Below are 57,671 nucleotides of genomic sequence, written 5' to 3'. Positions count from 1 at the left end.
GTGCCCCCGGCCATGCCCCGCCCTGTCGTCGTCATGAGTCCGCCCCCACTAGCCGGTCACCCGCACCGAGCGGCGGTGATGCCGCACGGCGATGATGCCGAGCAGCGGCGATCAGGGTGGGGCCGGTGTGAATCCGGCCCAGGCAGGAGCGTACGAAGTGGCGTACGGCAGTTTGAAGCACTCCACGCAGCTATTCATCCATTCGGGTGATCATGCCCCGGGCCAGTGGCCGCTCCAGGGACAACGCGGAGCGGTACGTGCGTCCGCCCCGGCCGCCTCCCTCCCGGCTGCCACGCGAAACCCTTGTCCACCGCCCGGACCTGCGCATACGTTGATCTTTTCCACCTCGCGCCCGGAGGCACCGCCATGCCCGCACCCCTGATCGCCGCCACCGCCACCGTCACCGTGGCCGTCGCCCAGCCCGCCTGCGCCGACGCCGGCCGCCCGGACACCGTGGCCGTGAACGTCGAACGGCACGCGCAGGCGGTACGGGAGGCCGCCGCGCGCCTGGTGGTGTTCCCCGAGCTGTCCCTGACCGGGTACGACCTGGCCGCGCCCGCGCTCGGCCCGGCCGATCCGCGCCTCGCCCCGCTGGTCGCCGCCTGCGCCGCGACCGGCACGACCGCCCTGGTCGGCGCGCCGGTCACCGAGCCCGGCGGGGGCGAGTCCATCGCCGCCCTGGCCGTCACCGGTGAAGGCGCCGTCGTCGCGTGCCGGAAGACGCGGCTGCACGGCGCCGAGCACGACCGGTTCACCCCCGGCGACGGACCCGCCGTCCTGGAACTGGACGGCCTGCGGTTCGGCCTCGCGATCTGCGCCGACGCCGCCGATCCCACGCACGCCGAGGAGACCGCCGCGCTCGGCATCGACGCCTACGTCGCCTCCACCCTGTACGGCGCGGGGCCCGCGCAGGCCGCCCGCCGCGACGGGCACCTCCGCGACCGCGCCGCCGCCCACGGGGTGTGGGCCGTGCTGGCCACTTCTGCCGGGGCGAGCGGCGAGCAGCCGCAGACCTCGGGCGGCTCCGGCTTCTGGGCGCCGGGCGGCGCCCTGGTCGCCCAGGCCGGCACCGCGCCGGGCGAACTCGTCCGCGCCGAGCTGCCCCGGCGGTAACGACGGGGGCGGCCCGGCGGACGCGACGGTGACCACGGACACGGCCCGGCGGACGCGGCCCGACCGTCACCGTGGACGCGGCCGGGCCGGAACGGCGAGCGTGGCCGGGCTGCGACAACCCGATGCGGCCGGGAGGAAATACCCGGGGCCCACGCGCGGCTGTGGTGATCGGAGACCGCTCGGGGCCGGACCACCGGCCCGTTCAGGAGGTGCAGCGCGTGATGGGTGACGAGCAGGAGAACCAGCGGGAGTACCGCGTCGAGCACGACTCGATGGGCGAGGTCCGGGTGCCGGCCGCCGCGAAGTGGCAGGCGCAGACGCAGCGGGCGGTGGAGAACTTCCCGGTGTCCGGCCAGCGGCTGGAGCGCGCGCACATCGCCGCGCTGGCCGGGATCAAGGCCGCAGCGGCCCGGGTGAACGCCCGCCTCGGCGTCCTGGACGAGGACACGGCGGCGGCGATCGCGGCGGCGGCCGAGGAGGTCGCCGAAGGGCGGTGGGACGACGAGTTCCCGGTGGACGTGTTCCAGACCGGTTCGGGCACCTCGTCCAACATGAACGCCAACGAGGTGATCGCCACCCTGGCCGCCGAGCGGCTGGGCCGCCCGGTCCACCCGAACGACCACGTGAACGCCAGCCAGTCGTCCAACGACGTCTTCCCGTCCTCGATCCACATCGCCGCCACCGCCGCCGTCACGCACGACCTGATCCCGGCGCTGGAGCACCTGGCGGAGGCGCTGGAGCGCAAGGCCGCCGAGTTCGCGCAGGTGGTCAAGTCGGGCCGGACGCACCTGATGGACGCCACGCCGGTCACCCTCGGCCAGGAGTTCGGCGGCTACGCCGCCCAGGTCCGGCACGGGCGGGAGCGGCTGCTGGCGACGCTCCCCCGGGTCGCCGAACTGCCCCTCGGCGGCACGGCGGTGGGCACCGGGATCAACACCCCGCCGGGCTTCCCGGCGGCGGTGATCGAGGAGGTCGCCCGCACCACCGGCCTGCCGCTCACCGAGGCGCGGGACCACTTCGAGGCGCAGGGCGCCCGCGACTCCCTGGTCGAGCTGAGCGGGCAGCTGCGCACGGTGGCCGTCGGATTCACGAAGATCGCGAACGACCTGCGGTGGATGGGCTCGGGCCCGCGCACCGGCCTCGGCGAGATCAACCTGCCGGACCTGCAACCCGGTTCGTCGATCATGCCGGGCAAGGTGAACCCGGTGCTCCCCGAGGTGGTGCTGATGGTCGCCGCCCAGGTGGTCGGCAACGACGCGACGGTCACCCTGGCCGGCGCGAGCGGCAACTTCGAGCTGAACGTGATGCTCCCGGTACTCGCCCGCAACGTGCTGGAGTCGGTGCGGCTGCTCGCCAACAGCGCCCGCCTGCTGGCGGACCGGACGGTGGACGGCATCACCGCCAACGTCGAACGGGCCCGGGAGTACGCGGAGTCCTCCCCCTCGGTGGTCACCCCGCTGAACCGCTACCTCGGGTACGAGGAGGCGGCGAAGGTCGCCAAGCGGGCGCTGGCCGAGCGGAAGACGATCCGACAGGTCGTGCTGGAGCACGGCTACGTGGAACAGGGCAAGCTCACCCGTGCGCAGCTCGACGAGGCCCTCGACGTCCTGCGGATGACCCGCCCGTGACGGCCACCGACCCTCCCGTGACGGCCGCGGCTCCCTGACGACGTGCGCCGGGGCGCGGAGGACGGTTCGGCCCTCCACGCCCCGGACGCGGGCTGTCAGTGACGTCAGCCCTTGGCGCGGCCGGCGCGGCCGAGCCGCATCGCTGCTCCGTTCGCCGTGATCGTGGCCATCGAGATCGCCGCGAGACCGAGCAGGAACATCACGGCACCGACGATGACGCAGGTGACGATGTTCCTGCCCTGCGCGGCCGATCCGGAGACGAGCCAGGGGGAGACGATCGTCCACGCGCCGAGCACGGTGGCCGCCCAGGCCCTCGCGTGGGTGCGCTCGTAGGCCGACCCGTATCCCGCCATCAGCACGCAGTAGGCCAGGCCGACGATCAGGCAGGTCACGGTCAGCGTGTTGAAGGCGGTGAAGCCGACGATCCATGGCGATGCCGCCAGGAAGAGGCCCGCCAGCACGGCCAGGGCCTCCGTGGCCTGGGCGCGCGGGGTCGAGGTGATCCGCTCGTAGTGCTCCCGTAGTTCGACGATGTCCGGGTGATGCTCCATGCCCATCGGAATCTGGGTAGACACCGATACCACCTCCTATGGTTCGGAACATGGAGGGCGCTTGCCCCGTACCCATTCTGGCGCTTCTCCGACGATTTGCGCCTTTTGGCCGTAAATGCTCGACAACCATCCGATCACGCCGGTGACCTGCGTCTCACCGCTCCGGGCCCCCATTGCCTATGCAATTCGTTGCATAGGAGGATGCCGGGCATGGCACTGGAGCACGCGATCCTCGTCTCACTGCTGGAGCAGCCGGGCTCGGGCTACGAACTGGCCCGGCGCTTCGACCGCTCCATCGGGCGCTTCTGGACCGCCACCCACCAGCAGATCTACAAGGTGCTGCGGCGGATGGAGGCCGACGGCTGGGTCGCCGCCGAAGAGGTCGCCCAGGACGGCCGGCCGGACAAGAAGGTCTACTCGGCGGCCGACGCCGGACGGGCCGTGCTCGCCGACTGGCTGCGCGAACCGGTCGAACCGGAGTCCGTCCGACACGAGCTCGCGGTCAAGATCCGCGCCGCCGCCTTCGACGACCCGGCCGCGCTGATCTCCGAGGTCGAACGGCACCGCGAGAGCCACGCCGCCCTGCTCGCCCGCTACCTGCACGGCGAGCAGCGCGACTTCCCCGACCTCACCGCGCTCGACACCCAGCAGGAGCTCCAGCACGTGGTGCTGCGCGGCGGCATCGAGTACGAGCGGATGACCCTCGCCTGGCTCGACGACGTGCTCGCCACCCTGCACCGCCTCGCCGCGGATGACGGGTCGCAGATGACGGGTGACAGATAACAGAATCTGAACGCTGAAATCTGAAATCTGTCAGTTGTCATCTGTTCGCTGTTCGCCGTCACCCGCCGGCCACCACCCGCCGCCCCTCACCCGCCACCCCTCACCCTCGACCCCTCACCCTCGACCCCCGGGAGCCCGTGATGCTCTTCAACCCGCGTACGTACGACCCCGCGCAGTTCGACGAGCCGACCCGCCGGCTGCTGCGCGCGACCGTGGACTGGTTCGAGTCCCGCGGCAAGAAGGCGCTGATCGACACCTACGTCGACCGCACCTGGTACGCCGACTTCCTCGAATTCGCCGCCAAGGAAGGCCTGTTCGCGGAGTTCCTGACCCCGTCCGCGGCCGACCCGGGCAAGCGCTGGGACACCTCCCGGATCGCCGAGCTGAACGAGATCCTCGGCTTCTACGGCCTCGGCTACTGGTACACCTGGCAGGTCACCATCCTCGGCCTCGGGCCGGTCTGGCAGAGCAAGAACGAGGCCGTCCGGGCCCGCGCCGCCAAGCTCCTGACAGAGGGTCACGTCATGGCGTTCGGCCTCTCCGAGCGCACCCACGGCGCCGACATCTACTCCACCGACATGATCCTCACCCCGGACGGTGAGGGCGGTTTCACCGCGACCGGCTCCAAGTACTACATCGGCAACGGCAACGTGGCCGGCCTGGTCTCGGTGTTCGGCCGCCGCTCCGACGTCGAGGGCCCCGAGGGCTACGTCTTCTTCGCCGCCGACAGCCGCCACGACGCGTACCACCTGGTCAAGAACGTGGTGAACGCCCAGATGTACGTCAGCGAGTTCCGGCTGGAGGGCTACCCGGTGCGCGCCGAGGATGTGCTGCACACCGGGCAGGCCGCCTTCGACGCCGCGCTGAACACCGTCAACGTCGGCAAGTTCAACCTCTGCACGGCCTCGGTCGGCATCTGCGAGCACGCGATGTACGAGGCCGTCACGCATGCCCACAACCGGGTGCTGTACGGCCGGAAGGTCACCGACTTCCCCCACGTGCGACGGGAGTTGACCGACGCGTACGCCCGTCTGGTGGCGATGAAGATGTTCAGCGCGCGGGCCGTGGACTACTTCCGCACCGCCTCCCCCGAGGACCGCCGCTACCTGTTGTTCAACCCGATGACCAAGATGAAGGTCACCACCGAGGGCGAGAAGGTCATCGACCTGATGTGGGACGTCATCGCCGCCAAGGGCTTCGAGGCGGACACCTACTTCGACAAGGCGGCGAAGGACATCCGCGGCCTGCCGAAGCTGGAGGGCACCGTCCACGTCAACCTGGCGCTGATCCTCAAGTTCATGGGCAACTACCTGTTCGCCCCGAGCGACTACGCTCCGGTGCCGACCCGGCTGGACGCCGCCGATGACGCCTTCCTGTTCCGCCAGGGCGCGGCCCGCGGCCTCGGCGCGATCCGTTTCCACGACTGGCGCACCGCGTACGACCGCCACACGCAGCTGCCGAACGTCGCCCGCTTCCGCGAACAGGCCGACGGCTTCTGCGAGCTGCTGCTCAGCCACGCGCCGAGCAAGGAGCAGCAGGCGGACCTGGACTTCCTGCTGGAGATCGGCCAGCTGTTCGCACTGATCGTCTACGGCCAGCTGGTGCTGGAGCAGGCGGAGCTGACCGGCCTGGACGAGGACGTCCTGGACCAGATCTTCGACGCGCTGGTCCGCGACTTCTCCGCGCACGCGACCGAGCTGCACGGCAAGGCCTCGACGACCCCGGAGCAGGCCGCCTGGGCGCTGGCGAACGTGCGCCGGCCGGTCGCCAACGCGGAGCGGGCCGCCGCCGTGTGGGCCCGGGTCGAGGAGCTGTCGGGCGCGTACGAGATGCGGCCGTAGCCGCCGCGCGGAACGTGGAACGACCCCGGGGGTGCGGACCGGGGGCACGGGCCTGAACCCCCGGTCCGCACCCCGGTCCGCACCTCCGGCCCACGCCCCCGGTGCCCCGTCTCCTCGGTGCCCCGCCCGGTGGCGCCCGGACGTACCGTGGAACACGGAGGGCGCGTCATGCACGGCACCGGGACCCACTTCACCGACCGGACCGACGCGGGCCGGCGGCTGGCCGCCCGCGTGGGCCACTTGGGCGGCGCCGACACCGTGGTGGTGGCGCTGCCCAGGGGCGGGGTTCCGGTGGCCGCCGAGGTGGCGGCCGCGCTCGGCGCGCCGCTGGACATCTGCGTGATCCGCAAGCTCGGCGTGCCCTACCAGCCCGAGCTGGGCATGGGGGCGATCGGCGAGGACGGCGTCCGGGTGCTGAACGAGCAGGTCATCCGGCTGGCCGGGGTCGGCGACGACCAGTTGGCCGCCGTGGAGCGGCGCGAGCGCACCGAGTTGGAGCGCCGGGCCCGCCGCTACCGGGGCGGCCGCCCGCCCACCGACCTGCGCGGCCGCACGGTGATCGTGGTGGACGACGGCGTCGCCACCGGCTCCACCGCCCGGGCCGCCTGCCGGATCGTCCGGGCCCGGGGCGCGGCCCGGGTGGTGCTCGCCGTCCCGGTGGCCCCGGCGGACTGGACGGAGCGCCTGTCCGAGGTCGCCGACGAGCTGGTCTGCGTCGGCACACCGTCGCCGTTCTTCGCGATCGGCGAGTTCTACGGGGACTTCGCGCAGACCGGCGACGAGGAGGTCCTGCGGCTGCTCGCCGAGGCCGCGGGCGGGCGGCGCGCGCCGGGGCCGGTGGACGTGGACCGCGAGCTGGTCCTGCGCGCCGCCGGTGTGCGCCTCGCCGGCCGGTTGACCGTCCCCGCCGCACCGAGCGGCATCGTGCTCTTCGCGCACGGCAGCGGCAGCGGCCGGCACAGCCCGCGCAACCGTCACGTCGCCCGGTACCTGAACCGCTCCGGGCTGGCCACGCTGCTGTTCGACCTGCTCACCGAGGCCGAGGAGCCGGACCGCCGCAAGGTGTTCGACGTCGGTCTGCTCGGTGACCGGCTGACCGCCGTCGCCGAGGAGCTGGGCCGGCTGGAGGAGACCCGCGGCCTGCCGCTCGGACTGTTCGGCGCCAGCACCGGCGCCGCGGCCGCACTGCACACCGCCGCCGCCCTGCACACCGCCACCGCGCTCGGGCCCGCCGTCGGCGCGGTGGTCTCCCGCGGCGGGCGCCCCGACCTCGCCGGTCCCGACGTCCTGGGCCGGGTGAGCGCCCCGACGCTGCTCGTGGTCGGCGGCCTGGACACCACCGTGATCGACCTGAACCGGCGGGCCCGGGCCCGGCTGCACTGCGTGAGCGAACTGGCGGTGGTGCCGGGTGCGGGCCATCTGTTCGAGGAGCCGGGCACGTTGGACCAGGTCGCCGAGCTCGCCGGGGCCTGGTTCCTGCGCCACCTCCCCCCGCTCGGGACCGCCCAGGACCCGGTGTCGCGGGCCCCGTGAACCGGTCCCGATCGGCAGCACATTTTGCGCAGCCGAATGCGGGATTTCCTGATCAGCTTGTACACATTGAACAGTGAAATCCCGACCTGTTGCCCAGCCACCCGGACAGGAGCAAGCTCTCCGCCAGCCGCACCGCCCACCCGTTCGCGGCGCGGCCGCCTCAAGCGGACGCCTCAGAGCCGAGGCCAAAAGTGGAGGAACGACCGATGACCCCGCAGTCCCACGCCCTTGAGCTGACCCCCGAGGAGCGCGAGGCCGGCCTCGACGCCGACCAGCTGCGCCGCCTCGTCGGCCTCGTCGAGCACGACCCGGCCACCGACCCGTTCCCCGTCACCGCGCAGGACGCGGTCGTCTTCGTGGTCGGCAACGCCACCCAGACGGCCCAGTTCTACCAGGCCGTGTTCGGCATGGAGCTGGTCGCCTACTCCGGCCCGGAGACCGGCCGCCGTGACCGCAAGGCCTTCGTGCTCCGCTCCGGCTCCTGCCGCTTCGTGATCAAGGGCGGGGTGCTGCCGGACAGCCCGCTGCTGGACCACCACCGCCGCCACGGCGACGGCGTCGTCGACCTGGCGCTGGAGGTCCCGGACGTCGACAAGTGCATCGCGCACGCCCGCGCGACCGGCGCCACCGTCCTGGAGGAGCCGAACGACGTCTCCGACGAGAACGGCACCGTGCGCCGCGCGGCCATCGCCACCTACGGCGAGACCCGCCACACCCTGATCGACCGCTCCCGCTACCACGGCCCCTACCTGCCTGGGTACATCACCGCGCAGAGCAAGGTCCAGCACCCGGAGGGCTCGCCCAAGCGCCTGTTCCAGGCCCTCGACCACGCCGTCGGCAACGTCGAGCTGGGCCGGATGGACGAGTGGGTGTCGTTCTACAACCGGGTCATGGGCTTCGTGAACATGGCCGAGTTCGTCGGCGACGACATCGCCACCGACTACTCCGCCCTGATGTCCAAGGTCGTCGCCAGCGGCAACCACCGGGTGAAGTTCCCGCTCAACGAGCCGGCCATCGCCAAGAAGCGGTCGCAGATCGACGAGTACCTGGAGTTCTACACCGGCCCCGGCTGCCAGCACATGGCGCTCGCCACCAACGACATCCTCACCACCGTCGACGTGCTGCGCTCGCGCGGCGTGGAGTTCCTCGACACCCCCGACTCGTACTACGACGACCCGGAGCTGCGCGCCCGGATCGGCAAGGTGCGGGTGGACATCAACGAGCTGAAGTCGCGCGGCATCCTGGTCGACCGCGACGAGGACGGCTACCTGCTGCAGATCTTCACCAAGCCGATCGGCGACCGCCCCACCGTCTTCTACGAGTTCATCGAGCGGCACGGTTCGCTGGGCTTCGGCAAGGGCAACTTCAAGGCGCTGTTCGAGGCGATCGAGCGCGAGCAGGACGCCCGCGGCAACCTGTGAGTGCCGGGGAACTCTGAGCACGGTCGGGCGTACCGTGAGGACGGTCGGCTGAGCACGGTCGAGGAGGAGCAGGGAGATGGCGTACTACCGGCAGCTGGGCAGCATCCCGCCCAAGCGGCACACCCAGCACCGCACACCCGAAGGCGGGCTGTACTACGAGGAGTTGATGGGCGAGGAGGGGTTCTCGTCGGACTCCTCGCTGCTCTACCACCGGGGCATCCCCTCGGCCGTGGTGAACGCGGTGCCGTGGGAGCTGCCGGACCAGTCCACGGTGCCCAACCACCCCCTGCTCCCCCGCCACCTCAAGCTGCACGAGCTGTTCGCGGACCAGGAGTGGAAGTCCGCGGACGTCGTCGGCAGCCGCCGCCTGGTCCTCGGCAACGGCGACGTGCGGATCTCGTACGTCGCCGCCGGGGCCCCGAGCGAGCTGTACCGCAACGGACTCGGTGACGAGTGCGTGTACGTGGAGTCCGGCTCCGGCACGGTCGAGACGGTCTTCGGCTCGATCGAGGTCGGCCAGGGCGACTACGTGATCATCCCGCGCGCCACCACCCACCGCTGGGTGCCGGCCGGGGACGAACCGCTGCGCGCGTACTGCATCGAGGCGAACAGCCACATCACCCCGGTCAAGCGCTACCTCTCCAAGTACGGGCAGCTGCTGGAGCACGCGCCGTACTGCGAGCGGGACTTCCGCGGCCCGGTCGGCCCGCTGGTCGTCGACGCCACCGGGGACGCCGCCGGAGACGTCGACGTGCTGGTCAAGCACCGCGGCCCGAACGGCGTCTCGGGCACCCGCTACACCGTGCCGCACCACCCCTTCGACGTGGTCGGCTGGGACGGCTGCCTGTACCCGTACGCCTTCAACATCCGGGACTTCGAACCGATCACCGGCCGGGTCCACCAGCCGCCGCCGGCCCACCAGGTGTTCGAGGGCAACGGCTTCGTGATCTGCAACTTCGTTCCCCGCAAGGTGGATTACCACCCACTGTCGATCCCGGTGCCGTACTACCACGCCAACGTGGACAGCGACGAGGTCATGTTCTACTGCGGCGGCGACTACGCGGCCCGCAAGGGCTCGGGCATCGGCCAGGGCTCGATCTCGCTGCACCCCGGCGGGCACACCCACGGGCCGCAGCCCGGCGCGTACGAGCGCAGCATCGGCGTGGAGTTCTTCGACGAACTCGCCGTCATGGTGGACACGTTCCGCCCGCTGGAGCTCGGCGAGGGCGGCCGGGCCGGCGAGGACGGCGACTACGCCTGGACCTGGGCCGGGCGGGGGCCCGGGCGATGAGCGCCGCCTCGTCCGCCGCGCCCGACTCACCGGCCACCGGGGCGATCCCCGAGCTGTTCCACGGGCTCTTCGACGACGCCGCGGTGTTCCCCCCGGGGAACCTGCCGGTCGCCGAGGCGGTGCCCGCGCACCGCGGGCACCGCGCGGCCTGGTACGCCGAGGCGGTCGGCCCGCTCCTGTGCGGGGCCGGCCGGCTGGGCGAGTTGGCCGCGGCGGTGGCGGGCGGTGCGCCGCTCGGGGTCGGGCTCGTACTGCCGGGGGGCAGTGCCGAACTCGGCCCGGCGCTCGCCGCCGCCGCGTCCTTCGAGGTGGCCGGCGTCGAACTCGCCGTCCGGGACGCCGCCGAGGCGGTCGCCGCCCTGGACCGGCTGCTGCCGCCGGACGTCCCGGCCGCCATCGAGCTGCCGCGCGAACTCCTGCGCGGCGACGGCCTGGGCGAAGTGCTGGACGTGCTCGTCGACAGCCCCTACCGGGCGAAGTTCCGCACCGGCGGGGTGGTGGCCGAGGCATTCCCGGACGAGGAGGAACTGGCCGCCTTCCTCACCGGCTGCGCGCTGCGCGGACTGCCGTACAAGTGCACCGCCGGACTGCACAACGCCGTCCGGCACACCGACCCGACCACCGGCTTCGAGCACCACGGCTTCCTCAACGTGCTGCTGGCCGCGCAGGAGACCGACCGGGCCGCAGCAGCGGCGGTGCTGGCGGAACGCGACGGCGCGGTGCTGGCCAAGGCCGTCCACGCGCTGACCGATCGTCAGGTCACGGTGATCCGGAACTCGTTCACCGCGTTCGGCACGTGCAGCATCGCCGAGCCCCTGGACGACCTGGCCGCGCTCGGCCTGCTGCCGTCCACATCACAGCCCCAGGAGGACCGTTGAGCACCACCCCCCGCAGCTGGCTCGCCAGCGCCCAGGACTCGCCGTTCGGCGTGCACAACCTGCCGTACGGCGTGTTCACCGCCGCCGACCAGCCCGGCCGGCGGCGGATCGGCGTGCGCGTCGGGGACTTCGTGCTGGACGCCGCGGCGGCCGCCCGGGCGGCCGGGGCGCCGTCCGTGCTGCTGGCCGCGGACTCGCTCAACCCGCTGCTGGCGGCGGGGCGTTCGACCTGGACGCAGGTCCGGGCCGACCTCACGCGGTGGCTGACGGACGAGTCCTACCGCGAGGCGCTGTCGCCTGCGCTGCTGCCGGCGGGCGAGGTCCAGCTGCACCTGCCGTTCGAGGTCGCCGACTACGTCGACTTCTACGCCTCCGAGCACCACGCCACCAACCTGGGCCGGATCTTCCGCCCGGGCTCGGAGCCGCTCACCCCCAACTGGAAGCACCTGCCCATCGGTTACCACGGGCGGGCCGGCACGGTGGTCGTCTCCGGCACCCCGGTGGTGCGGCCCCACGGGCAGCGCAAGGCCCCCTCCGACCCGGCGCCGTCGTTCGGGCCGACCCGGCGGCTGGACATCGAGGCGGAGGTCGGCTTCGTCGTCGGCACCCCGTCCGAGCTGGGCCGACCGGTCGTCCTGGACGACTTCCGCGAGCACGTGTTCGGCGTCTGCCTGGTCAACGACTGGTCCGCGCGCGACATCCAGGCCTGGGAGTACGTGCCGCTCGGCCCGTTCCTCGGTAAGTCCTTCACCACCTCCGTCTCCCCGTGGATCGTCCCGCTGGACGCCCTGCAGCACGCCCGGGTCGCGCCGCCCGAGCGCGACGTCGAGCCGCTGGCGTACCTGGACGACCGCGGCGGCGAACCGTGGGGACTGGACCTGGCGCTGGAAGTCCGGCTGAACGGGCACCTGGTGTCCCGGCCGCCGTTCGCCTCGATGTACTGGACGGCACAGCAGCAGCTCACCCACATGACGGTCAACGGCGCCTCGCTGCGCACCGGCGACCTGTTCGCCTCGGGCACCGTCAGCGGGCCGGAGCCGGAGACCCGCGGCGCGCTGATCGAGCTGACGTGGAACGGCGAGGAGCCGCTGAAGCTCCCGGACGGCACCACCCGGACGTTCCTGGAGGACGGCGACGAGGTCACCATCACCGCCACCGCGCCGGGGCCGGACGGCGCCGTCATCGGGTTCGGCGAGGTGACGGGGCGGGTCCAGCCGTAGCCGGTCCACAGCCTCCGGTCCACAGCCTCCGGTCCACAGCCTCCGGCCGACAACTGACGGCGAACGGATGACAGATAACAGCTGACAGATTTCATCATCTGTCAGCTGTTATCCGTTACCCCCGCCCCCTCCTCGAACTCCCCCCCGCGCACCGGACGCACCGCGCCTACAGGCCCGCCCCACCGGTGGCGTCGATGACCCGGCCGGTGACCCAGCGGGCGTCATCGGAGGCGAGGAAGGCGACGATGTCCGCGACGTCCTCCGGTTGCCCGACCCGGCCGAGGGCCGCGAGCGAGGCCGCATGGGCCTCCGCCTCCGCGTTGCCGCGCAGCCAGCCGGCGTTGACGTCGGTGTCGACGACACCCGGCGCGACCGAGTTGGCGGTGATCCCGCGCGGGCCGAGCTGCTTGGCGAGGTTGAGGGTGAAGGTGTCGAGCGCCCCCTTGGTCGCCCCGTAGGCGATGATCTCCGGCATGGCGAGGCGGGCCGCGCCGCTGGAGACGTTGATGATCCGGCCGCCGTCGCGCAGCCGGTGCAGTCCGTGCTGGACGACGAAGAACGGCGCACGGACGTTGACGGCGAAGACCTCGTCGAAGCCCTCCTCGGTGAGCGCGGCGAGGTCGGCACTGCGCCCGATCCCGGCGTTGTTCACGATGATGTCGACGCCGCCGTCGGGCGCGTGCGCGCCGATCCCGGCGTCGAACGCCTCCCACAGCGCGGCCGCGTCCCCGTGTCGGCCGAGTTCGGCGGGCAGCGCGAAGGCCCGGCCGCCGTCGGCGCGGATGCCCGCGACGACCTCACCCGCCGCCTCCTGATCGCGGGCGTAGCCGACGGCGACGGTGGCGCCGTCGCGGCCGAGCCTGCGGGCGATCGCCCGGCCGATCCCCCTGCTGCCCCCGGTGACCAGCGCGGTCTTGCCCTTGAGTGCCTGCCTGCCCATGACTGAGCCCCTTCCCGCTTCGCCCACCCTATTTGTTGAGTGGTCGCTCAAGAAAGAAGCTAACACACTTGTTGAGCGGGTGTTCTAAAATTCCGGCATGACCGAGAACCCGACGCGGCCCCGGCGCGGACGACCGCCGACCTTCGACCGGGGCGAGGCGCTGACGGCGGCGACCCGGCTGTTCTGGGAGCGCGGCTACGAGGCCACCTCCGTCACCGACCTGACCACCGCCATGGGCATCCGGCCCGGCAGCCTCTACGCCGCGTTCGGCGACAAGCGCTCACTCTTCGAGGAGGTCGTCCGCCACTACGGCCACTCCCCCGTCGGCGCGTTCGCGGAGGCCGCCCTACAGGAGGAGACCACCGCGTACGCGGCCTTCGCCCGGATCCTGCGCGAGGCGGCGGCCATCTACCCCGACCCCTCCCACCCGGCCGGCTGCCTGGTGATCAGCGCCGCCACCAACGTCTCCCCGCAGGACGCCGAGGTCCAGGCCCACCTGCGCGACCTGCGCAACCGCAACCTCCACGCCTTCGAGACCAGGCTGCGCACGGCCCAGGCGGACGGCGAACTCCCGCCCGACGCCGACCCGCACGCGCTGGCCGGCTACTTCGGCACGGTCATCCAGGGCATGTCGCAGCAGGCCCGGGACGGCGCCACCGCCGCCGACCTGGCCCGGACCGCCGAACTCGCCCTGCGCGCCTGGCCGTAGGGCCCCGAACCGGGCCCGGGCGGCCGGCCGGCGGGCCGCGAGGACGGCCCGCCCCCCCCGGTCAGGTGATCACGGCTCCGCGCCGCCCCGGTACGGTGGGCGACAGGAGTCGTCAAGACCGAGGAACGACCGAACGACGGGAACGGACCCGATGAGCGCAGAGGTGGCGGAGGTCCAGGTCTCCCTGGACGGCGGGGCCGGACGGATCGTGCTGAACCGACCGCGGGCGCTCAACTCGCTGACCCACGGCATGATCACCACCGTCCACGCGACGCTGGCCGGGTGGGCCGCGGACGACCGGGTGCGCACCGTCGTCCTGACCGGCGCCGGCGAGCGCGGCCTCTGCGCCGGGGCCGACCTCCGCGCACTGCACGACGACGCCAAGGCCGGCGGGGCCGGCACCCGGGCCTTCTTCCGCGACGAGTACCGGCTGAACGCGCTGATCGCCCACTACCCGAAGCCGTACGTCGCGGTGATGGACGGCATCACCATGGGCGGCGGCATCGGCCTGTCCGCCCACGGCGCGGTCCGGATCGTCACCGAACGTTCCACCGTCGCCATGCCCGAGACCCGGATCGGGCTGGTCCCGGACGTCGGCGGCAGTCGGCTGCTCGCGCTCGCCCCGGGCGAGTTGGGCACCCACCTCGGCCTCACCTCGGCCTCGATGGGCCCCGGTGACGCGCTGCTGTGCGGGTTCGCGGACCACTTCGTCCCCTCGACGCGGATCGCGGCGCTGCTCGACGCCCTGGCCGAAAGCCCCGACCCGGCCGCCGTCGTCGCCGCGCACGCCGAGCCCGCGCCGGGGGCCCCGCTCGCGGAACAGCGCGGCTGGATCGACGCCTGCTACGCGGCCGACAGCGTCGCGGAGATCGTCGAACGACTGCTGAACTCCGGCGTGGCGGAGGCGAAGGAGGCCGCGGAGCTGGTCCTCGGCAACTCCCCCACGGCCGTCACGGTGACCCTCGCCGCGCTGCGCCGGGCCCGCACGCTCCCCTCCCTGGAGGCCGTGCTCGACCAGGAGTACCGCGTCTCCTGCGCCGCGCTGGGCGGGCACGACCTGGTCGAGGGCATCCGCGCCCAGGTGATCGACAAGGACCGCACCCCGCACTGGTCCCCGGCGACGCTCGCCGAGGTCGGGGAGGCGGACGTCGCCCGCTTCCTCGCCCCTCGCGTGGGCGACGAGTTGGGCCTGGCCTGACCGGGCGGCGGCGCCGGCCCCGCACCGCCACGCGTCATGAACCACGCGTCATGAACCACGATCAAGGAGCCCGCATGACCCGCCCGAGCCCTCCGCCGCCTGCCGGGGACGCCGACCCGCTGTCCCGGGTGCCGCTCGGCGAGCAGGTGCGCGGACTGCTGCTGGAGGGCCTGCTGAACGGGCGCTGGCAGCCCGGCGACCGGATCGTGGAACGGCGCCTGGCCGCCGAGTTGAACGTCAGCCAGGCGCCGGTGCGCGAGGCGCTGCGCTCGCTGCAGTCGCTCGGGCTGCTCGACGCCGAGCCCAACCGGGGCGTGCGGGTGCGCGAGATCAGCCCGGCCGAACTGCGCGAGGTCTACCAGGTGCGGGCCGCACTGGAGCGGCTGGCCGCCGAGTCGGCGGTCATCCGCCTGGCCGGGGACACCGCCGCCCTGGAGCGGCACGCGGAACGGATGGCGGCGGCGGCCAGGGCGGGTGACGCGCTCGGGCAGGCCCGGCACGGCGTGGCCTTCCACCGCGAGATCGTGGCCGCCGCCGGCAACGGGGCGCTGCTGCGGACCTGGGAGGGGCTGGGCGTGGAGGTGTGGACGGTGCTGTCGCTGCACCGGGTCCGCCCGGAGCTGCACGAGAACGCGGCCGACCACGCTCCGCTGATCGAGGCCTTCCGGCGGCGAGATCCGGAGGTCGGGCGGCTGTTGGCGGAACACGTCCTGGAGTACGCCGACCGCTCCGCCTAAGCGGATCCGGGCGGGGTCCTGGCCCGGGATTATAGTTCGTATAAAGATGATCGATCATCGCTCACATTACCCCCCGGTAGCGGTTGACGCGCCGCCGGATCACTCCCTACCGTCCATAGAGACCTTCCATGGAGAGAAATGTCATTCCGCATCCCGGAATCGACACTCTGAAGCACCGGCAAAGGGGAACCATCCGTGTCCCAGCTCGACCAGCTTCCCGACCACGACCCCGAAGAGGTGGCGGAGTGGCGCGCCTCCCTGGACGCCGCCCGCGACTTCGGCGGAGCGCACCGCGCCGCCCACCTGCTGCGCCGCCTCGTCGAACACGCCGAACTGCGCCGGCTCGACGTCCCGCCGCTCCTGGACACCCCGTACGTCAACACCATCCCGACCGGCGCCGAGCCCGAGTTCCCCGGCGACGAGGCGATGGAGCGCCGGATCACCGCCTGGAACCGCTGGAACGCCGCCGCCATGGTGACCAGGGGCAACCACCGCGGCGGTCTCGGCGGGCACATGGCCACGTACGCGTCCGCCGCCTGGCTGTACGAGGTCGGCTTCCAGCACTTCTTCCGCGGCAAGGAGGCCGACGGCTCCGGCGACCAGTTGTACGTCCAGGGCCACGCCGCGCCCGGCGTCTACGCCCGCGCCTTCCTCGAAGGACGCGTCGGCGAGGCCCAGTTGGACCGCTTCCGGCAGGAGGCCGGCGGCGGCGGCCTGCCCTCGTACCCGCACCCGCGCCGGCTGCCGTGGTTCTGGGAGTTCCCGACCGTGTCCATGGGCCTCGGACCGCTGTCGGCCATCCACCAGGCCCGGTTCAACCGGTACCTGACCGCGCGCGGCATCAAGGACACCTCCGGCTCGCACGTCTGGGCGTTCCTCGGCGACGGGGAGATGGACGAGCCGGAGTCGACCGCCGCGCTCGCCCTGGCCGCCCGCGAGGGGCTGGACAACCTCACCTTCGTGGTCAACTGCAACCTCCAGCGCCTGGACGGACCGGTACGCGGAAACGGAAAGATCGTCCAGGAGCTGGAGCGCCAGTTCCGCGCCGCCGGCTGGAACGTCGTCAAGTCACTGTGGGGCGAGGCCTGGGACGACCTCCTGGCCCGAGACACCACGGGCGCGCTGGTGCGCCGGCTCGGCGCGGTGCCGGACGGACAGTTCCAGACCTACGCCGCCTCGGACGCCCGCTACGTCCGCGAGCACCTGTTCCAGGCGGCGCCCGAGCTCCGGGCGATCGCCGAAACCGTGGACGACCAGCGGCTGTTGGAGATCGTCGCGACCTCCCGGGCCGGGCACGAACCGCGCAAGGTGTACGCCGCCTACCGGGCGGCGCTGGAGCACCGGGGCGCCCCCACGGTGGTGCTGGTGCAGACGGTCAAGGGCTGGACGCTCGGCCCCGGCTTCGAGGCCCGCAACGCCAACCACCAGATGAAGAAGCTCTCCGGGGCGGAGTTCCGAGCGATGCGCGACCTGCTCGAACTTCCCATTCCGGACAGCGCCTTGACCGGCGAGCTGGTCCCGTACGCGCACCCGGGCCCGGACTCCCCGGAGGCCCGCTACCTCCGGGAGCGGCGCGCCGCGCTGGGCGGCCCCGCGCCCGCCCGCCGGGTGCGCTTCACCCCGCTGCCCGAGCTGCCCGCGAAGCCCTTCGAGACGCTGCTCAAGGGCTCCGGCACCCAGGAGATCGCGACCACCATGGCGTTCGTCCGACTGGTCAAGGACCTGATGCGGGACAAGGCCACCGGCCACCGCTGGGTTCCGATCGTCCCGGACGAGGCACGCACCTTCGGCATGGAGTCGCTCTTCCCGAGCGCCGGCATCTACTCGCCGCTGGGGCAGACCTACGACCCGGTCGACCGCGACCAGCTGCTCCACTACAAGGAGTCGGCGACCGGCCAGATCCTCAACGAGGGCATCACGGAGGCCGGTTCGATGGCCTCGCTGACCGCCGCCGCGACCGCTTACGCCACCCACGGCGAGCCGGTGATCCCGTTCTACATCTTCTACTCGATGTTCGGCTGGCAGCGCACCGCCGACCAGATGTGGGCCCTGGCCGACCAGTTGGGCCGGGGCTTCCTGATCGGCGCCACCGCCGGCCGCACCACGATGACCGGCGAGGGCCTTCAACATGCCGACGGACACTCGCAGTTGATCGCCTCCACCAACCCGGCGGCGCTGTCCTACGACCCCGCCTTCGGGTACGAGGTCGCGGTGATCGTCCGCGAGGGCCTGCGCCGGATGTACGGCAGCAGCCCCCGACACCCGCACGGCGAGGACGTGTTCTACTACCTGACCGTCTACAACGAGCCGCTGCCACAGCCGCCGCTGCCGACCGGCACGGATGTCACCGACGTCACCGACGTCACTGACATCACCGACGGCATCCTGCGCGGGCTGTACCGCTACCGCCCGGCGGAGCCCTCCCCGGACGGCGACGCGCCGCGGCTCCAACTGCTCGCCTCGGGCACCGCCGTTCGCTGGGCACTCGCCGCCCAGCAACTGCTCGGCGAGGACTGGGGCGTGGCGGCGGACGTCTGGTCGGCACCCTCCTGGACGGAGCTGCGCCGGGAGGCACTGGACTGCGACGCGGCCAACCTGACGCAGGCTGCGGCCGGTACGGGCGCGGCGGCGCGCGTCCCCTACGTGACGCGGGCACTGGCAGGGGCGCCCGGGCCGGTGCTGGCGGTCAGCGACTGGATGCGCGCGGTGCCGGACCAGATCCGCCCGTGGGTGGAGCAGGACTGGACGTCGCTGGGCACGGACGGCTTCGGCCTCTCCGACAGCCGGGACGCGGCTCGCCGGCACTTCGGCGTGGACGCCCAGTCGGTCGCGGTGGCGGCGCTGGCCGCGCTGGCGCGCCGGGGCGAGGTCAAGGCGGAGACCGTCCGGCAGGCGGCCGAGCGCTACGGGGTCCGCTTCTGACCCCTGGCGGCCCGTGTCCGGAGCCCTGGGCCCCGGCTCCGCAGCGGGGAGCCGGACCCGTGACGACCGTCTCGCATACCAAGACTGGCGCGAGGCGGGGCGCGTCGTAGATCGTTGGATGGTCAGGGCGCGCCCGCGCGGCGCCGAGCAGCGGAATGGGAGTCAACGGCGATGACCGAGACCGAGACCTACGAGACGATCCTGGTCGAGCGCAAGGGCCGGGTGGGACTGATCACGCTCAACCGGCCGAAGGCGCTCAACGCGCTGAACACCCAGCTGATGAACGAGGTGGTCGCGGCCGCGACCGCCTTCGACCGGGACCCGGAGATCGGCTGTCTGGTGATCACCGGCTCGGAGAAGGCGTTCGCGGCCGGCGCCGACATCAAGGAGATGCAGGGCAACCGGTTCCCGGACGTCTACCTGGACGACTGGCTGGGCCCCTGGGACCGGCTCGGCGCGCTGCGCAAGCCGGTCGTGGCGGCCGTGGCCGGGTTCGCGCTGGGCGGCGGCTGCGAGCTGGCGATGCTGTGCGACATCCTGCTGGCGGCGGACACCGCGAAGTTCGGGCAGCCGGAGATCAAGCTCGGCGTGATCCCGGGCATCGGCGGCTCGCAGCGGCTGACCCGGGCGGTCGGCAAGGCGAAGGCGATGGAACTGTGCCTGACCGGCCGGATGATGGGCGCCGAGGAGGCCGAGCGGGCCGGCCTGGTCTCCCGGATCGTCCCGGCGGACCAGCTGCTGGCCGAGGCCCTGACGGTGGCCGAGACCGTCGCGGCGATGTCCACCCCGGCGGCCGTCATGCTGAAGGAAAGCGTCAACCGCGCCTTCGAGACGACCCTCGCCGAGGGCGTCCGTTTCGAGCGTCGGCTGTTCCACGCGGCGTTCGCCACGGCGGACCAGAAGGAGGGCATGGCGGCGTTCGCCGAGAAGCGCCCGCCGTCCTTCACCAATCGGTGACCTGGCCGCTCACGACTGACAGCTGACAGGTAACAGCCGACAAGCAACAGATAACAGCTGACAGATTTCGTCATCTGAAATCTGTCAGCTGTTATCTGTTAGCTGTTACCTGTCGGCTGTTACCCGTCGGCCGCCATCACACCTCGTCCACCAGCGCGGTGTTGAGCCGGGCGAGCCCGCTACGGGTGGCGGCGACCACGATCTGGTCGCCGGGGGTGAGGCGCCGGGTGCGGTCGGGGAAGTTCCACTGCAACTGCGCGCTGCGGGCGAACCGGACGGCGATCACCCGGACGCCGCCCGGGTCCTCCAGGTCGTGCCGGTTCATCCCGATCAGCCCGCTGCCGTCCTCGACCGTCAACTCGGCGATCAGCAGCACGTGCCGGAACACCGACAGCATCCCGCGCACCTCGCGCCCCATCAGGGCGGCGGCGAAGGCGGGTGCGGCCAGGTACGAGACCGAGCGCGAGGCCGCGTTGTCCAGCGTCGCGTAGAAGTGCCCGGCGAAGTTGTCATCGAACAGCCGCACCACCACGCGGACTTCGGGATTCCCGTGGCGCGCCTCCAGGGCCGCCTCCAGGTTGGTGGCGTCGTCGCCGCTGACCGCGACCAGCGCCCGACTGTGCTTCAACCGGGCGCGGCGCAACTGCTCCTCGAACGGGCCGTCGCCCAGGACCACCGGGATGCCGAGCGCCCGGGCGGCGGCGATGCCCCGGGCCTGCGGGTCGCGCTCCATGCAGACCACCGGCACGCCCAGTTCGTGCAGTTGGGCCGCGACCCGGGTGCCGACGTTGCCGAGGCCGACGACGATCACGTGGTCCCGGGTGCCGGCCCCGGGGTTGCGGGGCTGCCCGCGCCGCCCGGAGCCGAGCACCTCGACCGCGATGGCGGTGGCGACCGGGGCGAAGGTGATCCCGCAGATGGTGATCACCACCTGTGCCACCCGCTGCCACAGCCCGCCCGTCCCGGTCCCGGCGGCGATGTCGGCGAGTTGGTCGGGCTGGGCGGCGCCCGCGAGGTCGAGCAGCGAGATGTAGAGGGTCCAGCCGAAGTTCCGGTTCAGGTACCAGAGCACGCCGAAGGCCATCAGCACTGCGGCGAGGGCGGTGAGCAGCACCAGCCGCATCCGGGCGCTGGTGAAGAAGCGCATCATGTCGAGCAGCCGCCAGCGCGCCCGCCGCACCCAGCTGATCGGTTCCCTGGGTTCGATGCGCAGCGCTTGGAGGGCGGCCACGCCGCCCGGCTCCTCCTCGGGCACCGGCTCCGGCTCCGGCTCCGCGTCGCGGCGGACGCCACCGGGGCGGACCGGCCCGTCGTCGCCGAACTCGCTGGCGAGCCGGACGAAGTCGGCCGAGTCGCCGCGCTGTTCGGGCAGCAGGCGGATCCTGCTGAGGTCCTGGCGGTCGATGTGGTCGGCGACCACGCAGATCCGGTCGGAGGTGATGGCCTCGTCGAAGGCGATGTGCAGGAAGCGTCCGCCGATCTCGACCGAGTTGGGCCGCCCGAGCGCCGCCGCGGCGAACGCGGGTGCGGCGGTGGCGGAACCGGAGAGCGCGGCGCCGTTCCTGAGCAGCCGTTCGATGTTCTCGCCGAGGCGCTGGTTGAACATCCGGAGCACGATCCGGATGTCCGGGTTGTGGCCTTGGGCGCTGAGCGCGGCGTGGATGTTGTCCTGGTCGCTGCCCTCGACGAGGGCGAGGCCGCGGGCGGTGTCGATCGACACCTCGCGCAGCGCCTCGTCGGTGATGCTGGCGTACTCGACGACGGCGGCGACGCCGGGGAGTTGCTCGATCTGCGGCGCGTGGTCGCGGGTGCGATCGGCGACCAGGACGACGACCGGGACCTCGTAGTGCTCGACGAGTTCCAGGACCAGCCGGTGGGCCAGTGCGTTGCCCCCGCAGACGATGTAGTGCTGACTGACCGGCTCGACCGAACGGGTCCCCCACCCTTCAGAAGTCATACCGCCGGATGATATCGACGGCAGGCGGCCGGACGGTGTCGTTCCGGCGACCGGAAGGCCACCGGAGCCGCTCCATCGAACATTCGTCTCCTCCCTGCTCCCTCTCCCGTCCCCCTTCCATCCCCCTCCGCCACCTCTCCTCCCTCTCCTGTCTCCGTCCCCCGAACGGCCGTACCCGACGCGCCGGTCGGCGGTGGCCCGGCCAGTCTGGGGTTCGACCCCTGCCCGTCCCCGGCCCCGAGGAGTGCACCACCGTGGTTTCCCCGATCATCACCCCCGACGGTTCCCCGGTCCAGGGTCCGCTCGGCCAGCTCGCCAAGGCCGCCTGGCAGGTCCTGCTGCTCGCCGGAATCGTCTCGCTGGCCCTCGGAATCGTCGTCTTCGTCTGGCCGAAGGAGACCCTGCTGGTGGTGGGCGTGCTGTTCGGCCTCTACCTGCTGGTCATCGGCATCGTGCAGCTGGTCGCCGCGTTCGGCACCCACGCGACCACCGCACTGCGGGTGCTGGCCTTCATCAGCGGGGCGATCTGCGTCCTGCTGGGGCTGCTCTGCTTCCGCAGCGCGGCGCAGTCGCTGGTCCTGCTGGCGATCTGGATCGGCATCGGCTGGCTGTTCCGGGGCATCACCCAGCTCGCCGCCGCGGTCTCCGACCCGGAGATGCCGGCCCGTGGCTGGCAGGCCTTCGCAGGAGCGGCCAACACGGTGGCCGGTGTGCTGCTGCTGGTCTGGCCGGTCGGTTCGATCGCCGCGTTGACCGTCCTGGCCGGTTGCTGGCTGCTGATCCTCGGGCTGATCGAGATCGTGACGGCCCTCCAGATGCGAGGCCGGGCCAAGCAGATCCCGGCGGGGGTCTGACTTCACGGGCCTGACTTCACGGGCCTCACTCCGCAGCTAGCTAGCGCGTCGGCGCGTAGCCGATCCGGAACGTGGCGGCCTCCAGCCGTTCCGGCGTGAGCCGGACGTCCGTCAGCCGCTCGGCCAGCGCGAACGCGGCCTCGGTGTGCAGGTCGTGACCCTCCCCGTCGAGCTGGAAGCCGCAGGCCGTCAGCAGCGCGGGGACACCGGGGGCGTCGGCGTCCGAACCGTGCCGCTGGGTGGGGAACAGCGGCTCGAACTGGAGCCGGCAGCTGCCCTGCTCCCACCAGTTGAAGTGGTCCACCGCGACGGCGTTCCGGAAGTGCGAGACCAGCCGGGTGCCGTCGGCGAGGCGGCGGATGACGTCGGGCAGGCTGCCGAGGTAGCCGAAGACCTCGACGACGACGGCCCACCCGTCGAGTTCGGCGACGGCGACGAGCAGCCGGTCATCCTCCGGCTCGATCCGGGCCTCGGCCTCCTCGTCCTCCCCGTCGTCGAAGGTCTCCCAGGCGGCGACCACGGCGTCCAGGCCGGTGACCTCCCGCCCGGGCAGGGCGCCGAAGCGGCGCAGCAGTTCGTCGGCGGTGATCCCCTCGACCAGCGTCAGGCAGTGGGCCGCCCCGGGGATGGGGTAGCGCTGCTCGAACCAGGTGTAGTCGGTGGCGTGTGCAGTCATGCGCCGATGCTGCCAGCCGCCGGTGACACCGCCGGTCGGGGCGGCGGTTGCGCGGCGTCCTCAGAGCCAGACCGGCGCGTCCGTCCCCCAGCGCCCCGGCGGGCGGGACCAGTCGGTGGGTGCGCCGGTGTAGGCGATGGGCGGCAGGGCGTGGCGCAGCCGTCCGTAGGCGGAGTCGGTCTCGGCGAGCCACCGGGCCGGGTCGTACGCCCCGGTGTCCGGAGCGCCGTCCGCCGGGGCAGCAGGGGCGGGCGCCTCGGGCGGGATGCCGTGCAGCAGCCACGAGGCCGTACCGGCGAGGGAGAACCGCAGGTGGCGGCCGCCGGGCCGACCGGTGCGCTGCTCGGTGAGGGCGCGCAGGACGGCGGCGGCGACGAGGTAGCCGGTGCCGTGGTCGAGGGCCTGGGCGGGCAGTACGCCGGGGCGGCCGTCGGGGCCGGCCTCGTGGGCGGCGATGCCGACGCCGGCCTGGACGAGGCTGTCGAAGCCGCGCCGGCCGGCCCAGGGGCCGGTCCAGCCCCAGGCACAGAGCTGCGCGACTATCAGGCCGGGGTGGCGGGCCGGCAGTGCGTCGGGGGCGAGGCCGTGCGCGTCGAGGGCGCCGGGGCGGTAGCCGGTGACGAGGACGTCGGCGGTGGCGAGCAGGCCGTCGAAGACGGCGCGGTCGGCGGGATCGGCGAGGTCGAGGCGGGTGGAGCGCTTGCCGAAGCCGGTGTCGGCGTGGGCGTCGTCGGCCTCGGGGAGCTGGGGCGGGTCGACGCGCAGGACGTCGGCGCCCAGCAGGGCGAGGGTGCGGGTGGCGACCGGTCCGGCGATGACCCGGGTGAGGTCGAGGACGCGGATCCCGGCGGCGGGCCGCTCCGGGCCGGCGTCGCCGAGCGGGCGGACGGGCGCGGTGCCGGTCACCCGGCTCTCCACCAGGGGGTGCATGGTGGCACTCACCGGCGCGACGGCCACGGCGAGCGCCCCCGCTTCGAACGCCCGCTCCTGGACCTGCTCCGCCGGCAGTCCACCCAGCAACTCGGCGACTTGTTCGGGCCCGGCGTCGGCGGGCAGGTCCAGGGCGGCGAGCAGTCGGGTGCGGTGGTGCGGGTAGTTGGCGTGGGTGCGGACCCAGCCGTCGGCGGTGCGCCAGAAGCCGGAGTGCGGGGCGAAGCTGACGGGCGTGCGACCGTCGACGGTCAGGTGGCGTTCGCTGACGAAGGCGGTGGCGACGGCGCCCTGGTCCACCCGGACGGCGGGGACCGGACCGCCGGCGCGGTGGGCGGCGAGTTCGGCGGCGGCCAGCGAGCAGGCGGCCACGGTGGCCCGGGCGAGCCGGCGCACCGGCAGGCCGGAGGGCAGGACGTCGCCGGGGCCGTGGAAGGAGACCCGCCCCAGCAGGTCGGCCGATCCGCCGAGGGCGGTCCAGAGTTCGGCGGTGGGCCGGTCCGCGGGTTCCCCGCCGGGGGCGGGCTGTTCGGCGGACACGGCCTGACCGGTGGAGGCGGGCTGATCGGCGGGCGCGGGCTGATCGGTGGACACGGCCTGACCGGCGGGCGCGAGCTGATCGGCGGGCCGGGTGCCGGGGAAGGTCGGACGCTCTGTCATGCCCGGCATTGTGCTCCCGTTCTCAGGCGCTCGCCGTGACGCCCGCCACCAGCATCAGCAGCACCGCCGAGACGAGGGTCATCCGGCGCGCCGCGCGCGGGGTGCCGCCGAGCCGTCCGCCCAGGCGTCCGCTGGCGTGCGCGACCAGCCCGTACACGACGGCGCAGGCCAGCACGTTGAGCGAGCCGAGGGCGAGCACCTGCCCGCCGACCGGCAGCGCGGCGCCCGGCTCGACGAACTGCGGCACCAGGGAGAGGTAGAGCAGCAGCCCCTTGGGGTTGAGCAGGGCGGTCAGCATGCTCTGGCGCAGCACGGTCGCGGTGGGCTGCGGCTTGGGCTCGGTGAGGGCCGTGGCGCCCCCGCCCTTGCGCAGCGCGAGCAGCATGGTGACGGCCAGCACCAGCAGGTACGCGGCGCCGGTGAGGCGCAGGACGGGCAGAGCGGCGGGGACGGCACGCAGCGCGGCGGCCAGGCCGGCGCTGGAGAGCAGGGTGTGGACGGCGTAGCCGGCGCAGACGCCGCCGACCGCGGTGAAGGCGGCGCGCCGGCCCTGGCCGAGGCCCCGGGCGGCGATGTAGAGCCAGTCGGGCCCCGGTGTGCAGACCAGCAGCAGGTCGACTCCGAGGAAGAGGAGGAGGGCGTGGGTGTCCATGGGTGGCGGTGACCTGTCGTGCTCGTTCGGGCGGGTCCCGGCCGTTGGTCCGGTGATCCTCGCGGCACCTGTCCGGTGCGTTCGGTCACTGAAGGTAGCCGGATAGCCCTGGCACGCGATGGCCACTTCCTGCTCGCCCGGCCCGCGTTTTGGCAGAATATTGCGCCATGGACCGAATCGACCGCAGAATCCTCCGCGAGCTCCAGCAGGACGGCCGCCTGACCAACGCCGACCTGGCCGCCCGGGTGGACCTCACCCCCTCCCCCTGCCTGCGCCGGGTCCGACAACTGGAGCAGGACGGCGTGATCCGCGGCTACCGCGCGCTCCTGGACGGCACGACGGTCGGACGCGGCTTCCAACCCTTCGTCACGATCACCATGCGTCACGAGGATCAGGTGACGGTCGCCGAGTTCGAACGCCGGGTGGCGGAGCTGCCGGAAGTGGTGGAGGCGCACCGCCTCTTCGGGGAACCCGACTACCTGCTGCGCATCGCGGTGGCCGACATCGCCGCGTACGAGCGCTTCATCACCGACGTGCTCTCCGGCCTGCCGGGGATCGCGCAGGTCAACTCCCATCTGACGATGAAGCAGGTGAAGGCCGACCGGGGGCTGCCGATCGGCGGGTAGGGCGCGAACGGGGGCTCGGAGGGCTGGAGGGTTCGGAGAGCTCGGAGGGCTCGGAGGGCTCGGACGGTTCAGAACGTGAAGCGCAGCGACCGGACCCGGTGGTCGAAGTTGGACGGAACGATGTCCGGCTCGCCGACCGACCGCACCTCGGGCAGCCGGGCGAACAGCTCGCGGAACAGCACCTTCATCTCCTGCCGGGCCAGGTGCGCCCCGATGCAGTAGTGCGGCCCTCCGCCGCCGAAGCCGAGGTGGGGGTTGGGCGTGCGGGTGATGTCGAACGCGTCCGGGTCGGGGAAGACCGTCTCGTCCCGGTTGGCCGAGCCGAAGAACAGTGCGACCTTCTCTCCCGCGCGCAGCAGCGGGCCCCCCGGGCCGCCGAGCTCGTGGTCGACGGCGAGGGTCCGGCGGAAGTGGATGATCGGCGTGGCGTGGCGGATGATCTCGTCGACCGCACCGCCGAGCCCCCCGTCGAGGTCCGCGAGCAGCAGGGCGCGCTGCTCCGGGTGCGCGGTCAGCAGGTGCAGGCCGTGGGCGAGCGCGTTGCGGGTGGTCTCCACGCCGGCCACCAGCAGCAGGGAGAAGAACGCGCCGAGTTCGCGTCCGGTGAGCCGACGGCCGTCCACGTCGGCGGTGACCAGGGCGGAGATCAGGTCCTCGGTGGGCCTGCGGCGGCGCTCACGGCCGATCGAGGCGACCATGCCCTGCATGCGGGCCAGCGCCAGCAGCCCGCGCCCGGGCATCCGGATCCGGCGGCGCAGCGGGCGGGCCACGCCGATGTTCTCGGAAGCGTGGTTGACCTGGTCCAGGATCATTCGGCGCGGGTGTTCCGGGATCCCCATCATGGTGCAGATCACCTGGAAGGGGAGCTCGGCGGCCACGGAGGTGACGAAGTCCTCCGGCCGCCTCCGCTCGACGTCGTCGACCAGGCGGGTGGCGACGCGGCGGATGTCCTCCTCGACCTGGCCGAGCAGCCGGGGGGTGAAGGCTCGCGAGACGATCCTGCGCAGCTGGGCGTGCCGGGGGTCGTCGAGGTTGACCATCGAGTCGCCGAACACCAGCCGGACCCAGCGGGGCGGTTCCGGGGTGGTGACGCCGGGGCCGCTGAGGAACACCGCGGGGGTGCGGCTGGCCTCGACCACGTCGGCGTGGCGGACCAGCGCGTGGAAGCCCCGGCCGGTGGCGGGATCTCCGAAGAACACCGGCGCGGGGAGTCGGCGCAGTTCGGCGAAGGCGGCCGCGCGGGCGGGGGCGGGCAGCTGCCAGAAGCGGGGGTCGGCGAGGTCGGCGGCGGGGGCCGCCAAGCCGGTCGAGGTCTCCATGGCCGGGCCTCCTGCTTCGCGTTCGGGGTCCGCCCGGCGGCCACCATCGGTGCCGGGGTGTGCACATTTAGTGAGCAAGCGGGGAGCGATGTCAAACCGTGTCGATGGTCGTACGAACGGGTTGGTGCGGCGGCCGGACCGGGCGTCCCGACGCGCGGCGGCACGGGGCCGGGCATGGTCTCACGGGGTGGAACCGGCCAATACCGGAGGGTGCGGTCCGGGCCGGGCGGGACGGGTGCGACGATGAGTGCCATCGTGATGACCGACCGGATCCGCCTGCTGCGCGCCGTGGTCTTCGCCGCGCTGTGCGTGGCGCTGGCCGCCGCGGCGCACGTCGCCATGGCCGGAGCCGGGGTCTCACCGCCGGTGCTGGCCGGCGCGTTCGGGGCCGTCCTCGGTCTGACCTGGCTGCTCGCCGGCAAGCGGCGCGGGCTCGGCGCGATCAGCGCCTGGATGGTCGCGGCGCAGAGCGCGCTGCACCTGCTGTTCGAACAGGCCGCGGCGCTCGGGCGGGGAGGCGGCGGTCTCGGCCGGCTCGCCACCACGGACTGGGCCTCGCTGCTGCTCTGCAACCCCGAGCGGATCCCCGGCGGGCTCTCCCCCGTCGAGCTGGCCCGGATGGCGGGCCTCGACCCGGACGTCCCGCCCGCCGCCAACGGCCTGCACGCCATGGCTGGCATGCACCACGGGACGGCGGCGGCGGGTGTGGTTTCCGCCCCGGTATCGGTATCGGTACCCACGTCCGCGTCGGTCTCCATGTCGGTCTCCGCGTCCGCTTCGGCTTCGGCTTCGGCCGATGGGACGGCGCTGGACGTGGCCGGGATGGCGGGGATGCCCTCCGGGACGACACACGGCATGGCACACGGGATGGCGCACGGGATGTCCCCCGGGATGATCGCCGCCCACGCGCTCGCCGCGCTGGCCTGCGCGCTGCTGCTGTGGCGCGGGGACGCCGCGCTGGTCCGGCTCTTCGACCTGCTCGGCGCGCTCGGCACCGTGGTCGCGGGAGTGCTGGTGCTCCCGCTGCTGGCGCTGTTCGCGCGCCCCTTCGGCTACCGCCCGCCGACTGCGCCCCGGCCCACCGGCAGCCGGACCCGGCCATCCCGGTCGGTGCTGCTCACCCATGCCGTGGTCCGGCGCGGCCCGCCGGCGCTCGCCCTCGCCTGCTGACGCGCCCGCCGCCCCCACTCCTCCGCCCACCGCCCCAGCAGCCCACCGCCGCCGGGACCGCAGGGCCCACGGGGTTCGCTCGGCGGGCAGGTCGCCCTGCCGCTCGGCCGTGCCTTCGCCGCCGTGCCACCAGGGCCCGGGCCCGCGCCCGCCCGCCGTCTCCTCCGTGGAGGCGCCGTGGGCCGCGCGGAAGTCCCATCGACCGCCGGCGGCGCCGCCTCGGGTGGCGCCGCTCCCAGCCCTCCCCTCAGGACCTTCGCATGCCTGACTACGACGGCGCACCGGCTTGGGCCGGCGCCACCGTCCTACCGCTCCACGGCCTCCGGCCCGTCCGGAGCCTGACCGCCCCCGAGCCCCCTCACGCCGAGCCCGTCCAGCAGGCGGGCCGACCACTCCTCCGACGGGCCGGCGGCGGCGCTCACCCGGACGCGGCCGCGCAGTTGCTCGGCCCGCTCCAGCCACGCCCGGCAGCCGGCGCAGCGCGCGACGTGCCCGTCCAGCCGGCCAACCGGCAGTCCGGTCGGTTCGCCGTCGAGCCGGGCCGACAGGGCGGTACGGAACTGCGCGCATCTCATACGACCATCGTCCCGCACTGCCCTCGCGGTGGGACCGGCCGGGTGGGAGGCCGCCGTGGATGACGAGCAGCTCACCGCGCTCGCGCTGACCGCCCGCGCGGGCCGGGCCCCGGACGTCGAGGCCTTCGTCCGTGCCACCCAGCGGGACGTCTGGCGGTTCGTCGCGCACCTCACCGACGTCCAGTCCGCCGACGACCTCGCACAGGAGACCTTCCTGCGCGCGCTGCGCGGCCTGCCCGCGTTCGCCGGCCGCTCCTCGGCCCGCACCTGGCTGCTGTCGATCGCCCGGCGCACGGTGATCGACCGGTACCGGACGGCCGCCGCCCGACCGCGCTGCGCGGCGCTGCCGGACTGGCAGGAGGCGGCGGAGCGGCAGGGGGCCGAACCGGCGGCCGGGTTCGAGGACGGCGTCGCGCTCGGGGACCTGCTCGACCGGGTGCCCGCCCAGCGGCGGGAGGCCTTCGTGCTCACCCAGGTGGTCGGCCTGAGCTACGCCGAGGCGGCCGAGGTCGCCGGTTGCCCGATCGGCACCGTACGCTCCCGAGTCGCCCGCGCCCGGGAGGAGCTGATAGCCCGGCTCCGCGCGGCCGAGGGCGGGGAACTCGCAGCGGCCTGCTGAGCGGACGGACGGCAGGTGGCGGGTAACAGATGACAACTAACAGATAACAGATTTCGAAATCTGTTATCTGTTAGTTGTCAGTTGTCTGTTGCCATCTGCCCGCCGCGCGCCACCTGCCACCCCCACCCGCCCATCCGTCCGCCCATCCGAAAATTCCCCCACATGTTCGGAACTGGAGCCCCCGCGCCTCCGACTGCTGTACCGGACCCCGCCGCCGAGGCGGTGTCCGGGACAGCAGCCGGGCAACGGAGGGACTCCATGGCAGCGCAACAGCCACTGGCCGCCGCCACACTGACGAGCCGTCAATCCGATGCAGCGGACCGGTGGATCCTGGTCGTGGCCGCCGGGCTGCTCTCGTTCGTCGCGATGCTCGACATGAACGTGGTCAACCTGGCCCTCACCGACATCTCGGCCAGCCTGCACGTGTCCGCCGGGGTCGCCCAGTGGGCCACCCTCGGCTACCAACTCCCTCTGGTGGCGCTCCTCCTGCCCGCCGGGCGCTGGCTGGACCAGGTGGGCACCCGCTCGGCGCTGCTGCTCGCCGTCAGCTGCTTCGCCGCGTGCAGCGTGCTGGCCTCCCTCGCCCCCTGGGCGGGCTGGCTGATCGCCGCCCGGCTGCTCCAGGGCGCCTTCGGCGCGGTGCTGTTCGTCCTGATGCCGGTGCTGGCCGCCACCTCCGTCCGCCCCGAGTCCCGCGGACGGGCGATGAGCGTCCCGGCGACGCTCGGCCCGCTCGGCGCCGTCACCGGGCCGGTCATCGGCGGCCTGCTGCTGGACCACTTCGGCTGGCGGGCGGTCTTCCTGATCAAGCTGCCGGTCTGTCTGGCCGCCGTGCTGATCGTGCGCCGGTACGCCCCGCGGCGGGGCCGCCTGCGCCCGCCCGACCGGGCATCACTCGGCGACGCCGCCCTGATAGGCGCGGCCGTCGCCGCCGTGCTGCTCGCACTGACCCTGGCCCCGGAGGCGCCGCTGTGGCTGCTGCTGGCGCTGCCCGCCGCCCCTCTGGTGCTGGTCTGGCTGCGCCGCCCCGGGGGCAGGCCGGTCGCCGAGGTGCTGCGGGCCGCCGGAACCGTCGGGGTCAACGCGTCGGTGCTGGCCCTCGCCGCCGGCTTCGCGGCCTGCCACTACCTGCTCGCCCAGCACCTGCGCGGCCCGGGTGGCGAGAGCGCCACCGCCACCGCGCTCACCATGCTGGCCTTCCCGCTCGGCATGGTGCTGGCCGGCCGGGTCGGCGGGCGGCTGGCCGACCGCTGGGGCGCCCGCCCGACCGCGCTCGCCGGCGCCACCGTCACCACCCTCGGCCTGGCGCTGCTCGTCCCGCTGGACACCGGCTGGTCCGCGGCCGACGTCGCCTGGCGGCTCGCCCTGGCCGGTGTCGGGATGGGCCTCAACGGCGGCCCCACCCAGGCCCTGGTGATGACCGCCTCGCCCCCCGGGAAGCTCGCCACCGCGGGCTCCGCCGTCCAACTGGCCCGCAGCCTGGGCTTCGCCCTCGGCCCGGCCCTGGCCGGCGCCGCCGCGCTGGCCGGCGACCGTGCCACCACCGGCACCCGGGCGGGTATCGCCATGGCCGCCCTGGTCGCGGCGACGGCCGTGGTCCTGCTCGCCCTGCACCGCCGTCCACGGACCTGAGACCGCCGGACCGCGTCTCCCCAGCTCCCCTCGCCCGCACCCCGGGGCCCGTGCCCCCAGAGCCCGCACCCCGTCATGCCCGCACGACCGGAGGAACACCGCAGATGACCGACACCGTCCACGACCCGGCGCCGGCCCACCCGGCGGACGAGCCGCGCTGCCCGTACGGGTACGACCAGCTCCCGGACCCCGTACCGCTGTACGGCCCCGCGTACAAGAGCGACCCGTACCCGCTCTACCGGCGGATGCGCGAGGCCGGGCCGGTACACCGGGTGGAGTTCCCGAGCGGCATCCACGCCTGGCTGGTCACCGGCTACCAGGCCGCCCACGAGGCCCTCAACGACCCCCGGTTCGGCAAGAACCACGCGCTGGGTAACGAGAACTGGCGCAAGCTGGCGTCGATCATGCCGGAGCCGCAGCACTCCCAGTTGCAGGTCCACCTGCTGCACCAGGACCCGCCCAAGCACACCACGATGCGCAGGCTCGTCCTGGACGCCTTCGCGCCGCGCCGGGTGGAGTCGTTGCGCCCGCGCTTCCAGGAGCTGGCCGACGAACTGGTCGACGAACTGCCCGAGGCCGGCGGCGCCGAGCTGGTGGCCGGCTTCGCGGCACACTTCCCGTTCCGGGTGCTCGCCGAAGTGATCGGTCTGCCGACCGAGTTGGCGATGCGCTTCGACCGCGACTGGGGCAAGGTCGTGCAGCCCGTCGGCCCGCACGACCCGGGCCGCCCGGCGTACGAGGCGCGGCTGCGCGGCCTCCAGACGTACATCGCCGACGTCGTCGCCCACAAGCGCGCCGGGAACCCCGCCGATGATCACGACCGGCACGACCCGGCCACGGCCGGCGCCGACCTGCTGGGCCGCCTCGTCGCCGCCCACGACGCGGGCGAGTTGAGCCGCGAGGAACTCGACTCCATGGTGTTCCAGCTGCTGGTCGCGGGCCAGGAGCCGGTCACCAACCAGATCACCACCATGCTGATCACCCTGCTGCGCCACCCCGACCAGCTCGCCCGGCTGCGCGGCTCCCTCTCCGAGGGGCCCGCCCACGACCCCGGCCTGCTGGCCCGCGCGGTGGAGGAACTGCTGCGCCACGACGCCGCGTTCGAGCTCACCACCTGGCGTTTCCTCGCCGAGGACGGAGACCTGTTCGGGACCACCGTCCCGGCCGGCGACTCGGTGATCGTCTCGCTGTGTGCCGCCAACCGGGACGAGACGCGGTTCCCGGACGCGGACCGCCTCGACCTCGACCGCACGCCCAACGCCCATCTCGCCTTCGGCCACGGCATCCACTACTGCCCCGGCGCCGCCCTGGCCCGGGCCGAACTCCAGACCGCCATCGCCACCCTGCTCACCCGGCTGCCCGGGCTGCGCCCGTCCGAGGCCCCCGGCGAGGGCCTGGACTCCCTCGCCTGGATCCCCGCCGTCCTGGCGCGCGGGGTCAACCGGCTGCCCGTCGGCTATGACCGGCGGGTCTGAGCCGGGGCCCTCGGCCACCGCACGAACACTTCTCGGCCGCCCGCCGACGTCCACCCGGCGTCCGCTCCACGCCCGCACCACCTTCCACGGAGGACCACCATGCCGCCCGCCGGCACCGTTTCCACCCGCCACCACCACACCGCACCCGGGCCCACACCCGCGCCCGAGCCCGCGAACACCGGGGGCGGCGCCGACCCGCAGTCCGACCCGCAGTCCGCCGCGCGGCTCGCCGCCCGGATCCTCGGCCTGCTGCTGCCGCACCGCCGCGCCTCCGACCCGGGGCTGGACGCCAGGCCCGAGCATTTCCCGTTCCAGATAGCCCAGTTGACGGACTTCATCACCGCCGGCGACCCGATCCTGTTCACCCTGCCCGGCTTCCCCTGCAAGTCACCGAATCCCGCGAAGGTGCTCAGTCACCTGCCCGACGAGGGCGAGCGACTGTCGCTCACCTTCCTCGACGGGCTCTGCGCGGAGATCAGCGGGTACTACGAGCCCGGCGCGCGGATCCTGATCTGCTCGGACGGCCACATCTTCGGCGACCTCGTCCACGTCCCCGACGACCACATCGACGAGTACTCCGACGAGTTGACGGCGATGATCGCACGCGAGGACCTCTCCCACCTCGCCACCTTCGACCTGCGGGACGTCCTCGGCGACCTGCCGTACGACGACAAACGCGCCCGGGTGCACGCCCAGTACGCGCCGAGCGTCGAGGAGTTGCGCGAGCTGGTGCTGACGGACGAGGAGACCCTGCGGCTCTACCGCGGCATCACCCGCTTCCTGACCGACGACACCGTCGGCTTCACCGGCACCCGCTCCGCCCTGCAACGCGACTGCCGCCGCCGCGCGTACGGGGTGATCCAGCGCAGCCGCGCCTGGGGCGAGTTGATCGCCGAGCAGCACCCCCGGTCGGTCCGGCTCTCCATCCACCCGCAACCGGCGGGCGCGCCGAAGTTCGGCATCCGGCTACTGGAGGCCGCCGACGCCTGGATGACGCCCTGGCACTCATCGGTACTCCACCGTGCCGACGGGGACTGGGAGTTGCTGCGCAGCGAGGACGCCGCGCAGCGCGGCCGGCTGGTCGAACTCGACGGCCGGCCGAGCCACTACGAGGCGTTCTGACGCGCGGGCCCCACCTCGGCAGCCTGCACCCCCTCGACCCCCGCCCCACCAGCGTCCGCCCCGGCCCCGGCACCCTCCACCGGGGCCGGGGCGGTCGGGACGGCCGGTGTGCGGTGGTCGAAGGCGATCAACGGGTCGCCGGTGAGCGGGTGTTCCACCACCGCGGCCCGGACGCCGAAAACCTCGGCCAGCAGCTCCGCGGTCAGCACCTCGCGCGGCGCCCCGGAGGCCACCAGGGCGCCGCGGTGCAGGACGTGCAGCCGGTCGCAGACGGAGGCGGCGGCGTTGAGGTCGTGCAGCGCGACCAGGGTGGTGCGGCGCTGGTCCCGCAGCAGGGCGAGGAGTTCAACCTGGTGGCGGACGTCCAGGTGGTTCGTCGGCTCGTCCAGCACCAGGACGTCGGGCTGCTGGGCGAGCGCGCGGGCCAGCAGCACCCGTTGCCTTTCGCCCCCGGACAGTTGGGCGAAGCGGCGGTCGGCGGCGTCCGCCATGCCGACGCGTGCCAGCGCGTCGGCGGTGATCCGGTGGTCCTCGGCGTCGTCGGCGGCGAACGACCGCTTGTAGGGGGTTCGGCCCATCGCGACCACTTCGCGGACGCTCAACTCGAAGTCCCCGCCCCGCTCCTGCGGCAGCGCGGCGATGTGCCGGGCGGACTGCGCGGGGCGCAGCCCGGCCAGGTCGCGCCCGGCCAGCAGCACCCGCCCGGCGCTGGGCCGCAGGTGCCGGTAGACGGTGCGCAGCAGGCTGGACTTGCCGCTGCCGTTGGGCCCGACCAGGCCGGCGATCTCCCCCTCCTCGGCGACCAGGTGGACGCCGGCCACCACCGCCCGCCCGGACAGGGTGACGCTCAGGTCCTCGACGGCGATCCTCACGTGCGCTCCAGTCGTCGGTCCAGCAGGTAGAGCAGGGTGGGGGCGCCGAGGACGGCGGTGACCACGCCGATCGGCAGTTCCTGGCCGTCCAGCGCGGTGCGGGCCACGGTGTCGACCACGACCAGCAGCAGCGCGCCGGTGAGCGCGGACAGCGGCAGCAGGCGCCGGTGGTCGCCGCCGACGAGCAGACGGCAGACGTGCGGCACCATCAGTCCGACGAAGCCGATCGCGCCGGAGACCGCGACCAGCACGCCGGTCAGCACGCTGGTGACGACGAAGACCTCCCGGCGCAGCCGGGTGACGTCCACGCCGAGCCCGGCGGCCGTCTCGTCGCCCATGAGCATCGCGTTGAGCCCGCGGGCACGGGCCTGGAGCAGGGCCAATCCGAGCGCCACCGCGACGGCGGGGACGGCGAGTTGGGCCCATACGGCGCCCCCGAGACTGCCCATCAGCCAGAACAGCACGCCACGGGTCTGCTGCTCGTCGCGGGTCTGCAGGACGAGGTAGCTGGTGATGCCGCCGAGGAACTGGGCGATGGCGATGCCCGCGAGGACCAGGCGCAGCGGGGAGAAGCCGCCGCCGCGCCGGGCCGCCAGCCAGACCAGGGAGAACGCGGCGAGCGCGCCGGCGAAGGCCGCCAGGGAGACGGTGAGGCCGAGCGCGCTGCCGAAGGCGAGGTCGAGGCCGAGCGAGGTGCCGAGGACGATCGCGGCGACCGCCCCGAGGGAGGCGCCGGAGGAGATGCCGAGCAGGTAGGGGTCGGCGAGCGGGTTGCGGACCAGGGCCTGCACGGCCGTGCCGACCAGGCCGAGCCCGGCCCCGACCATCGCCGCCAGCAGGGCGCGCGGGACGCGCAGCTGCCAGACGATGAGGTCGCGGGTGCCGGGTTCGGGGGCCCGCCCGGTGAGGTGGTGGGCGACCACCGACCAGACCTCGCCGGGCGGGATGTCCACCGCGCCGAACGACACGGCGGCGGTCAGCGCGAGCACCAGGGCGGCGGTCAGCGCGACGGCCAGCGGCCCGGCCCGCAGGGTGCGGGCCGGGCGGGGCTCGTCGCGCCGTTCGGCGGAGACGGCCGACGTCACCGGCTACTGCCCGTTCTTGACGAGGTCGGGGTGGACGGTGGCGGCGATCTGCCGGACGGCGTCGGCGTTGCGCACGCCCGCGATGGTGGTGACCTCGGAGCCGAGCCGCACGAAGTGGCCCTCCTGGACGGCCTTCAGACCCTGGGTCGCGGGAAAGCCACGCAGGAACGCCTCGGCGTCGTCGAAGGCCTTGCGGGTGGCCTCCTCGCTGCCCCGGTTGCGGACGGCGAGCTGGATCCAGTCCGGGTTCTTGGCGACGACGTCCTCCCAGGAGCCGGGCTTGAAGTCGGCGTCGCAGTCGGCGAACACGTTGCGGGCGCCGGCCTGGGTGATCACCGCGTTGGCGACCTGCCGGCCGCAGACCGCCACCGGCTGCTTGGTGCCGGCGTCGAAGTCGAAGACGAAGTAGCCGGGCCGCTGCGCCTCCGCGACGCCGGCGAGGGCGGTGCGCACCTCGCCGATCTGCTTCTCCATCCCGGTGACGAGTTCCTCCGCACGGGCGGCCGTGCCGGTGACCGCGCCGAGGCGGCGGATGTCGTTCTCGACCCCGGACAGGTCGGTGCGCGGCGCCTTGGCGGCCTTGGGGGTGCCGGCGCAGGCGGTCGAGAGGAGGTAGACGTGCTGGATGCCGGCCGCCGCGAACTCCTCCTCGCTGGGCCCGGTGGCGCCGCCGCCCATCATCGGCATCGCGCCGAAGGTGTCGACGTACAGGTCGGCGCCGGAGCCGAGCAGCTTCTCCTTGGGGATGGCCTTGTCGCCGAGCACCGGCACCTTGGCGCCCTGTTCGGCCAGGGCCGGCGGGAGAGTGCCCTTGCCGGGCGGGAAGCCGGTGCCGATCACCCGGTCGCCCGCGCCGAGTTGGAGCAGTATCTCCAGGGCGGCGGCGTTGCTGGTGACGATCTTGGCGGGGGCCTTGGCGATGGTGGACTCGCGGTCCGCGCAGTCGGCCACCTTGACGGGGTAGCCGCCGGCCGGGGCGGTCTGGGCGGCGCCGGCCGCGCCGCGCTCTCCGCCTCCCCCGCCGCCGTTTGCGGCGCCGTTTCCGGCGCCGCTTCCGCAGGCCGTGGCGAACAGGGCGACGGCGGCCGCGATTCCGCAGACAACGCGAGGGCGCATGACAATTCTCCTGGTCGGTGATCGTGCTCGGGGCCCGTCCTGCGAACCCGGACCAGGTAGTCGGCCGGACCGTCCGGGGGGTTCCCGGGGATTTCCGCACCGCCCGGCTCCCGTTCACCCGCCGGCCGCTGCCCGTTCGCCGCCCGACCGCCGCCCGTCCGCGAACCCCCGGCGTAGGGTGGCCGGATGGCCGATCCCACCGTCCTGCGGGACGATCTCGACCTCCCCGTCCGGTTCGGCCCGCGCCCGCCGCGCCGGGTGGTGTCGTTGGTGCCGTCACTGACCGAGGCGGTCGCCGCCACCGCACCCGGGCTGCTGGTCGGCGCCACCGACTGGTGCAGCCATCCGGCCGACCTGGCGGTCACCAGGATCGGCGGCACCAAGAACCCGGACGTGCCGGGCATCCTCGCCCTCGCCCCGGACCTCGTCCTCGCCAACGACGAGGAGAACCGGCGCCCCGACCTGGACGCGCTGCGGGCGGCCGGCCTGCCGGTCTGGGTCACCGACATCCGCACCCTGGACGACGCGTTCCGCTCGCTCGACCGGCTGCTCACCGCCGCCTGCGCGCTCCCGCGCCCGGACTGGCTGGACCGGGCCGAGGCAGCGTGGGCCCCGGTCCGGCTCCCGCCGGACGGCCCGCGGGCGATCGTTCCGGTCTGGCGCCGCCCGTGGATGGTTCTGGGCCGCGACACCTTCGCCGGGGACCTGCTGCGCCGCCTCGGCCTCCGGCTCGTCCACGCCGGGCACGCCGAGCGCTACCCCGCCATCCCGCTGCCCGAACTGCTCGCCTGCCGACCCGGGTTGGTGGTCCTCCCGGACGAGCCGTACCGCTTCACGGCACAGGACGGCCCCGAGGCGTTCCCCGGCGTCCCGGCGGCGCTGGTCAGCGGACGCCACCTGACCTGGTACGGACCGTCCCTGGTGACGGCGCCGACGGTCCTCGCGCACGCGTTGAACCACCCGTTCGTACGGGGCTCGAACGGCACATCGTAGGATGACCGCCACTCACCGGGACCGCCGGTGACGAGTGGGGGGAACCACAGTGGCAGTCAGCGCATCCCGGAGAGCACTGGTCATGGTGTCGGCCGCAGCAGTCTCGACGGCCGTCCTGGCCGGCTGCGGCACCAAGCACGCCGACAACCACCAGAACAGCGCGCCGGACACCACGGCGGTCGCCGCCACCGGGACGCCGACCGAGACGCCGAGTGCGAGCCCGTCCGCGACCGCCACCCCGACGCCGACCGCCTCCCCGACGGCCAGCGCCTCCCACAGCCCGAACCCATCCGCGAGCAAGTCCAGCAAGCCCGCCCCGACCACCCCGGCCCCGACCGCCACCAAGCCCGGCGCCCCGAGCAGCCCGCCCGCCGCTCCCACCACACCGCCCCCGGTCGCCAAGCCCGCCGTCGTGGCCCCCGTGCCCGTCGCCAAGCCCGGCCCGGTCGCTCCCCCGCCGCCGCCCGCGCCGCCGACCCCGCACGTCCCGCCGCTGCAGAGCAGCTGCCAGCCCAGCAAGCCCCAGCCCGACGAGCCCAAGGAGGCCGTCGGCGCGGCCCTCGCCACCGCCGCCGGCCAGGCCCGCACGCTCAACCTCAGCAGCGGCGGCACCGACAAGCTCCCGCCGCTGCCCGTCAACCTGGTCAAGGCGATCGCCTGGCAGGAGAGCGGCTGGCAGTCCGGCATCCTCGCCTGCGACGGCGGGATCGGCACCATGCAGATCATGCCGAACACGATCAGCTGGATGAACAGCAAGTTCGGCACCACCTCCGACGCGAAGACCCTCCCCGGGAACGTCCAGCTCGGCACCCAGCTGCTCGACTGGCTGGTCGCCTACTACGGCGACTCCTCCTTCGACGGCAAGTACGACCTCTCCCCCGACCCGGCCACCGGCAAGACGCCGCTGCTCGACCTCGTCATCTCCGCGTACAACGCCGGGGCGGGCAACGTGCACTACAACACCGTCACCGACCCGGCCACCGGCCAGGTCGTCGGCAGCCTGGTCATCCCCAACCCGGGGTACGTGGCCAACGTCAAGGCGCTGATGACCGGCCAGCCGTGGACCAAGACCGGCTGACAAACCCCCGAACCCGAGCGGGACGGCGGAAGGGCCCGGAACGCGATCTCGCGTCCCGGGCCCTTCGCCGTTGTTCCCCGCTGGTACGTCAGCCCCGCGCGGCGGTGACGGCGGCGCCCAGCGCCTCCTTGATCCGCGGCCCGAGGCGGGCGAAGCCCAGCTCCTTCATCGCCGCCCGCAGCAGTTCCTCCTCCGTACGCTTCACACCGTCACCGTCCACCCACCGGACGACGGCGAGCAGCTCGTCGGCCGAGTAGGCGGTCACGGGCCGGCCGGGCGTGAAGTCCGGCTTCTCGGGCCGGCCGGCGGCGACGGGCGCGGGCTCGACGACGGGCGCGGGCTCGACGACCTCGACGACCTCGGCCACCAACTCCGCAACGGCGGCGGGCTCAGCAACCGGCTCGACCTCGGCCACCGGCTCGTCGGCCTCTGCCACGGGAGCCTCGACCACCTCGACCTCGGCGACCGTCTCGGGCTCCGCAGCCGACTCCACCTCAGCCACCGGCTCCGCGACGGCGACAGCAGGCGCCTCCTCGACGGCCTCGGCCTCAGCCACCGGCTGCACGTCCTCAATGGCCTCGGTCGCTTCAACCGACTCCACGACGACAGCGGCGGGCGCGTCCTCGACGGCCTCAGCCTCGACCACCGGCTCCACGACAACGGCAGGCTCAGCAACCGGCTCAGCCTCGACCACCGGCTCCACGACAGCGGCGGGCTCAGCAACCGGCTCGACCTCGGCCACGGGAACCTCGACCACGTCGACCTCGGCAACCGTCTCAGGCTCCGCAGCTTCCTCGACCTCGGCCACCGGCTCCGCGACGGCGACGGCGGGCGCCTCCTCGACGGCCTCGACCTCGGCCACCGGCTCCACGACAACGGCAGGCTCAGCGACCGGCTCGACCTCGGCCACGGGAACCTCGACCGCGTCGACCTCGGCAACCGTCTCAGGCTCCGCAGCCGGCTCGATCGTCTCCGGCTCGACGACGGGCGTGTCCTCCAGGAGCGGAGCTTCCTCCGCAAGCTCGACCTCGGTCTTGGCGTCGGCCACGGCCTCGACAGCGGAAACCTCGACGGCGGCCTCGGCCTCCGTGGTTTCCGCGGCCTCCGCCAGGGCGGCGGTCGCGGCGGCCACGAGGTCGTCGGCGGCCGGGGACGGTGCCGGGAGGGAGACCACGACAGCGGACGGGGCTTCCTCCGTCACCTCCTCCTCGGCTGCCTCGGCCGTCTCGACCACGGCCTCAGCCTCGCCCGAGTCTGCTTCCGCTTCCGCGTCCGCGTCGGTCACCGTCTCCTCGACCGAAGCCGGAACCTCGACGGCGCTGCCCTCCCCCGCGAGCCCATCACGCTGGCCGCCGGCCAGGGCCTGGCGGGCGGCGAACGCGGCTTCGGCGGCGCGGCGGTCGGCCCGGGCGGCGGCGAGTTCGGTGAGCAGGTCGCCGAGGCCGGCTTCCTCCAGGGTGGTGCGCAGCCCGCGGATGGTGGGCAGGCGGTAGAGCGTGCCCTCGTCCGCGGCGAGCCGCTCGACGAGGTCGACGAGCTCGGCGAAGGCCAGCCCGTCGAGGTCGTGGTCGGGGAGCAGCCGGGCGAGGCCGCGCAGTCCGGTGTTGATCGCCTCGAAAGCCTGGGCGGTCCGCTCGACCAGGGCGCCGTCGGCGGGGACGACCGGCAGGGTGCCGACGGGGGCGAGGGCGGCCCAGGCACGGCGCTCGACCTCGGCGGAGGCGAGTGCCTCGTGCAGGTCCTCGCGGCGGATGCGGCGGTCGGCGGCGAGGGCCGTGGCCTGCTTGCGCAGGGAGCGGGCGCGCAGCCAGGAGAGCTTGACGCCGTTCTCGCGGCGCCAGGTGCCGTCCGCGGTGGCGGCGGCGAGGGCGCCGAGGTCGGCGTCGTAGGCGGCGGTGGTGAGGGTGGCGGAGGTGCGGTGGACGCGCTGGAGCATCTCGACGAGGAGTGCGGCCTTGGCGACGGTGTCGGGTTCGTCGAGCTTGGCGTCGGCGGCGAGGACGGTGACGGCGTCCCAGGTCTGGCGGAGGTCGCGGCCACGCAGTTCGGCGAGGGCGGTGGAGCCGGCCCGGGCGTCCTCGGGGGTGGCGACGGTGTCGACGGCCGCGTACCAGGCGTGGGTGTCGGCGGTGAGGGTGAAGGCCCCGAGTTCGGCGTAGCGGCCGAGGTCCTCGCGGAGGTCGGTCTCCGCCGTGGTGGCCTTGGCGTCCTGGGGGTCCTTGACGTCTGCGGCGTCGGCGACGTCCGCCGGGTCGGCTGCGTCGGCGTTGCGCGAGTGAAGCACTGTCATGTGAGGTCCGGTTCTGGGCGACGACGGCGGGGCTGGCGGCGAGGGGGCGGCGGACCGGTTGCGCGGGGTGCCCCGGGGGCGGGGCTGGGGGGCGCGCGGGCGGGCCGCCGGTTGTGGACGCCCAGAATACGGGTGCCCGTTCGAGCCTTGCACGCACCCACCGCCCGACGGGCCGGTGTCGTGTGCCATACCCCCCGCCTGGCCGCTACCCGGGAGGGCCGCACGGGTGGTGGGACGTTGGGCCGGACGGGTACTGGGGCCCGTGGCCGTCGGGCCGGGCGGGCCGGGCGGGCGGGGTCCCCGGGCGGGCCCCGGGCCGCCGCGGCCGGTCCAGCGGGACGGCGCGGAGCCGTCGGCCGAGGGGTGGGCGGTATCCGGCGCGGCCGAGGGAGGTGAGGTCGACCGGCGCGAGGTACTCGTGGAGCGCGGTGCGGTGCCACCATGCGCCGGTTTCCCGCAGTTCGCGCCAACTGGTGAACCGGTAGAGGTAGAGGGTCGCCCGGACGTGGGTCGGCGGGGTGCCGGGAAAGGGGTTGTGGCGCAGCAGGCGGAGCGTGGCGGGATCGCCGGCGAGCAGGCGCGCGACGAAGGGCAGGAACCAGGGGCGGGCGTAGGCGGGTGAGATGCCGGCGAACCACATCAGCCAGTCGAGCCGCAGGTGGTAGGGGGCGTACTGGCGCGGGAGACGGCGCACGTCGCCGGGTTTGCCCTTGAAGCCGTACTCGTGCCAGACGGTGTGCGGGGTGAGGGTCGGTTCGTCGGTGCCTTCGACGACGACCTCCTGACGGACGCGGCTGATGCTGCCGAAGGCGCCGTAGGTGTTGACGAGGTGCAGCCGGTTGAAGGAGCGGTTCATGGCCTGGCGGCGGGAGACGAGGTTGCGGACCGGCCAGTAGCTCAGGACGGCGACGGCCGCGGTCAGGGCGATCACCAGCGCCTCGAACCAGACGGGCGCGGCGGGGTGGACGCGGGCGTGGACGGGCAGTCCGACGCGGGCCGGGTCGACGGCGGCGAGGGCGAGCGTGATCGTGAGCCAGTTGAGCCAGGCGAAGTTGCCCGAGGCGATCAGCCACAGCTGGGTGGCGACGACGGCGCAGGCGGCGTAGCTCGCGACCGGCTGCGGGAGGAGGAGTCCGACGGGGACGACGAGTTGGACGAAGTGGTTGGCGGCGACCTCGACGCGGTGCAGCGGGTCGGGCAGGTGGTGGAAGAACCAGCTGAGCGGCCCGGGCATGGGCTGGGTCTCGTGGTGGTAGCGCAGGCAGGTGAGGTCGCGCCAGCAGCGGTCACCGCGCAGTTTGATCAGTCCGGCGCCGAACTCGACCCGGAAGACCAGCCAGCGCATCAGCCAGAGCACCAGGGTGGGCGGCGCGGTGTCGGCGTTGCCGAGGAAGGCGGCGAGGAAGCCGGCTTCGAGCAGCAGCGACTCCCAGCCGAAGGAGTACCAGGTCTGTCCGACGTTGACGATCGAGAGGTAGAGCCCCCAGAGCACCGCCCACAGCAGGACGGACGCCCAGAGCGGGACGGCGTCACCGAGTCCGGCGGTCACGGCGGCGGCGAGCGCGGCGCCGCTCCAGGCGACGGCGGCGAAGAAGCGGTCGCTGTAGTGGAGGTGGAACAGTCCGGGCGCGTGGCGGAACGGGACCCGGGCGGTGAAGCGGGGCACCGGCAGCATGCCGTCGCTGCCGATGAGGGCGCGGAACTGTGCGGCGGCGGCGAGGAATCCGATCAGGTAGAGGCCGGCGAGCAGGCGTTGGACGAGCAGTCGGCTCAGCCAGTGGCCGGGGGCGGCGAACCAGTCCATGCGGCCCATGCCTACCATCGGCGGCCGCCGGGCGGGACGCGGCCGGGGTGCGGGCGGGGACGGTTCACCCGCTCGGGCCCGCACCCGGACGGCACCGTGGCGGGGAGCCTCTCCTCGGGGGTGAGAGGCGCCCCGCCACGGTGGTGGGTGGTGCGCGGTGGTGCGGATCGGCAAGCGGTGGTGCGGAGGGGGACGGCGACGCCGCACGCGGACGGCGGGTCGGCGGCTCAGTTCGGCAGGACGAGTCCGGACTCCCCGGCGATGCCCGGGCGGCCGACGGGGGTGGCGCCGTTCTGTTGGAGCCGGTCGACCAGCAGGGCGGCCAGCGTGCCGAGTTCCTCCTCCGTGCGGGACTGCGCGGTGACGTCCATGCCGACGGTGAGGACACCGTTGACCTGGCCGGTGCGCGCGGCCCGCAACGGGGTGCAGGTGAAGCTGAAGACCTGCTGGCCGCGCTGGGCGTCGGGGCGGCCTGACTGGATCCGGACGTCGTTGAGGACGGTGCTGCGCCCGGTGTGGTAGGCCTCGACGATGGCCTGCTGGAGGCCGGCGGCGCCGAGCTGCGGGTAGGCCAGGCCGATCGCGCCGTACGCCACCGGGGCACCGAAGGTGTCGGCGTGCTGGGCGTTGGCGTAGCGGATCTCCTGACCGGGGCCGTCGGTCAGCATGATGGGGAACGGGGAGCCGTCGAAGGCGGCGAACATCTCCTGCTGCTGGGCGAGCAGGTTGTCGCGCAGCCGGATCTCGGAGAGCAGCGCCTCGGCGAGGTGCTGGATGTCGCGCAGCCGCTCGCGCCCCCACTGCCGGGGTTCCCGGTCGAGGACGCAGACGGTGCCGATGACGGTGTTGGTGTCGTCGACGAGCGGGGCGCCGAGGTAGGCGCGCACGCCCAGTTCGTCGACGACCGGGTTCCCGGAGAACCGGGGGTAGGCGAGGATGTCGTCGAGCGCGAGGGGGGAGCGCTGGGCGACGACGTGCGGGCAGAAACCGTGACTCAGCGGCATCTGACGGGTGGGCAGGTCGAAGGCGATGCCCCGATCGGCCCAGGAAGCGCCGTCGTCGACCGCGACGTCGTTCGAGTTTGGCGGAATGTAGAGCCCCCGGAACATCTGGCGCTCGTCGTTGATGAAGTTGACCATCGCGATGGGAGCGCGGGTGATGCTGGCGGCCAGGTGGGCGAAGCGGTCGAAGGCCTCGTCCGCGGACGGTTCGTTGAGACCAAGGCTGCGCAGCCTGCGGGTCCGCTCGGACTCCCCGGCGGCACCCGGGAACTGGCCTTGAGTGCTCATCACATCAGTCATGGCGCACATGTAATCAGACATCCGGGCGGTTCGGTGCTCCCGGTCCGGCTCATCGCCGTTGCTGATGGACAGTCAAAGCCGCATGTGAGCGGCCGCTCAGCAGGTTGCCGCGGCGGGTCAAGATCACTTCCCACTCAGAGCCATGGCAAAACTCCTCAGCGTAAGGACGGGCCGATTTCCGCCAATTCAAGATCGACTCTGGGTCAGCACAGGAGGCCCATACGACAATGAGCCCTGCCGAAGACACGGGCGGCATTCCCAACCCCTGGGAAGTCGCCCCGAGTTCCGCATGCACCGATTGCGACGGGGCAGTCGGCCGCCACCACCTCGAACCCCCACTCATCCCCGGGGAGCGGCTGGAGCGACTTCGACAGCACGGACGGAGGCACGGCACATCCACTGACACGAGAGGACCCCAGCATGGCGATGGACTACTTCACCGACGAGCGCCACGAGAGTCTCCGAGCGGAGGTCCGGGAGTTCGCGGAGAAGGAGGTACGCCCGCACGTGGCCCGAATGGAGGCCGAACGGACCGTCGAGTTCGAACTGTCGCGGGAGATCGCCCGGCGGGGCTGGATCGGGGTGACCATTCCGCGCGAATTCGGCGGACTGGGGCTGGGACACCTCGCCAAGACCGTCATCGTGGAGGAACTCGCCCGGGTCAGCGGCGCCATGGGCGCGGTGGCGCAGGCCTCACAGCTCGGTGTCGCCAAGGTCATCCACTTCGGCTCGGACGTCCAGCGGCGCAAGTGGCTGCCGAGGTTCGCCTCCGGCGAGTCGCTGCCGACCATCGCCGTCACGGAGCCGGAGTGCGGCGGCCACGTGCTCGGCATGTCCGGCACCGCCCGCCGCGAGGGCGACCAGTACGTGCTCAACGGCCGCAAGTGGTTCGTCGGCAACTCCCACATCGGCGACATGCACGGCGTGGTCCTCCGCACCGGCGAGGGCAGCAGGGGCCTGTCCGCGTTCCTGGTCGAGAGCGAGCGCCCCGGCTTCCGCGTCGGCGAACTCGGCTCGCAGAGCGGCCTGCACGGCTTCAGCTTCGGCGAGATCGTCTTCGAGGACTGCCGCATCCCCGTCGGCAACCGGCTGGGCCTGGAGGGCCAGGGCCTGGACGTCGCCTACTCCTCCTCCACCCTCTACGGCCGGCTCAACCTCGCCGCCGTCGCGCTCGGGATCCACACCGCGATCGTCGAGGACACCGCGCGCTTCGCCGAGGAGCGAGTGCTCTACGGCAAGCCGATCAGCCGCCTGCCCAACATCGCGCTGAAGCTCGGCGAGATGCAGTCCCGGCTGATGACCGCCAAGCTGGCCGCCTACCACGCCTCGCACCTGCTCGACCACGGCAAGGCCTGCGATGCCGAGCTGATGAACGCCAAACTCATCAACACCGAGTACGCGCTGGACTCCGCGCGCAACGCCATGGAGATCCACGCCGCCCGGGGCCTGCAAACCGAGTTCAGCATCGAGCGCTACCTGCGCGACGCCACCCACGTCTACCCGCCGGCCGGGACCTCGGACGTCCAGCGGCTGCGGCTCGGCCAGGTCGCCTGCGGCACCTACGGCAAGCAGTGGTCGGCAGAGCTGTCCGACCTGGCGAGCTGGGCGTGGACCGAACTGTCCCAGCGGGAGGCCGCCGTGGAGCTTCAGGCCATCGGCGGCGGGCAGGTGGTACCGATACCGCTGGCGGGCTGAACCGGCGCTGCGCACCGACGGACCGGCGGACCTGTACACCGACCGACCGACGGACCTGCGCACCGGCGGACCGGACTGTCGGACCGGGCTGTCGGACCGGGCTGTCGGACCGGGCTGTCGGACGAGGGCGAACGTTCGGCGCGACGGTGAATTGACCTGTTCCTGACGACTCTCCGGGAGGTTCTCCCGGCCCCCGGAGAGTCGTCCGCGCACCGTCCAGGCGCCGCCCGCGGCCGACGTGAGCTGCGACGTTCCGCCGGCGGACACTCCTTCCGGGCGCCTCCACCATCGCCATCACCCGTCCACATATCGTCAGTTGATGTTGCGATGAGGGCACTTGGGACTGATACCGTTCCTGCCGTCGGCGGCCGTGCTGCACCCCCGCCCGGGCGATGACACCGCGTCACCCCGTCCGGCCACCCCGGCCGTGGCGCCCTGAAGCCCCGGCCGGACCTCGTTCAGGCCGACCAGCCGTTCGGCCCAGCGACTCGGCCCTGCACCAAGGAATCAGATGCCAGGCATATCGGCCCCCCGCACGGCCCACCGCGCCGGCCGGTCCGGCTCGCTCCGCAGCTCGCTCCTCGCCCTCGTCCTGGTCCCCAGCCTGGGCCTCGCCGCCGCCTGGGGCTACGCCGCCTACCTGCTGCGCGGCGCCGAACACCGCACCGCCGTGATCGCCGGAAGCGCCGTCGTCGCCCTGGTCCTGCTGATCAGCCTGGTCCACGGCATCCGGACCGCGCGAACCCTGTCCGCCCGCCTCGGCGCACTGCGCGCCGACACCCTCGCGCTCGCCCAGGACGAGATCCCCGAGGTCGTCGGACGGCTGCGCGCCGGGGAGCCCGTGCCCACACCGCCCGCCTGGTCGCCGTCCCGCCGGACCGGCGACGAGGTCCAGCAGACCTCCGACGGCCTCGCCGCCGTCCGCCAGGCAGCCGTCGCCGCCATCATCCACCAGGCCCAGGGCCGCGAGGGGACGAAGAAGGTCTTCCTCAACATCGCCCGCCGCACCCAGATCCTGATCCACCGGCAGATCAGCATGCTCGACGCCCTGGAGCGCGAGCACGAGGAACCCGAGCTGCTGCGCGAACTGTTCGCGGTCGACCACCTCGCCACCCGGATGCGGCGCAACGCCGAGAACCTCGTCATCCTCGGCGGCGCCCTGCCCGCCCGGCGCTGGCGCAACGCCGTGCCCATGGTCAACGTGCTGCGCAGTGCCGTCTCCGAGACCGAGAACTACGCCCGCGTCGTCGTCCAGGGCGTGCCGCGCGCCTCACTCAGCGGACAGGCCGTCGCCGACGTCATCCACCTGATCGCCGAACTCATCGAGAACGGCACCACCTTCTCCCCGCCGTACACCCAGGTGCAGGTCTCCGCGCAGGAAGTCCCCAAGGGCCTGGCGGTCGAGGTCGAGGACCGCGGCCTCGGCATGGGCGAGGACGAGTACGAGCGGCTCAACGACTACCTGGCCAACCCGCCCGAGCTGGACGTCTCCGCCCTCGGCGACGACCTGCGCCTCGGCCTGTTCGTCGTCGCACGGCTGGCCGCCCGGCACGACATCCAGGTCACCCTGCGGCCCTCGCCCTACGGCGGCACCCGGGCCGTGGTGCTGGTGCCGTCGGTGCTGCTGGAGCAGGCCGAACAGCCGGCCGCCATGGCCGGGCTGCCGTCCGGCGCGCGGGTCACCCGGACCCCCGTCCCCGAGCCCCTGCGGGCGGCGGGCGGCAACGACCCCGGCGGTCCGGACGGGGGGCTGACCGGCGCGCTCGGCGGGCTGATCGGCACCGGACCGGGCGCTCCGGCGCCCGGGGCCGAGCCGGGTGCGCCCGGCGGGCCCGGGGCTGGTGGTGTCGCCGGCGGCCTGGTGGCGCCTGGTTTCCCCGGCGTGCCTGGTGTTCCCGGAGCTCCTGGCGTGCCCGGTGCGGGTGGCAGCGGTGTGATCATCGGCGAACTGCTCGCCCAGTACCCCCTGGAGGGCGGCCCGGCCGGGGGAGCCGCCCCCGGCCCGGCCAACGGCGGTCTGCCGGTCGGTGCCGAGATACCCGGCCTGCCCGGGGCCGTGGTCGTCCCCCGGCCCGTTCTCCCGCGCCCGTACGAGGTCCCGTCCGACGGTTCGCCCGGTGAGCCGACGGCCGACGGCCGTGCTGCGGACGTGCCGGCCGGAACCACGGCCGGGACCACGGCCGGGCCCTTCTACGGTGCCACCGCCGAGCCCCCTGCGCCCGCGCACGAACGCGCCCAGGAAAAACAGTTGCACCACGGACCGGACGGCGAACTGCGCACCCCGCGGGTCCTGCCACAGCGGGTCCGCAACGCCAGCCTCGCCGAACAGCTCCGCGAGGCCCACGCTCCCGGCGCCATGCCGCCCCCCGTGGTCGGCCCGCCGGCCCAGGCCGGGCCCTGGCACGGAGCCACCGGGGCCACCGGAGAAACCGGGGCCGCCAGGGCCGACGACCCGTCGCCACAGCGCTCCCGCACCACCATGGCCGCCATCCAGCGCGGCACCCGGACCGCCCGCGCGGCCGACCCCGACGCGCCGGCCATCCCCACCGCCCCCCAGGCGCCCGCCGCGCCCAACTTCCCGGCCGCACCTTCCGCCGCCCGGGAAGCCTCCGCCGTTCAGGAAGCCAAGGAACAGCAGTGATGACGCAGCACACCGACACCCAGCGCGACCTCAACTGGCTGCTGGACCAGCTGGTGGCGCGGGTACCCGAGACCCGGCACGCCATCGTCCTCTCCGAGGACGGCCTGCTGGTCGGCATGTCCCAGGGTCTCGACCGGGCCGACGCCGAACACCTCTCCGCCGTCGCCTCCGGCCTGCAGAGCCTCGCCCGCGGCGCCGGCCACCGCTTCAACGGCGGCCGGGTCCGGCAGACCGTGGTCGAGATGGACCAGCTGTTCCTGTTCGTCACCACCGCCGGGCAGGGCGCCCGGCTCGCCGTCCTCACCAGCGAGCAGGTGGACGCCGGGCTGATGGCCTACGAGATCAACATGCTGGTCAAGCAGGTCGGCCAGTACCTCACCGCGGCGCCGCGCAGCGACGCAGGCCAGGCCGGCGCGGGCGGCGGTGCGTGACCGCCGACGCCGACGAGGCCTGGTTCTACGACAAGGACGCAGGCCATCTGGTCCGCCCCTACGCGATCACCAACGGGCGCACCGGCCCGGTCCGTGACGGATTCGCGCTGATCACCCTGGTGGTCACCTCCGACCCGCGCACCGACACCAGCCGGCTCACGCCCGAACCGGCCGCGATCCTCGACCTGTGCCGCGAACGCCCGCTGGCCGTGGCCGAGATCGCGGCCACCCTCGACCTGCCGGTCAGCGTCGTCAAGGTGCTGCTCGACGACCTCGCCGAGGCCCGGCTGATCCTCACCCGCGCCCCGGTCCAGCTCGCCGAGGCGCCGGACATCTCGCTGATCCAGGCCGTGATCGAGGGCGTCCGCCGGCTCTGACCCTGCGGACCCGACCGCCCCGCACCTCTCAGTCCCACTCCAGGAGACCCGAATTGACGACCCAGAGCCTGGTGCCGGGCGCGGTCAAGATCCTCGTCGCCGGCGGCTTCGGCGTCGGCAAGACCACCATGGTCGGCTCGGTCAGCGAGATCGAACCGCTGCAGACCGAGGAGCGGATGACCCGCGCCAGCATCGGGGTCGACAGCCTCGACGGCGTCCAGGGCAAGTCCACCACCACCGTGGCGATGGACTTCGGCCGGATCACCGTCCGCGAGGACCTGGTGCTCTACCTGTTCGGCACACCCGGCCAGTTCCGGTTCTGGTTCATGTGGGACGACCTCGCGCTCGGCGCCCTCGGGGCGATCGTCCTCGCCGACACCCGGCGGCTCGAATCCAGCTTCGCCGCCGTGGACTTCTTCGAGCAGCGCGGCATCCCGTTCGCAATCGGCGTCAACTGCTTCCACGGCCGCCGCGACGCCAGCCCCGAGGACGTCCGGCGCGCCCTCGACCTCGACCCCGAGGTCCCGATCGTGCTCTGCGACGTGCGGGAACGGGCGTCCAGCAAGGAGCTGCTGCTCGCCTTGCTCGACCAGGTGCACCGCACTGCCCTGTCCGCCGGGCGGCGTTGAGCGTCCGGTCCGCACGGGCTTGCCGGCTTGCCGGGGCCGGCGCCGACCTTGATGTCGGGGTCGGGGTCGGGGTCGGGGTCCGGGTCAGGGCCGGGGTTCAGGCGTTGGACGGGGTTCAGGCGTTGGACGGGGTTCAGGCGTTGGACGGAGTGCGGCCGGTGAGCCCGGCCGGGTCGTCGAGTCCGGAGAGCGCGTGGACCAGCGGTGCCAGCTCCGGCACCTCGGCGGACTGCGCCAGCGTCGCCTCCAGGGTGGCGTCGTGCACCGGGCGGGCGGCCGTCAGCAGGGCGCGGCCCTCCGGCGTCAGCTCGGTGTAGATCCCGCGCCGGTCGTCGGCGCAGAGGTAGCGGCTGAGCAGCCCACGGTCCTCCAGCCTGGTCACCAGGCGTGTCGTCGCGCTGCTGCTCAGCGCCGCGGCGCGGGCCAGCTGCTGCATCCGCATGTGCCACCCGTCCTGCCGCGACAGGGCGTCCAGCACCGTGTACTCGACCACCGAGAGCCGGTGCTCCGCCTGCAGCGCCTTCTCCAGCGCCGCGTCGATCAGCCCGTGCAGCGCGGCGAGAGTCCGCCAGCCACGGGCCCGGACCTCGGCCGCGTCGTCGCGGATACCCATAGCTCGCCTTCCCTTCCACGTCCCTGCACGTCTCGCGACGTCTTCCCTGCGACAAGTATGCCAGCCGACGCGGATTAGCTGTCTATGCAAATACTTTTCCTTATACCTCCCCCTGATGCCGGTCCAGAACGGGCTCCCCGGCCCAGGCGGCGGCGCAGAGCGCGGCGGCCAGCTCCTCCGCGTAGCAGGCGGCCGCCAGCCAGGACCCGGCGAAGGCGTCGTGGTCGTCCGGGACCACCCGGCCGAACACGTCGCGGCGCCGGTCGGCCGCGGCGGCCCGCAGGGCGTCCAGGAGCTCGGCGGCCGTCACCAGCCCGGCGGCGCGCAGCAGGCTCCCGTCGGCGGCCGCCGTGGCCGCGCTCGGGGCCAGGGCGTGGCGCCCGGTGGTGACCGCCTGCTCGACCCGGCGGCCGAGCACGTGGACGGGTGGACCGTACGGGGCCTCGCTCGGGAGACCGGCCGGGAAGCCGGGCCCGGCATCGGCGGGTGCGGCATCGGCGGGTGCGGCGGTCCGCTGGCCGGCGGTCCGGAGGTCGGCGGTCCGGAGGTCCGCGGTCTGGAGGCGTTCGAGGCCGAGATTGACCCGGTCGGCCCGGTCCGCGGGGACGGCGAGCGAGGGAAGGCCGGGGACCTCGGGGACCGTCGAGGGCTCCGAGGGTGTGCCGATCGCGAGCAGGCGAAGCTCCGGCCGGTCCGATCGCTCCAGACGGCCGATCACCCGCAGCCGCAGGCCGGGCGCGGTGGCGAGCAGTGCGAGGTTCGCCCGGAAGGCCAGCCCCGGGTGCTCGTGCCCCGTGCACAGACCGACCACCAAGCCACCGTCGGCACCGCCCTCGCAGCGCGCCAGCAGCCTCGGCGCCCCGCCCGGGCCGGCCGGAGCCGGGCCCAGCAGAGTCACGTCCAGGAACAGCAGGTCGCTCCCGGCCGGACGGCCCTCGTACGGCAGCGGCTCCGCCGCGAGCGCCCGCGCCACCTGGGCGGCCGCCGGTTCGGCCCAGAGCGCGGCCACCGGCTCCGCCGTCCACGCCGCGCCCGCCGCCCGAACCGCCCGGACGGAAGCACCCGCGCCCAGCCGCCCGGCGGCGGACCGGGTGGCGCCCTGGACGGCCAGCCCGGCACGGCTGAACTCCCGGTGGCTGAGCGGGGCCTCCCCCAGCCGGACCGTCCGGTTGCCCGCACCGACCGCCTGCGGGGCCGCGGCCGCCACGTCACCGTGCGGCATCACCTCGGCCACCGTGCTGAGCCGCCCCCCGGCGTCCACCGCCCAACTCACCACTCCCGCATGCGTGGCCGTCAGCACCGGCTCGGCGAACAGCCCGTACAGCCGCAACCCGCCCTCCTCGCCGTACGCCTGGCGAGCGGTGCCGCGCAGCTCGGCGACCGGGCCGCAGCCGGTGCTCAGAGCGGTGGTCAGGTCAAGCAGCTCACGCAGACCGGCCACCAGGTCCGCCAGCCGGTGGTCCGGCGCCCCGGACCGGGCCGCGCGCACCCTCGTCACCACCGCGACCGCCGCCGCGGCCGGGCGGTACAACCCCGCCAGCCGCGCGCGGTGGGCCGCCCGCAGCAGCTCGGCCTGCGCGACCGCCCCCGCGCCGCTCACCCCGGCGGCCAGCACGGCACACCCGGCCCGGTGGAGGTGGCGGGCCGCCGCCACCTCCACCGGGGTGGGCCCGGCCTCGGGCTGCGCCTCCTCCGAGGACGCTGGGGCGACCTCGGTCGGCGTGACCTCCTCGGTCTCCTCGGCCAGCTCGGCCAGCTCGGCCAACGGGCAGAGCGTGACCGCAGCGGCCCGGTGCACGCAGGCCGGGGCCAGCAGGCAGCCGCAGCGCACGTCGGCCGCATCCGCGACCACCGCGCCCGGGGCGTGCAGCACGAGCGCCGTCTCCTCATCCACCTCCACCCGCCACTCGTCACCGCAACGGATCACCGGCCGCTCCGCCAGCTTCGCCGCCGCGCCGTCCAGCCGCTTCTGCAACCGGGCGCTCAACCCGGCCACCACCTCCGCGACCACCTCCGGCCGGACCACCGGCCAGCCGCTCGTCCGCTCCGTCACACTCATCGCACCTTCTCCCCCACCCAGCGGGCCAGTTCCAGCGGACTCAACGCCGCCACGGGCATGCCGGCCGCTACCAGCTGGCCCGCGACCGCCTTCGAATAGCGGGCCGTCCCCGTGTCGTCCAGCGCCGCGCAACCGAGCAGGTGCACACCGGAATCCACCAGTGCCCGGGTCTGGGCCAGCAGCCCGCCCACCGGACCGCCCTCCTCGAAGTCGCTGACCACCACGACCAGCGTCCGGGACGGCACCGTCACCAGCTTCCGCGCGTACCGCAGGCCGCCCGCGATGCTGGTGCCACCACCGATCCGCACCTCCAGCAGCACACTCAGCGGATCCTCCACCCGCTCGGTCAGGTCGACGATCTCGGTGGAGAACGCCACGAAGTGGGTGCTGAGCGAAGGCACTCCGGCCAGGATCGACGCCGTCAGCGCCGCCCAGACCGTCGACGCCTCCATCGACCCGGAGACGTCCACGACCAGGATCAACCGCCAGTCGGCCGACTGCCGGGCCCTGGTCCGGAACACCGGGCGCTCGGGCACGATGAGTGTGCCGCCGTCCCCCGACGGGCGGGCCGTGGCGAGATTGGCGCGAATGGTCCGGTCCAGGTCCAGTCCGCCACCCGGCCGACGCGTCAGACGCGGCACGCTGATCCCGGTCAGCGCCGGACGCAGCCTGGTCGCCAACGCGCGCGTCAGCTCGTCCACCAGACGCCGCACCAGCGGACGCAGCCGCGCCACCCTCGCCTCCGGCAGGCCGCCCGCATGCTCCAGCACCGTGCGCAGCAAGTCGACCGACGGGCGGACGGCGCCCGGCTCGATCGCCTCCAGGACGTCCGTCCGGCCCTGCGCCACGGCGGCCGCCAGCACCTCCTCCCGGACGCCCGGCCCGAACAGCGCCGACAGTTCCTCGGCCCACTCCCGCACCCCCGGGAAGGGCGCCTCGCGGCCTCCTCGCCCGGACCGCCCGTCCAGGCCCGGGCCGGAGCCCTCGCCTCGCCCGCTGCCGTACAACTCGTCCAGGGCAGTGGCGAGTCGGGCGCAACGCCCGTTCAGGCCACCGCTGCCGGGGCGGCCGAGGAGCAGCCGCCAGCGCTCGGCCGGGGCGAGGGCGTGCCGCGTGGCGACGGGTGCGGAAGGGAGAGGGCCGACGTGGTGCGGAGGCTCGGGCACCGGGTCGTCCCCGGGCGCCGGCAGCAGGCCGCGCCGGGCCAGCGCCGCGCGGGCGGCCAGATCCGCGCGGACCCAGCCGGCCACCACCGCCGGTGGGACGTCCTCGGGCAGGCTCGCGAGCCGGGTGCCCAGGCGTTCCTCGACCAGGACCAGCAACCGGTCCCGGGCGGCCGGACTGAGCGTGTCGAAGCCGCCGCGCAGCGCCGGCAGCCGGTCCAGGAAGGCGGCGTCGGGCAGCGAGGTGATCCGCTCCAGCACGGGCTCCAGCGCCTCCGGCGCGGCGGCGAACAACCCCTCCGCCGCCGTCAGCAGGCCGACCAGCCCCCGACCGAGCGCGTGCCGGGCCTCCGGACCGGTCGCCCCGTCCACCCACGAAGCCGCCCGCCCGCCCAGCACCTCCGCCCGCTCCCGGCCCAGCAGCACCCGCACCGCTCCGGCCGCACCTCGCACCAACGGACTCCCCCGGTCCGCGAGTTCGGCCAGCACGTGCCCCAGCCGCAACCCGCCGTCCAGGTCCGCCCGCCGCGCCAGCTCCACCAGCGCCCGCGCATCCGCCGGATCGTCCGACCCGCCCAGCCCCTCCAACTGCCGTACGGCCGCCACGGTCAACACCTCGCCCACCGCCCCCAACCGCCCCGCCCGCACAGCCGACGACCCGCACGCATCGGACGCATCGGACGCATCGGACGCATCGGACGCATCGGGCAACGGTGCGGAGCCGTCGGAGCCGTCGGGGGTGTCGGGTGAGGGGTATCCCGGGAGGTGGCCGGCGGCGAGGCGGTCGAGGAGGACCAGGGCATCGAGGAGTTCGGGGAGGGTGCCGGAGGACGGGAGGACGGCGGCGAGTTGGGTGAGGCGGGTGTCGGCGAGGGCCGGGAGGCCGCAGGCGGCCGCGTCGGTGAGGCCTTGGAGGACCTCGCGGGCGGTGGGACCGTCGGCCTGCTGTTCTCGGCGGAGGCGTTCGCGCAGGGTGCCTTCGGCGGCCTGCGCGGGAGTGACGCCTCGGGTGCCCGCGACGGTGAGCATCGCGGCGGTGGCCGGGGTCCAGTGGAGGCTCCAGCGCGTGCCGATGGTTTCGGTGCCGCCCGCGCCGGTGGTGGTGACGGGGTCGGCGTAGGGGACCCCGCAGGTGGTGAGGCGGTGGAGGAGGATCTCGCGGCGGCGGTCGAGGGGGGTGCGCAGCGGGTCGAGGCGGAGTTCGCGGGGCTCGGGGTCTGCGGGGCCGGGGAGGCCGAGGTCGGCGAGGAGGGTTTCGACGGCGGGGGCGAGCCCGCTGCGCGGGGCCGCGGGGGTGGCGCGGCCGGTTCGGGTGCCGACCAGGACGCGTTCGAGCGCCCGGGCGACGGCCCGGCCGCGGCCGAGGGGTTCGCCTTGGGCGAGGACGGTCTGGACGGCTTCGACGAGTTCGCCGCGGCCGGGGGCCGCGTGGCCGCGCAGGCGGGCGAGATCTCCGGCGAGGCGGACGATCTCGCGGGCGTCGGCCGGGCCGGAGGGGTGGTCCTGGCTGCGCAGTGCCTCGCAGATCCGGACGGCGGTGGTGGTGAGTGCCCGGGTGAGGCGGTCGGGGTCGCCGCCGGCGTCGAGGACGGTGTGCTGCCACTCGGGATCGCGGATGCCCGCCGGATAGCCGGAGCGGGCGTCGAGCAGCGGGTACGTGTAGGGGATCAGGGAGAGGGCGTGCCCGAGGTCGTCCGGGTGCGGCGGTTCCTCGGTGGCGGCGGGCCCGTCGAGCAGGGCGGGCGCGTGGAAGGCACCGACGACGACGGCGACCCGGCGCCCGTCGGCCGCAGCGGCCTGGATCCGGGCCCGCATCCAGGCTTCGCGCCGCAGGTCGTACGGGTCGACGCCGGAGCCGGTCTCGGCGTCGCGGCGCAGCGCCCAGCCGACCAGCAGGGCGGCGCGCCGGACGGCGTCGGGGGTGGAGCCGGGGGCTGCGGTCTCGACGAGGCGGTCCCACAGGTCGTCGTCAAAGGCGCGCCCGGTGAGGCGGTGGCGCAGCGCGTCGGCGACGCCGGGGGTGCCCGGGGCGTCGGCGACGGGCTGTCGTTCCCCGCGGAGCGTGGTGCGGTGGGCGAGCGGGAGGTCGCAGGCGAGCGTCTCGACGCCGTTGCGCCGGGCCCAGCGCAGGGCGACCAGCTCCGGGGAGAAGTCGGCGAACGGGTAGAAGGCGAGCCGGCCGGGGCCGGAATCGGCCGCGGTGCCCCGACCGCCCTCGCGGCCGGCCGGGGCGGCCGCGAGGGCGACGGGGGCCTGGGTGGCCTCGTCCGCCAGCCAGCCGAGCCAGGGCTGGAACTCGGCGGGGAGCTCGACCAGCACCACCTCGGGCTTGGCGGCGTCGAGCAGCGCGGGGAGGACCGCGCTGAGCGACGGCGCGTGGTGCCGCACGCCGATCAGGTAGGGCCCGGGCCGGCCGGTGCCGGAGGCCGCCAGTTGGTCGGCCGCGGCCCGGACGGCCCGGCGCGGGTCGCCCAAGCCGTCCAAGCCGTCCAGGTGGTCAGGACCGAGCGGACGGGCGGGGCCGTCCTGGTGGTCACGGCCGGCCTGGCGATCAGGGCCGGCCGGGGCGGGCGTCACCGTGCTGGTCATCGCCTCATGCCTCCAGGGCCGAGCGGAGGTCCCACAGGGTGCGCCAGGTGCCGGCGCCCTGTTCGGCGCGCCGGCGGACCGGTCCGTCCCAGTAGCCAAGCAGCCGGGCGGCGTCGGCCGGGTCGTCCTTGCGCACGACGCCGATGAGCTGGCCGGGGAGGCGGCCGAGCAGGTCGCCGCCGTCGGGCAGGTAGGCGGCGGTGACACCGAGCGCGGTGGCGACCGAGACGGCTTCCGCGGTGCTCATCACGGTGGACGGGCGCTCGACGTCCCAGCCTTCGGTGGAGCGGCCTGTGCGCAGGTCGCGGAAGGCGGTGACGAGGGCCTCCAGGACGGCGTCGTCCACCGCGTAGGTGGCTCCGGCCCGGGCGACGGCGACGGTCGACTGCCGGCGGACGAGTTCGACCTCGGCGGCGAGGCTGGCGATCGGACCGACCGTCTCGAAGTTGAACCGCCGCTTGAGCGCCGCGGACATCTCGCTGACGCCCTTGTCCCTCAGGTTGGCGGTGGCGATCAGGGTGAAACCGGCGGCGGCGTGCAGCTGTCCGTCCGGGGTGCCGGCCAACTCGGGGACAGCGACCCGCCGTTCGGAGAGCAGGGAGACCAGCGCGTCCTGCACCTCGGGCAGGCAGCGGGTCACCTCCTCGACGCGGGCCACCGCCCCGACGGTCATCGCGGTGAGCACCGGGGAGGGCACCAGGGCGTCCCGGCTGGGCCCCTTGGCGAGCAGGAGGGCGTAGTTCCAGCCGTACTTGAGCTGGTCCTCGGTGGTGCCGGCGGTGCCCTGGACGGTGAGCGCGCTGGTGCCGCAGACGGCGGCGGCGAGCAGTTCGGAGAGCATGGACTTGGCGGTGCCGGGCTCGCCGACGAGCAGCAGGCCGCGCTCCCCGGCGAGGGTGACGACGCAGCGTTCGACGAGGGCGCGCTCGCCGACGAACTTCTGCTC

General features: G+C 73.9%; 45 protein-coding genes and 1 pseudogene (1 of these 46 cut by a window edge). 28 read left to right on the top strand and 18 right to left on the bottom strand.

Annotated elements, in window-relative coordinates; genetic code table 11:
- The first annotated feature begins 366 nt into the window (after nt 1–366).
- Entirely contained in the window at nt 367–1,113 is a 747-nt protein-coding gene (locus AB0O19_RS00450) for a carbon-nitrogen hydrolase family protein (protein ID WP_363616541.1), read from the top strand.
- A 221-nt stretch (nt 1,114–1,334) separates the two neighbouring features.
- Nucleotides 1,335–2,741 (top strand): class II fumarate hydratase, encoded by a 1,407-nt coding sequence (locus tag AB0O19_RS00445; RefSeq protein WP_363616539.1) that lies wholly within the window; start codon nt 1,335–1,337, stop codon nt 2,739–2,741.
- 104 nt (nt 2,742–2,845) lie between these two features.
- Here the strand turns inward: AB0O19_RS00445 and AB0O19_RS00440 are convergent, their stop codons facing one another.
- Complete coding sequence (locus tag AB0O19_RS00440; protein ID WP_063349890.1) at nt 2,846–3,316, bottom strand: SPW repeat protein; 471 nt, start codon at nt 3,314–3,316, stop codon at nt 2,846–2,848.
- Between the two features lie 186 nt (nt 3,317–3,502).
- Here AB0O19_RS00440 and AB0O19_RS00435 point away from each other — a divergent pair, with 186 nt between their 5' ends.
- The 7 genes from AB0O19_RS00435 (at nt 3,503) to fahA (ending at nt 12,259) form a co-directional block, all read left to right on the top strand.
- Nucleotides 3,503–4,075 carry a PadR family transcriptional regulator gene (locus tag AB0O19_RS00435; protein ID WP_363616537.1) on the top strand — a complete coding sequence of 191 codons (573 nt, stop codon included), beginning with the start codon at nt 3,503–3,505 and terminating at the stop codon, nt 4,073–4,075.
- Nucleotides 4,076–4,215: 140 nt separating this feature from the next.
- Entirely contained in the window at nt 4,216–5,916 is a 1,701-nt protein-coding gene (locus AB0O19_RS00430) for an acyl-CoA dehydrogenase family protein (RefSeq protein WP_363616535.1), read from the top strand.
- A gap of 168 nt (nt 5,917–6,084) precedes the next feature.
- Nucleotides 6,085–7,449 carry an alpha/beta family hydrolase gene (locus AB0O19_RS00425; protein WP_363616533.1) on the top strand — a complete coding sequence of 455 codons (1,365 nt, stop codon included), beginning with the start codon at nt 6,085–6,087 and terminating at the stop codon, nt 7,447–7,449.
- A 206-nt stretch (nt 7,450–7,655) separates the two neighbouring features.
- The gene (gene hppD / locus AB0O19_RS00420; RefSeq protein ID WP_363579502.1) at nt 7,656–8,870 is read left to right on the top strand and encodes a 4-hydroxyphenylpyruvate dioxygenase; all 1,215 of its coding nucleotides are present in this window, start codon (nt 7,656–7,658) and stop codon (nt 8,868–8,870) included.
- Between the two features lie 76 nt (nt 8,871–8,946).
- Complete coding sequence (locus AB0O19_RS00415; protein ID WP_363616531.1) at nt 8,947–10,161, top strand: cupin domain-containing protein; 1,215 nt, start codon at nt 8,947–8,949, stop codon at nt 10,159–10,161.
- Nucleotides 10,158–11,039, top strand: a complete 882-nt coding sequence (locus AB0O19_RS00410) for a hypothetical protein (protein ID WP_363616529.1) — start codon at nt 10,158–10,160, stop codon at nt 11,037–11,039. The genes AB0O19_RS00415 and AB0O19_RS00410 overlap by 4 nt, the downstream gene beginning before the upstream one ends.
- A complete protein-coding gene (gene fahA, locus AB0O19_RS00405; RefSeq protein ID WP_363616527.1) occupies nt 11,036–12,259 on the top strand; it encodes a fumarylacetoacetase in 1,224 nt (407 codons plus the stop codon). Before AB0O19_RS00410 ends, fahA begins: the two co-directional genes overlap by 4 nt.
- A 166-nt stretch (nt 12,260–12,425) precedes the next feature.
- On the opposite strand, the gene AB0O19_RS00400 is transcribed toward fahA, so the two are convergent.
- Nucleotides 12,426–13,199: an SDR family oxidoreductase gene (locus tag AB0O19_RS00400; protein ID WP_363616525.1), complete on the bottom strand. Its 774-nt coding sequence runs from the start codon at nt 13,197–13,199 to the stop codon at nt 12,426–12,428.
- Nucleotides 13,200–13,296: 97 nt separating this feature from the next.
- Between AB0O19_RS00400 and AB0O19_RS00395 the strand changes: the two genes are divergently transcribed.
- From AB0O19_RS00395 to AB0O19_RS00375, 5 genes and pseudogenes are all read left to right on the top strand, one after another.
- Nucleotides 13,297–13,908, top strand: coding sequence for a TetR/AcrR family transcriptional regulator (locus AB0O19_RS00395; protein WP_363579512.1), 612 nt, complete (start codon nt 13,297–13,299; stop codon nt 13,906–13,908).
- 95 nt (nt 13,909–14,003) lie between these two features.
- Nucleotides 14,004–15,106, top strand: a pseudogene (locus tag AB0O19_RS00390) (enoyl-CoA hydratase/isomerase family protein).
- Nucleotides 15,107–15,180: 74 nt separating this feature from the next.
- Nucleotides 15,181–15,843, top strand: a complete 663-nt coding sequence (locus tag AB0O19_RS00385; RefSeq protein ID WP_363616523.1) for a GntR family transcriptional regulator — start codon at nt 15,181–15,183, stop codon at nt 15,841–15,843.
- Nucleotides 15,844–16,038: 195 nt separating this feature from the next.
- Nucleotides 16,039–18,765, top strand: coding sequence for a pyruvate dehydrogenase (acetyl-transferring), homodimeric type (gene aceE / locus AB0O19_RS00380; RefSeq protein WP_363616521.1), 2,727 nt, complete (start codon nt 16,039–16,041; stop codon nt 18,763–18,765).
- A gap of 171 nt (nt 18,766–18,936) precedes the next feature.
- A complete protein-coding gene (locus tag AB0O19_RS00375; protein ID WP_063349877.1) occupies nt 18,937–19,722 on the top strand; it encodes an enoyl-CoA hydratase in 786 nt (261 codons plus the stop codon).
- Nucleotides 19,723–19,858: 136 nt separating this feature from the next.
- On the opposite strand, the gene AB0O19_RS00370 is transcribed toward AB0O19_RS00375, so the two are convergent.
- Nucleotides 19,859–21,679 carry an NAD-binding protein gene (locus AB0O19_RS00370; RefSeq protein ID WP_363616519.1) on the bottom strand — a complete coding sequence of 607 codons (1,821 nt, stop codon included), beginning with the start codon at nt 21,677–21,679 and terminating at the stop codon, nt 19,859–19,861.
- A gap of 254 nt (nt 21,680–21,933) precedes the next feature.
- Between AB0O19_RS00370 and AB0O19_RS00365 the strand changes: the two genes are divergently transcribed.
- A complete protein-coding gene (locus AB0O19_RS00365) occupies nt 21,934–22,533 on the top strand; it encodes an HdeD family acid-resistance protein (RefSeq protein ID WP_363616517.1) in 600 nt (199 codons plus the stop codon).
- Between the two features lie 40 nt (nt 22,534–22,573).
- On the opposite strand, the gene AB0O19_RS00360 is transcribed toward AB0O19_RS00365, so the two are convergent.
- Genes AB0O19_RS00360 through AB0O19_RS00350 form a run of 3 tightly spaced genes read right to left on the bottom strand, consistent with a single transcriptional unit; the run spans nt 22,574 to nt 25,451 of the window.
- Complete coding sequence (locus AB0O19_RS00360) at nt 22,574–23,209, bottom strand: DUF6461 domain-containing protein (protein WP_363616515.1); 636 nt, start codon at nt 23,207–23,209, stop codon at nt 22,574–22,576.
- Nucleotides 23,210–23,269: 60 nt separating this feature from the next.
- On the bottom strand, nt 23,270–24,799 hold the full coding sequence (locus tag AB0O19_RS00355) for a CoA transferase (RefSeq protein ID WP_363616513.1): 1,530 nt from the start codon (nt 24,797–24,799) through the stop codon (nt 23,270–23,272).
- A 22-nt stretch (nt 24,800–24,821) separates the two neighbouring features.
- Complete coding sequence (locus AB0O19_RS00350; RefSeq protein ID WP_363579528.1) at nt 24,822–25,451, bottom strand: LysE family translocator; 630 nt, start codon at nt 25,449–25,451, stop codon at nt 24,822–24,824.
- A gap of 167 nt (nt 25,452–25,618) precedes the next feature.
- Between AB0O19_RS00350 and AB0O19_RS00345 the strand changes: the two genes are divergently transcribed.
- On the top strand, nt 25,619–26,077 hold the full coding sequence (locus tag AB0O19_RS00345; protein WP_363616511.1) for an Lrp/AsnC family transcriptional regulator: 459 nt from the start codon (nt 25,619–25,621) through the stop codon (nt 26,075–26,077).
- Nucleotides 26,078–26,145: 68 nt separating this feature from the next.
- Here AB0O19_RS00345 and AB0O19_RS00340 read toward each other — a convergent pair whose 3' ends face one another.
- Nucleotides 26,146–27,396: a cytochrome P450 gene (locus AB0O19_RS00340; RefSeq protein ID WP_363616509.1), complete on the bottom strand. Its 1,251-nt coding sequence runs from the start codon at nt 27,394–27,396 to the stop codon at nt 26,146–26,148.
- Nucleotides 27,397–27,639: 243 nt separating this feature from the next.
- Here AB0O19_RS00340 and AB0O19_RS00335 point away from each other — a divergent pair, with 243 nt between their 5' ends.
- The gene (locus AB0O19_RS00335; protein ID WP_363616507.1) at nt 27,640–28,566 is read left to right on the top strand and encodes a hypothetical protein; all 927 of its coding nucleotides are present in this window, start codon (nt 27,640–27,642) and stop codon (nt 28,564–28,566) included.
- Between the two features lie 305 nt (nt 28,567–28,871).
- On the opposite strand, the gene AB0O19_RS00330 is transcribed toward AB0O19_RS00335, so the two are convergent.
- Entirely contained in the window at nt 28,872–29,141 is a 270-nt protein-coding gene (locus tag AB0O19_RS00330; RefSeq protein ID WP_363579534.1) for a zf-HC2 domain-containing protein, read from the bottom strand.
- Nucleotides 29,142–29,196: 55 nt separating this feature from the next.
- Between AB0O19_RS00330 and AB0O19_RS00325 the strand changes: the two genes are divergently transcribed.
- The 4 genes from AB0O19_RS00325 (at nt 29,197) to AB0O19_RS00310 (ending at nt 33,989) form a co-directional block, all read left to right on the top strand.
- A complete protein-coding gene (locus AB0O19_RS00325) occupies nt 29,197–29,760 on the top strand; it encodes a sigma-70 family RNA polymerase sigma factor (RefSeq protein WP_363579536.1) in 564 nt (187 codons plus the stop codon).
- Between the two features lie 258 nt (nt 29,761–30,018).
- A complete protein-coding gene (locus tag AB0O19_RS00320) occupies nt 30,019–31,392 on the top strand; it encodes an MFS transporter (protein ID WP_363616505.1) in 1,374 nt (457 codons plus the stop codon).
- Between the two features lie 104 nt (nt 31,393–31,496).
- Nucleotides 31,497–32,867: a cytochrome P450 gene (locus AB0O19_RS00315; RefSeq protein WP_363616503.1), complete on the top strand. Its 1,371-nt coding sequence runs from the start codon at nt 31,497–31,499 to the stop codon at nt 32,865–32,867.
- 99 nt (nt 32,868–32,966) lie between these two features.
- Nucleotides 32,967–33,989, top strand: a complete 1,023-nt coding sequence (locus AB0O19_RS00310) for an isocyanide synthase family protein (RefSeq protein WP_363616501.1) — start codon at nt 32,967–32,969, stop codon at nt 33,987–33,989.
- On the opposite strand, the gene AB0O19_RS00305 is transcribed toward AB0O19_RS00310, so the two are convergent.
- Genes AB0O19_RS00305 through AB0O19_RS00295 form a run of 3 tightly spaced genes read right to left on the bottom strand, consistent with a single transcriptional unit; the run spans nt 33,974 to nt 37,062 of the window.
- Entirely contained in the window at nt 33,974–34,861 is an 888-nt protein-coding gene (locus tag AB0O19_RS00305) for an ABC transporter ATP-binding protein (protein ID WP_363616499.1), read from the bottom strand. The genes AB0O19_RS00310 and AB0O19_RS00305 overlap by 16 nt on opposite strands.
- Entirely contained in the window at nt 34,858–35,946 is a 1,089-nt protein-coding gene (locus tag AB0O19_RS00300) for an iron ABC transporter permease (protein WP_363616497.1), read from the bottom strand. The genes AB0O19_RS00305 and AB0O19_RS00300 overlap by 4 nt, the downstream gene beginning before the upstream one ends.
- 3 nt (nt 35,947–35,949) lie before the next feature.
- Nucleotides 35,950–37,062 (bottom strand): ABC transporter substrate-binding protein, encoded by a 1,113-nt coding sequence (locus AB0O19_RS00295; RefSeq protein ID WP_363616495.1) that lies wholly within the window; start codon nt 37,060–37,062, stop codon nt 35,950–35,952.
- 186 nt (nt 37,063–37,248) lie between these two features.
- On the opposite strand from AB0O19_RS00295, the gene AB0O19_RS00290 reads away from it, so the two are divergent.
- Both AB0O19_RS00290 and AB0O19_RS00285 read left to right on the top strand, forming a co-directional pair.
- A complete protein-coding gene (locus AB0O19_RS00290) occupies nt 37,249–38,055 on the top strand; it encodes a helical backbone metal receptor (RefSeq protein ID WP_363616493.1) in 807 nt (268 codons plus the stop codon).
- A 49-nt stretch (nt 38,056–38,104) separates the two neighbouring features.
- The gene (locus AB0O19_RS00285; protein ID WP_363579549.1) at nt 38,105–39,133 is read left to right on the top strand and encodes a transglycosylase SLT domain-containing protein; all 1,029 of its coding nucleotides are present in this window, start codon (nt 38,105–38,107) and stop codon (nt 39,131–39,133) included.
- 88 nt (nt 39,134–39,221) lie between these two features.
- Here the strand turns inward: AB0O19_RS00285 and AB0O19_RS00280 are convergent, their stop codons facing one another.
- From AB0O19_RS00280 to AB0O19_RS00270, 3 genes are all read right to left on the bottom strand, one after another.
- On the bottom strand, nt 39,222–41,423 hold the full coding sequence (locus AB0O19_RS00280) for a hypothetical protein (RefSeq protein ID WP_363616491.1): 2,202 nt from the start codon (nt 41,421–41,423) through the stop codon (nt 39,222–39,224).
- 205 nt (nt 41,424–41,628) lie between these two features.
- Complete coding sequence (locus AB0O19_RS00275; protein ID WP_363617002.1) at nt 41,629–43,227, bottom strand: lipase maturation factor family protein; 1,599 nt, start codon at nt 43,225–43,227, stop codon at nt 41,629–41,631.
- Between the two features lie 227 nt (nt 43,228–43,454).
- A complete protein-coding gene (locus tag AB0O19_RS00270; protein ID WP_363579553.1) occupies nt 43,455–44,528 on the bottom strand; it encodes a GAF domain-containing protein in 1,074 nt (357 codons plus the stop codon).
- Between the two features lie 426 nt (nt 44,529–44,954).
- Between AB0O19_RS00270 and AB0O19_RS00265 the strand changes: the two genes are divergently transcribed.
- The 5 genes from AB0O19_RS00265 (at nt 44,955) to AB0O19_RS00245 (ending at nt 50,301) form a co-directional block, all read left to right on the top strand.
- Nucleotides 44,955–46,223 carry an acyl-CoA dehydrogenase family protein gene (locus AB0O19_RS00265; protein ID WP_363617000.1) on the top strand — a complete coding sequence of 423 codons (1,269 nt, stop codon included), beginning with the start codon at nt 44,955–44,957 and terminating at the stop codon, nt 46,221–46,223.
- Nucleotides 46,224–46,734: 511 nt separating this feature from the next.
- A complete protein-coding gene (locus tag AB0O19_RS00260) occupies nt 46,735–48,864 on the top strand; it encodes an ATP-binding protein (RefSeq protein WP_363616489.1) in 2,130 nt (709 codons plus the stop codon).
- Nucleotides 48,864–49,295: a roadblock/LC7 domain-containing protein gene (locus AB0O19_RS00255; protein ID WP_360205186.1), complete on the top strand. Its 432-nt coding sequence runs from the start codon at nt 48,864–48,866 to the stop codon at nt 49,293–49,295. The genes AB0O19_RS00260 and AB0O19_RS00255 overlap by 1 nt, the downstream gene beginning before the upstream one ends.
- Nucleotides 49,292–49,672, top strand: a complete 381-nt coding sequence (locus AB0O19_RS00250; protein ID WP_363579557.1) for a DUF742 domain-containing protein — start codon at nt 49,292–49,294, stop codon at nt 49,670–49,672. The genes AB0O19_RS00255 and AB0O19_RS00250 overlap by 4 nt, the downstream gene beginning before the upstream one ends.
- A 53-nt stretch (nt 49,673–49,725) precedes the next feature.
- Complete coding sequence (locus AB0O19_RS00245) at nt 49,726–50,301, top strand: ATP/GTP-binding protein (protein WP_363616487.1); 576 nt, start codon at nt 49,726–49,728, stop codon at nt 50,299–50,301.
- 133 nt (nt 50,302–50,434) lie between these two features.
- Here the strand turns inward: AB0O19_RS00245 and AB0O19_RS00240 are convergent, their stop codons facing one another.
- From AB0O19_RS00240 to AB0O19_RS00225, 4 genes are all read right to left on the bottom strand, one after another.
- Nucleotides 50,435–50,914 carry a MarR family transcriptional regulator gene (locus tag AB0O19_RS00240; protein ID WP_363616485.1) on the bottom strand — a complete coding sequence of 160 codons (480 nt, stop codon included), beginning with the start codon at nt 50,912–50,914 and terminating at the stop codon, nt 50,435–50,437.
- 100 nt (nt 50,915–51,014) lie between these two features.
- On the bottom strand, nt 51,015–52,967 hold the full coding sequence (locus AB0O19_RS00235) for a hypothetical protein (protein ID WP_363616483.1): 1,953 nt from the start codon (nt 52,965–52,967) through the stop codon (nt 51,015–51,017).
- Nucleotides 52,968–52,969: 2 nt separating this feature from the next.
- Nucleotides 52,970–56,725: a DUF5682 family protein gene (locus AB0O19_RS00230; RefSeq protein WP_363616481.1), complete on the bottom strand. Its 3,756-nt coding sequence runs from the start codon at nt 56,723–56,725 to the stop codon at nt 52,970–52,972.
- A 4-nt stretch (nt 56,726–56,729) separates the two neighbouring features.
- Nucleotides 56,730–57,671 carry the 3' portion of an AAA family ATPase gene (locus AB0O19_RS00225; protein WP_363616479.1) on the bottom strand. 243 nt of this gene lie beyond the right edge of the window, so the window shows 942 of its 1,185 coding nt (coding positions 244–1,185); its start codon lies beyond the right edge, outside the window; its stop codon occupies nt 56,730–56,732.

The sequence above is a fragment of the Kitasatospora sp. NPDC091276 genome (assembly GCF_040684355.1).
Taxonomy (GTDB): Bacteria; Actinomycetota; Actinomycetes; order Streptomycetales; family Streptomycetaceae; genus Kitasatospora.
This window is presented reverse-complemented; position numbering and strand designations above follow the sequence as displayed.

Bases quoted from the DNA above. Each gene is read 5' to 3' on its own strand.
- AB0O19_RS00450 (WP_363616541.1), top strand. From the start codon at position 367: ATGCCCGCACCCCTGATCGCCGCCACCGCCACCGTCACCGTGGCCGTC.
- AB0O19_RS00445 (WP_363616539.1), top strand. From the start codon at position 1,335: ATGGGTGACGAGCAGGAGAACCAGCGGGAGTACCGCGTCGAGCACGAC.
- AB0O19_RS00435 (WP_363616537.1), top strand. From the start codon at position 3,503: ATGGCACTGGAGCACGCGATCCTCGTCTCACTGCTGGAGCAGCCGGGC.
- AB0O19_RS00430 (WP_363616535.1), top strand. From the start codon at position 4,216: ATGCTCTTCAACCCGCGTACGTACGACCCCGCGCAGTTCGACGAGCCG.
- AB0O19_RS00425 (WP_363616533.1), top strand. From the start codon at position 6,085: ATGCACGGCACCGGGACCCACTTCACCGACCGGACCGACGCGGGCCGG.
- hppD (WP_363579502.1), top strand. From the start codon at position 7,656: ATGACCCCGCAGTCCCACGCCCTTGAGCTGACCCCCGAGGAGCGCGAG.
- AB0O19_RS00415 (WP_363616531.1), top strand. From the start codon at position 8,947: ATGGCGTACTACCGGCAGCTGGGCAGCATCCCGCCCAAGCGGCACACC.
- AB0O19_RS00410 (WP_363616529.1), top strand. From the start codon at position 10,158: ATGAGCGCCGCCTCGTCCGCCGCGCCCGACTCACCGGCCACCGGGGCG.
- AB0O19_RS00400 (WP_363616525.1), bottom strand. From the start codon at position 13,199: ATGGGCAGGCAGGCACTCAAGGGCAAGACCGCGCTGGTCACCGGGGGC.
- AB0O19_RS00395 (WP_363579512.1), top strand. From the start codon at position 13,297: ATGACCGAGAACCCGACGCGGCCCCGGCGCGGACGACCGCCGACCTTC.
- AB0O19_RS00385 (WP_363616523.1), top strand. From the start codon at position 15,181: ATGACCCGCCCGAGCCCTCCGCCGCCTGCCGGGGACGCCGACCCGCTG.
- AB0O19_RS00375 (WP_063349877.1), top strand. From the start codon at position 18,937: ATGACCGAGACCGAGACCTACGAGACGATCCTGGTCGAGCGCAAGGGC.
- AB0O19_RS00370 (WP_363616519.1), bottom strand. From the start codon at position 21,679: ATGACTTCTGAAGGGTGGGGGACCCGTTCGGTCGAGCCGGTCAGTCAG.
- AB0O19_RS00360 (WP_363616515.1), bottom strand. From the start codon at position 23,209: ATGACTGCACACGCCACCGACTACACCTGGTTCGAGCAGCGCTACCCC.
- AB0O19_RS00355 (WP_363616513.1), bottom strand. From the start codon at position 24,799: ATGACAGAGCGTCCGACCTTCCCCGGCACCCGGCCCGCCGATCAGCTC.
- AB0O19_RS00350 (WP_363579528.1), bottom strand. From the start codon at position 25,451: ATGGACACCCACGCCCTCCTCCTCTTCCTCGGAGTCGACCTGCTGCTG.
- AB0O19_RS00345 (WP_363616511.1), top strand. From the start codon at position 25,619: ATGGACCGAATCGACCGCAGAATCCTCCGCGAGCTCCAGCAGGACGGC.
- AB0O19_RS00340 (WP_363616509.1), bottom strand. From the start codon at position 27,396: ATGGAGACCTCGACCGGCTTGGCGGCCCCCGCCGCCGACCTCGCCGAC.
- AB0O19_RS00335 (WP_363616507.1), top strand. From the start codon at position 27,640: ATGAGTGCCATCGTGATGACCGACCGGATCCGCCTGCTGCGCGCCGTG.
- AB0O19_RS00330 (WP_363579534.1), bottom strand. From the start codon at position 29,141: ATGAGATGCGCGCAGTTCCGTACCGCCCTGTCGGCCCGGCTCGACGGC.
- AB0O19_RS00320 (WP_363616505.1), top strand. From the start codon at position 30,019: ATGGCAGCGCAACAGCCACTGGCCGCCGCCACACTGACGAGCCGTCAA.
- AB0O19_RS00315 (WP_363616503.1), top strand. From the start codon at position 31,497: ATGACCGACACCGTCCACGACCCGGCGCCGGCCCACCCGGCGGACGAG.
- AB0O19_RS00310 (WP_363616501.1), top strand. From the start codon at position 32,967: ATGCCGCCCGCCGGCACCGTTTCCACCCGCCACCACCACACCGCACCC.
- AB0O19_RS00295 (WP_363616495.1), bottom strand. From the start codon at position 37,062: ATGCGCCCTCGCGTTGTCTGCGGAATCGCGGCCGCCGTCGCCCTGTTC.
- AB0O19_RS00290 (WP_363616493.1), top strand. From the start codon at position 37,249: ATGGCCGATCCCACCGTCCTGCGGGACGATCTCGACCTCCCCGTCCGG.
- AB0O19_RS00280 (WP_363616491.1), bottom strand. From the start codon at position 41,423: ATGACAGTGCTTCACTCGCGCAACGCCGACGCAGCCGACCCGGCGGAC.
- AB0O19_RS00275 (WP_363617002.1), bottom strand. From the start codon at position 43,227: ATGGACTGGTTCGCCGCCCCCGGCCACTGGCTGAGCCGACTGCTCGTC.
- AB0O19_RS00270 (WP_363579553.1), bottom strand. From the start codon at position 44,528: ATGACTGATGTGATGAGCACTCAAGGCCAGTTCCCGGGTGCCGCCGGG.
- AB0O19_RS00265 (WP_363617000.1), top strand. From the start codon at position 44,955: ATGGACTACTTCACCGACGAGCGCCACGAGAGTCTCCGAGCGGAGGTC.
- AB0O19_RS00260 (WP_363616489.1), top strand. From the start codon at position 46,735: ATGCCAGGCATATCGGCCCCCCGCACGGCCCACCGCGCCGGCCGGTCC.
- AB0O19_RS00255 (WP_360205186.1), top strand. From the start codon at position 48,864: ATGACGCAGCACACCGACACCCAGCGCGACCTCAACTGGCTGCTGGAC.
- AB0O19_RS00240 (WP_363616485.1), bottom strand. From the start codon at position 50,914: ATGGGTATCCGCGACGACGCGGCCGAGGTCCGGGCCCGTGGCTGGCGG.
- AB0O19_RS00230 (WP_363616481.1), bottom strand. From the start codon at position 56,725: ATGACCAGCACGGTGACGCCCGCCCCGGCCGGCCCTGATCGCCAGGCC.